This is a genomic window from Nitrospinaceae bacterium, assembly GCA_018669005.1.
Lineage (GTDB): Bacteria > UBA8248 > UBA8248 > UBA8248 > UBA8248 > UBA8248.
The window spans coordinates 1-54,539 of record JABJAL010000064.1 but is presented as its reverse complement, the minus strand read 5'-3'; the positions used below and the strand labels follow the sequence as shown (position 1 = coordinate 54,539).

The 54,539-nt window shown below is 54.2% G+C and carries 70 protein-coding genes (1 of these 70 running past the window's edge); 53 read left to right on the top strand and 17 right to left on the bottom strand.

Features of this window, described 5'->3' with window-relative positions; genetic code table 11:
* The 29 genes from rplB to ald form a co-directional block, all read left to right on the top strand.
* On the top strand, positions 1-459 hold the 3' portion of the coding sequence (rplB, locus tag HOJ95_08775; GenBank protein MBT6394786.1) for a 50S ribosomal protein L2. The gene continues 372 nt to the left of window position 1, outside the view; 459 of the gene's 831 nt are visible here — the last part of the coding sequence; the start codon falls outside the window, past its left edge; its stop codon occupies positions 457-459.
* A gap of 26 nt (positions 460-485) precedes the next feature.
* Entirely contained in the window at positions 486-770 is a 285-nt protein-coding gene (gene rpsS / locus HOJ95_08770; protein ID MBT6394785.1) for a 30S ribosomal protein S19, read from the top strand.
* Positions 771-793: 23 nt separating this feature from the next.
* Positions 794-1,129 carry a 50S ribosomal protein L22 gene (gene rplV, locus HOJ95_08765; GenBank protein MBT6394784.1) on the top strand — a complete coding sequence of 112 codons (336 nt, stop codon included), beginning with the start codon at positions 794-796 and terminating at the stop codon, positions 1,127-1,129.
* Between the two features lie 9 nt (positions 1,130-1,138).
* Positions 1,139-1,816, top strand: coding sequence for a 30S ribosomal protein S3 (gene rpsC / locus HOJ95_08760; GenBank protein MBT6394783.1), 678 nt, complete (start codon positions 1,139-1,141; stop codon positions 1,814-1,816).
* Positions 1,817-1,831: 15 nt separating this feature from the next.
* The gene (rplP, locus tag HOJ95_08755) at positions 1,832-2,254 is read left to right on the top strand and encodes a 50S ribosomal protein L16 (GenBank protein MBT6394782.1); all 423 of its coding nucleotides are present in this window, start codon (positions 1,832-1,834) and stop codon (positions 2,252-2,254) included.
* Positions 2,251-2,469, top strand: a complete 219-nt coding sequence (rpmC, locus tag HOJ95_08750) for a 50S ribosomal protein L29 (GenBank protein ID MBT6394781.1) — start codon at positions 2,251-2,253, stop codon at positions 2,467-2,469. Before rplP ends, rpmC begins: the two co-directional genes overlap by 4 nt.
* A 3-nt stretch (positions 2,470-2,472) precedes the next feature.
* Entirely contained in the window at positions 2,473-2,733 is a 261-nt protein-coding gene (gene rpsQ / locus HOJ95_08745) for a 30S ribosomal protein S17 (protein ID MBT6394780.1), read from the top strand.
* A gap of 24 nt (positions 2,734-2,757) precedes the next feature.
* Positions 2,758-3,126 carry a 50S ribosomal protein L14 gene (gene rplN, locus HOJ95_08740; GenBank protein MBT6394779.1) on the top strand — a complete coding sequence of 123 codons (369 nt, stop codon included), beginning with the start codon at positions 2,758-2,760 and terminating at the stop codon, positions 3,124-3,126.
* A 10-nt stretch (positions 3,127-3,136) separates the two neighbouring features.
* Positions 3,137-3,472 carry a 50S ribosomal protein L24 gene (gene rplX, locus HOJ95_08735; protein MBT6394778.1) on the top strand — a complete coding sequence of 112 codons (336 nt, stop codon included), beginning with the start codon at positions 3,137-3,139 and terminating at the stop codon, positions 3,470-3,472.
* A gap of 30 nt (positions 3,473-3,502) precedes the next feature.
* Positions 3,503-4,036: a 50S ribosomal protein L5 gene (gene rplE / locus HOJ95_08730; GenBank protein ID MBT6394777.1), complete on the top strand. Its 534-nt coding sequence runs from the start codon at positions 3,503-3,505 to the stop codon at positions 4,034-4,036.
* 11 nt (positions 4,037-4,047) lie between these two features.
* Complete coding sequence (locus tag HOJ95_08725) at positions 4,048-4,233, top strand: type Z 30S ribosomal protein S14 (protein MBT6394776.1); 186 nt, start codon at positions 4,048-4,050, stop codon at positions 4,231-4,233.
* A 16-nt stretch (positions 4,234-4,249) separates the two neighbouring features.
* Entirely contained in the window at positions 4,250-4,645 is a 396-nt protein-coding gene (gene rpsH / locus HOJ95_08720; GenBank protein ID MBT6394775.1) for a 30S ribosomal protein S8, read from the top strand.
* 8 nt (positions 4,646-4,653) lie between these two features.
* Entirely contained in the window at positions 4,654-5,199 is a 546-nt protein-coding gene (rplF, locus tag HOJ95_08715) for a 50S ribosomal protein L6 (protein MBT6394774.1), read from the top strand.
* 17 nt (positions 5,200-5,216) lie between these two features.
* Positions 5,217-5,588, top strand: coding sequence for a 50S ribosomal protein L18 (locus HOJ95_08710; protein ID MBT6394773.1), 372 nt, complete (start codon positions 5,217-5,219; stop codon positions 5,586-5,588).
* On the top strand, positions 5,588-6,160 hold the full coding sequence (gene rpsE / locus HOJ95_08705; GenBank protein ID MBT6394772.1) for a 30S ribosomal protein S5: 573 nt from the start codon (positions 5,588-5,590) through the stop codon (positions 6,158-6,160). The genes HOJ95_08710 and rpsE overlap by 1 nt, the downstream gene beginning before the upstream one ends.
* A 16-nt stretch (positions 6,161-6,176) precedes the next feature.
* On the top strand, positions 6,177-6,359 hold the full coding sequence (gene rpmD / locus HOJ95_08700) for a 50S ribosomal protein L30 (protein MBT6394771.1): 183 nt from the start codon (positions 6,177-6,179) through the stop codon (positions 6,357-6,359).
* A 74-nt stretch (positions 6,360-6,433) separates the two neighbouring features.
* Positions 6,434-6,895, top strand: a complete 462-nt coding sequence (gene rplO, locus HOJ95_08695; GenBank protein MBT6394770.1) for a 50S ribosomal protein L15 — start codon at positions 6,434-6,436, stop codon at positions 6,893-6,895.
* Entirely contained in the window at positions 6,892-8,214 is a 1,323-nt protein-coding gene (gene secY, locus HOJ95_08690) for a preprotein translocase subunit SecY (GenBank protein MBT6394769.1), read from the top strand. The genes rplO and secY overlap by 4 nt, the downstream gene beginning before the upstream one ends.
* 3 nt (positions 8,215-8,217) lie before the next feature.
* Positions 8,218-8,847: an adenylate kinase gene (locus tag HOJ95_08685; GenBank protein MBT6394768.1), complete on the top strand. Its 630-nt coding sequence runs from the start codon at positions 8,218-8,220 to the stop codon at positions 8,845-8,847.
* Positions 8,847-9,596 carry a type I methionyl aminopeptidase gene (gene map / locus HOJ95_08680; GenBank protein ID MBT6394767.1) on the top strand — a complete coding sequence of 250 codons (750 nt, stop codon included), beginning with the start codon at positions 8,847-8,849 and terminating at the stop codon, positions 9,594-9,596. The genes HOJ95_08685 and map overlap by 1 nt, the downstream gene beginning before the upstream one ends.
* Positions 9,593-9,883 (top strand): translation initiation factor IF-1, encoded by a 291-nt coding sequence (infA, locus tag HOJ95_08675; GenBank protein ID MBT6394766.1) that lies wholly within the window; start codon positions 9,593-9,595, stop codon positions 9,881-9,883. The genes map and infA overlap by 4 nt, the downstream gene beginning before the upstream one ends.
* A 19-nt stretch (positions 9,884-9,902) precedes the next feature.
* Positions 9,903-10,016 carry a 50S ribosomal protein L36 gene (gene rpmJ, locus HOJ95_08670; protein ID MBT6394765.1) on the top strand — a complete coding sequence of 38 codons (114 nt, stop codon included), beginning with the start codon at positions 9,903-9,905 and terminating at the stop codon, positions 10,014-10,016.
* Between the two features lie 31 nt (positions 10,017-10,047).
* Positions 10,048-10,419 (top strand): 30S ribosomal protein S13, encoded by a 372-nt coding sequence (gene rpsM, locus HOJ95_08665; protein ID MBT6394764.1) that lies wholly within the window; start codon positions 10,048-10,050, stop codon positions 10,417-10,419.
* A 32-nt stretch (positions 10,420-10,451) separates the two neighbouring features.
* Positions 10,452-10,853, top strand: coding sequence for a 30S ribosomal protein S11 (gene rpsK / locus HOJ95_08660; GenBank protein ID MBT6394763.1), 402 nt, complete (start codon positions 10,452-10,454; stop codon positions 10,851-10,853).
* Positions 10,854-10,883: 30 nt separating this feature from the next.
* Positions 10,884-11,516, top strand: a complete 633-nt coding sequence (rpsD, locus tag HOJ95_08655) for a 30S ribosomal protein S4 (protein ID MBT6394762.1) — start codon at positions 10,884-10,886, stop codon at positions 11,514-11,516.
* Between the two features lie 32 nt (positions 11,517-11,548).
* Positions 11,549-12,601 carry a DNA-directed RNA polymerase subunit alpha gene (locus HOJ95_08650; protein MBT6394761.1) on the top strand — a complete coding sequence of 351 codons (1,053 nt, stop codon included), beginning with the start codon at positions 11,549-11,551 and terminating at the stop codon, positions 12,599-12,601.
* 12 nt (positions 12,602-12,613) lie between these two features.
* A complete protein-coding gene (gene rplQ, locus HOJ95_08645; protein ID MBT6394760.1) occupies positions 12,614-13,036 on the top strand; it encodes a 50S ribosomal protein L17 in 423 nt (140 codons plus the stop codon).
* 136 nt (positions 13,037-13,172) lie between these two features.
* Positions 13,173-13,601: a PaaI family thioesterase gene (locus HOJ95_08640; GenBank protein ID MBT6394759.1), complete on the top strand. Its 429-nt coding sequence runs from the start codon at positions 13,173-13,175 to the stop codon at positions 13,599-13,601.
* Positions 13,598-14,710 carry an alanine dehydrogenase gene (gene ald, locus HOJ95_08635; GenBank protein ID MBT6394758.1) on the top strand — a complete coding sequence of 371 codons (1,113 nt, stop codon included), beginning with the start codon at positions 13,598-13,600 and terminating at the stop codon, positions 14,708-14,710. The genes HOJ95_08640 and ald overlap by 4 nt, the downstream gene beginning before the upstream one ends.
* A 46-nt stretch (positions 14,711-14,756) precedes the next feature.
* Here the strand turns inward: ald and HOJ95_08630 are convergent, their stop codons facing one another.
* The 6 genes from HOJ95_08630 to HOJ95_08605 are packed head-to-tail and all read right to left on the bottom strand — an operon-like array spanning position 14,757 to position 20,079.
* Complete coding sequence (locus HOJ95_08630) at positions 14,757-15,452, bottom strand: GntR family transcriptional regulator (GenBank protein MBT6394757.1); 696 nt, start codon at positions 15,450-15,452, stop codon at positions 14,757-14,759.
* 9 nt (positions 15,453-15,461) lie between these two features.
* Complete coding sequence (locus HOJ95_08625) at positions 15,462-16,652, bottom strand: CoA transferase (GenBank protein ID MBT6394756.1); 1,191 nt, start codon at positions 16,650-16,652, stop codon at positions 15,462-15,464.
* A gap of 15 nt (positions 16,653-16,667) precedes the next feature.
* On the bottom strand, positions 16,668-17,792 hold the full coding sequence (locus tag HOJ95_08620) for a sodium ion-translocating decarboxylase subunit beta (GenBank protein MBT6394755.1): 1,125 nt from the start codon (positions 17,790-17,792) through the stop codon (positions 16,668-16,670).
* A complete protein-coding gene (locus tag HOJ95_08615) occupies positions 17,789-18,202 on the bottom strand; it encodes a biotin attachment protein (protein ID MBT6394754.1) in 414 nt (137 codons plus the stop codon). The genes HOJ95_08620 and HOJ95_08615 overlap by 4 nt, the downstream gene beginning before the upstream one ends.
* Complete coding sequence (locus HOJ95_08610) at positions 18,199-18,516, bottom strand: OadG family protein (protein ID MBT6394753.1); 318 nt, start codon at positions 18,514-18,516, stop codon at positions 18,199-18,201. The genes HOJ95_08615 and HOJ95_08610 overlap by 4 nt, the downstream gene beginning before the upstream one ends.
* Before the next feature lie 18 nt (positions 18,517-18,534).
* Positions 18,535-20,079, bottom strand: a complete 1,545-nt coding sequence (locus HOJ95_08605) for a methylmalonyl-CoA carboxyltransferase (protein ID MBT6394752.1) — start codon at positions 20,077-20,079, stop codon at positions 18,535-18,537.
* Between the two features lie 794 nt (positions 20,080-20,873).
* Here HOJ95_08605 and HOJ95_08600 point away from each other — a divergent pair.
* Positions 20,874-21,104, top strand: coding sequence for a hypothetical protein (locus tag HOJ95_08600; protein ID MBT6394751.1), 231 nt, complete (start codon positions 20,874-20,876; stop codon positions 21,102-21,104).
* Between the two features lie 68 nt (positions 21,105-21,172).
* On the opposite strand, the gene HOJ95_08595 is transcribed toward HOJ95_08600, so the two are convergent.
* A complete protein-coding gene (locus HOJ95_08595) occupies positions 21,173-22,090 on the bottom strand; it encodes a hydroxymethylglutaryl-CoA lyase (GenBank protein ID MBT6394750.1) in 918 nt (305 codons plus the stop codon).
* 241 nt (positions 22,091-22,331) lie between these two features.
* Between HOJ95_08595 and HOJ95_08590 the strand changes: the two genes are divergently transcribed.
* Complete coding sequence (locus HOJ95_08590) at positions 22,332-22,682, top strand: PilZ domain-containing protein (protein MBT6394749.1); 351 nt, start codon at positions 22,332-22,334, stop codon at positions 22,680-22,682.
* A 147-nt stretch (positions 22,683-22,829) separates the two neighbouring features.
* On the opposite strand, the gene HOJ95_08585 is transcribed toward HOJ95_08590, so the two are convergent.
* The 6 genes from HOJ95_08585 to HOJ95_08560 all read right to left on the bottom strand — a co-directional run bounded on the left by HOJ95_08585 (position 22,830) and on the right by HOJ95_08560 (position 29,137).
* Entirely contained in the window at positions 22,830-24,182 is a 1,353-nt protein-coding gene (locus HOJ95_08585) for an NCS2 family permease (protein MBT6394748.1), read from the bottom strand.
* A gap of 42 nt (positions 24,183-24,224) precedes the next feature.
* Positions 24,225-24,743 (bottom strand): hypoxanthine phosphoribosyltransferase, encoded by a 519-nt coding sequence (gene hpt / locus HOJ95_08580; protein ID MBT6394747.1) that lies wholly within the window; start codon positions 24,741-24,743, stop codon positions 24,225-24,227.
* 56 nt (positions 24,744-24,799) lie between these two features.
* A complete protein-coding gene (locus tag HOJ95_08575) occupies positions 24,800-26,425 on the bottom strand; it encodes a HAMP domain-containing protein (GenBank protein ID MBT6394746.1) in 1,626 nt (541 codons plus the stop codon).
* 11 nt (positions 26,426-26,436) lie between these two features.
* Positions 26,437-27,609, bottom strand: coding sequence for an iron-containing alcohol dehydrogenase (locus HOJ95_08570; GenBank protein ID MBT6394745.1), 1,173 nt, complete (start codon positions 27,607-27,609; stop codon positions 26,437-26,439).
* 33 nt (positions 27,610-27,642) lie between these two features.
* Complete coding sequence (locus tag HOJ95_08565) at positions 27,643-28,281, bottom strand: nucleotidyltransferase family protein (protein ID MBT6394744.1); 639 nt, start codon at positions 28,279-28,281, stop codon at positions 27,643-27,645.
* 250 nt (positions 28,282-28,531) lie between these two features.
* Entirely contained in the window at positions 28,532-29,137 is a 606-nt protein-coding gene (locus tag HOJ95_08560; protein ID MBT6394743.1) for a hypothetical protein, read from the bottom strand.
* A gap of 398 nt (positions 29,138-29,535) precedes the next feature.
* Between HOJ95_08560 and HOJ95_08555 the strand changes: the two genes are divergently transcribed.
* Positions 29,536-30,147 carry a hypothetical protein gene (locus HOJ95_08555; GenBank protein MBT6394742.1) on the top strand — a complete coding sequence of 204 codons (612 nt, stop codon included), beginning with the start codon at positions 29,536-29,538 and terminating at the stop codon, positions 30,145-30,147.
* A gap of 151 nt (positions 30,148-30,298) precedes the next feature.
* On the top strand, positions 30,299-31,210 hold the full coding sequence (locus HOJ95_08550) for a pentapeptide repeat-containing protein (GenBank protein MBT6394741.1): 912 nt from the start codon (positions 30,299-30,301) through the stop codon (positions 31,208-31,210).
* A gap of 51 nt (positions 31,211-31,261) precedes the next feature.
* Here HOJ95_08550 and HOJ95_08545 read toward each other — a convergent pair whose 3' ends face one another.
* On the bottom strand, positions 31,262-31,813 hold the full coding sequence (locus tag HOJ95_08545; GenBank protein MBT6394740.1) for a hypothetical protein: 552 nt from the start codon (positions 31,811-31,813) through the stop codon (positions 31,262-31,264).
* Positions 31,814-32,072: 259 nt separating this feature from the next.
* Between HOJ95_08545 and HOJ95_08540 the strand changes: the two genes are divergently transcribed.
* The 4 genes from HOJ95_08540 to HOJ95_08525 all read left to right on the top strand — a co-directional run bounded on the left by HOJ95_08540 (position 32,073) and on the right by HOJ95_08525 (position 35,018).
* The gene (locus HOJ95_08540) at positions 32,073-32,810 is read left to right on the top strand and encodes an SDR family oxidoreductase (protein ID MBT6394739.1); all 738 of its coding nucleotides are present in this window, start codon (positions 32,073-32,075) and stop codon (positions 32,808-32,810) included.
* 18 nt (positions 32,811-32,828) lie between these two features.
* Positions 32,829-33,566 carry an SDR family oxidoreductase gene (locus tag HOJ95_08535; GenBank protein MBT6394738.1) on the top strand — a complete coding sequence of 246 codons (738 nt, stop codon included), beginning with the start codon at positions 32,829-32,831 and terminating at the stop codon, positions 33,564-33,566.
* 49 nt (positions 33,567-33,615) lie between these two features.
* On the top strand, positions 33,616-34,341 hold the full coding sequence (locus HOJ95_08530) for a cyclase family protein (protein MBT6394737.1): 726 nt from the start codon (positions 33,616-33,618) through the stop codon (positions 34,339-34,341).
* Between the two features lie 173 nt (positions 34,342-34,514).
* Positions 34,515-35,018, top strand: a complete 504-nt coding sequence (locus HOJ95_08525) for a flavin reductase (GenBank protein ID MBT6394736.1) — start codon at positions 34,515-34,517, stop codon at positions 35,016-35,018.
* A gap of 136 nt (positions 35,019-35,154) precedes the next feature.
* Here HOJ95_08525 and HOJ95_08520 read toward each other — a convergent pair whose 3' ends face one another.
* The gene (locus HOJ95_08520) at positions 35,155-35,811 is read right to left on the bottom strand and encodes a hemolysin III family protein (protein ID MBT6394735.1); all 657 of its coding nucleotides are present in this window, start codon (positions 35,809-35,811) and stop codon (positions 35,155-35,157) included.
* Between HOJ95_08520 and HOJ95_08515 the strand changes: the two genes are divergently transcribed.
* The 3 genes from HOJ95_08515 (at position 35,723) to HOJ95_08505 (ending at position 38,214) form a co-directional block, all read left to right on the top strand.
* Positions 35,723-35,908: a hypothetical protein gene (locus tag HOJ95_08515; GenBank protein MBT6394734.1), complete on the top strand. Its 186-nt coding sequence runs from the start codon at positions 35,723-35,725 to the stop codon at positions 35,906-35,908. The two genes, HOJ95_08520 and HOJ95_08515, sit on opposite strands and share 89 nt — an antisense overlap.
* 162 nt (positions 35,909-36,070) lie before the next feature.
* Positions 36,071-36,838: an HAD family hydrolase gene (locus HOJ95_08510; GenBank protein MBT6394733.1), complete on the top strand. Its 768-nt coding sequence runs from the start codon at positions 36,071-36,073 to the stop codon at positions 36,836-36,838.
* A 122-nt stretch (positions 36,839-36,960) separates the two neighbouring features.
* On the top strand, positions 36,961-38,214 hold the full coding sequence (locus HOJ95_08505) for a CinA family nicotinamide mononucleotide deamidase-related protein (protein MBT6394732.1): 1,254 nt from the start codon (positions 36,961-36,963) through the stop codon (positions 38,212-38,214).
* 161 nt (positions 38,215-38,375) lie between these two features.
* On the opposite strand, the gene HOJ95_08500 is transcribed toward HOJ95_08505, so the two are convergent.
* Positions 38,376-38,750, bottom strand: coding sequence for a group 1 truncated hemoglobin (locus HOJ95_08500; protein ID MBT6394731.1), 375 nt, complete (start codon positions 38,748-38,750; stop codon positions 38,376-38,378).
* 238 nt (positions 38,751-38,988) lie between these two features.
* Here HOJ95_08500 and HOJ95_08495 point away from each other — a divergent pair, with 238 nt between their 5' ends.
* The 13 genes from HOJ95_08495 (at position 38,989) to ftsY (ending at position 53,614) form a co-directional block, all read left to right on the top strand.
* The gene (locus HOJ95_08495) at positions 38,989-40,431 is read left to right on the top strand and encodes a peptidoglycan DD-metalloendopeptidase family protein (GenBank protein ID MBT6394730.1); all 1,443 of its coding nucleotides are present in this window, start codon (positions 38,989-38,991) and stop codon (positions 40,429-40,431) included.
* Between the two features lie 15 nt (positions 40,432-40,446).
* Positions 40,447-40,956: a gamma carbonic anhydrase family protein gene (locus tag HOJ95_08490; GenBank protein MBT6394729.1), complete on the top strand. Its 510-nt coding sequence runs from the start codon at positions 40,447-40,449 to the stop codon at positions 40,954-40,956.
* Between the two features lie 96 nt (positions 40,957-41,052).
* Entirely contained in the window at positions 41,053-42,030 is a 978-nt protein-coding gene (locus tag HOJ95_08485) for a hypothetical protein (protein ID MBT6394728.1), read from the top strand.
* Between the two features lie 162 nt (positions 42,031-42,192).
* Positions 42,193-42,738 carry a hypothetical protein gene (locus tag HOJ95_08480; GenBank protein ID MBT6394727.1) on the top strand — a complete coding sequence of 182 codons (546 nt, stop codon included), beginning with the start codon at positions 42,193-42,195 and terminating at the stop codon, positions 42,736-42,738.
* A gap of 67 nt (positions 42,739-42,805) precedes the next feature.
* Entirely contained in the window at positions 42,806-42,988 is a 183-nt protein-coding gene (gene rpmF / locus HOJ95_08475; GenBank protein ID MBT6394726.1) for a 50S ribosomal protein L32, read from the top strand.
* 23 nt (positions 42,989-43,011) lie between these two features.
* Positions 43,012-44,142: a phosphate acyltransferase PlsX gene (gene plsX, locus HOJ95_08470; protein ID MBT6394725.1), complete on the top strand. Its 1,131-nt coding sequence runs from the start codon at positions 43,012-43,014 to the stop codon at positions 44,140-44,142.
* A 30-nt stretch (positions 44,143-44,172) separates the two neighbouring features.
* Positions 44,173-45,159 carry a ketoacyl-ACP synthase III gene (locus HOJ95_08465; GenBank protein MBT6394724.1) on the top strand — a complete coding sequence of 329 codons (987 nt, stop codon included), beginning with the start codon at positions 44,173-44,175 and terminating at the stop codon, positions 45,157-45,159.
* 173 nt (positions 45,160-45,332) lie between these two features.
* Positions 45,333-46,217 carry an ACP S-malonyltransferase gene (fabD, locus tag HOJ95_08460; GenBank protein ID MBT6394723.1) on the top strand — a complete coding sequence of 295 codons (885 nt, stop codon included), beginning with the start codon at positions 45,333-45,335 and terminating at the stop codon, positions 46,215-46,217.
* A 142-nt stretch (positions 46,218-46,359) separates the two neighbouring features.
* Complete coding sequence (gene acpP / locus HOJ95_08455; GenBank protein MBT6394722.1) at positions 46,360-46,596, top strand: acyl carrier protein; 237 nt, start codon at positions 46,360-46,362, stop codon at positions 46,594-46,596.
* A gap of 91 nt (positions 46,597-46,687) precedes the next feature.
* Positions 46,688-47,914, top strand: a complete 1,227-nt coding sequence (gene fabF / locus HOJ95_08450) for a beta-ketoacyl-ACP synthase II (protein ID MBT6394721.1) — start codon at positions 46,688-46,690, stop codon at positions 47,912-47,914.
* Between the two features lie 37 nt (positions 47,915-47,951).
* On the top strand, positions 47,952-48,713 hold the full coding sequence (rnc, locus tag HOJ95_08445; protein ID MBT6394720.1) for a ribonuclease III: 762 nt from the start codon (positions 47,952-47,954) through the stop codon (positions 48,711-48,713).
* Between the two features lie 113 nt (positions 48,714-48,826).
* A complete protein-coding gene (smc, locus tag HOJ95_08440; protein ID MBT6394719.1) occupies positions 48,827-52,450 on the top strand; it encodes a chromosome segregation protein SMC in 3,624 nt (1,207 codons plus the stop codon).
* 183 nt (positions 52,451-52,633) lie between these two features.
* Positions 52,634-53,614, top strand: coding sequence for a signal recognition particle-docking protein FtsY (gene ftsY, locus HOJ95_08435; GenBank protein ID MBT6394718.1), 981 nt, complete (start codon positions 52,634-52,636; stop codon positions 53,612-53,614).
* Between the two features lie 623 nt (positions 53,615-54,237).
* On the opposite strand, the gene HOJ95_08430 is transcribed toward ftsY, so the two are convergent.
* Positions 54,238-54,539 (bottom strand): hypothetical protein (locus HOJ95_08430; protein MBT6394717.1); only part of this gene is annotated, 302 nt, incomplete at its 5' end.

Genomic DNA, 54,539 nt, shown 5'->3' with positions numbered 1-54,539 from the left:
AAGATGGGCAACGCCCTTCCGATCTCGAAGATTCCGGATGGTACTGTATGCCACAACATCGAGATGAAGCCTGGTAAAGGGGCACAAATTGCCCGAAGTGCTGGAGCTAGCGCACAACTCATGGCCAAGGAGGGTGAATATGCGACCTTCCGACTCTCCTCGGGTGAAATGAGACTAATCCTTGCCACCTGCTATGCCACCATCGGCGAGGTAGGCAACCAGGATCACTCTAACGTAAGCTTTGGTAAGGCGGGTCGTAGCCGATGGCTCGGTAGAAGGCCTCATGTAAGAGGTGTTGCAATGAATCCCGTTGATCATCCACTAGGAGGTGGTGAGGGAAAAAGCTCTGGTGGACGGCACCCTGCTACCCCTTGGGGAAAACCCACAAAGGGCTACAAAACACGTAAACGCAATAAGCCTTCGTCAAAGTTTATCGTCCGGCGAAGAGGCAAGAAATAATCGGCCACTAGGCCCGGAGGAAAGATATGGCTCGCTCTCTGCACAAAGGCCCATTTATCGATGACCACCTTCGAAAGAAGGTCGAGGCCCAGTCTGGCAGCAGCGATAAGCGGATGATTCGTACATGGTCCCGGCGCTCGACAATTGTTCCCGAGTTTGTGGGATATACGTTTGCTGTTCACAATGGGAAGAAATTCATCCCTGTTTATGTGTCGGAAAACATGGTTGGTTTTAAGTTGGGAGATTTTTCTCCGACTAGGACTTATAGAGGCCACACTGGTATTACCAAGCGTCAAGTTACGCTTAAATAGACCAGTTTATTCGAGGCAAGCAGATGTCTAAGGCAGTGCTTAAGTACTACAAGGCGAAACCAAGGAAAACGCGCCAATTGGCCGACATGGTTCGAGGCAGGCGAGTATCCGAGGCGTTGGTGCTTTTAAATCTCTCGGCGCGCGATGCTTCGAAGGATCTTGAAAAACTGATCAGATCGGCTCTTGCCAATGCGACTGACAGGGGCGAAAACGATGATCCTGATGCTTTGATAGTTCAGAATGTAACTGTTGACGAGGGGCCAACAATGAAGAGGTTCCGCCCCAGAGCGCGGGGCCGAACAGGAAGAATTTTGAAACGCACATGCCACGTACAAGTGGTCTTAGACGAACCGAAGTAGGAGAGGACCATGGGGCAAAAAGTTCATCCAGTAGGTTTTCGGGTTGGCATCACCAGAGGGTGGCAGTCCACTTGGTTCGCCAATAATCGTAATTTTGCGGATCTGCTCCACGACGATTTGAAGATTCGTAAGTTCGTGAAAGAGCGCCTAACGCATGCGGGAGTCAGCAACGTTGAAATAGAACGGGCGAGCAACCGTGCACGGATCAATATTTGGACGGCAAGGCCAGGAATCATCATCGGAAAGCGTGGCGCGGAAGTTGACAAGCTCAAGTCTGACTTACAGGAGCTTACCGGTAACCAAGTTTACATAAACATCAAGGAAGTTAGAAAAGCCGAGATGGATGCGCAACTGGTTTCTGAGAATATCACAATGCAGCTAGAGCGCCGTATTGCCTTTCGCCGGGCTATGAAGAAATCAGTAACCTCATCAATGCGATTTGGCGCCAAGGGAATAAAAATTCAGTGTTCGGGCAGGCTTGGTGGTGCCGAGATAGCCCGGACTGAGTGGTACAGAGAAGGACGAGTCCCGTTGGGTACACTTCGAGCGGATATCGATTATGGATTCTCCGAGGCGCGGACGACTTACGGGATGGTCGGCGTGAAAGTTTGGATATTCCGTGGGGAGATGATTCGCGCCGCAAGGAAGCGGCCCGGAAGTGAAGCCCCCTCGGGAATGGAATCGTAAGGAGCGGATGACGATATGCTGCAGCCCAAGCGGACAAAATTCAGAAAACAGATGAAGGGGCGCACCCGCGGAAAAGCGCGAGCTGGCAACACCCTTTCCTTCGGGAGCTTCGGTCTCCAAACGCTTGAAACTGTTCGGCTGACTGCCCGACAGATAGAGGCGGCGCGTATTGCGATGACACGCTATGTGAAGAGAGGCGGTCGGATTTGGATTCGCGTATTTCCAGACAAGCCAGTTTGCAAAAAACCGGCTGAGGTAAGAATGGGAAAAGGGAAGGGAACACCTGAATTTTGGGTAGCTCCTTGCCGCGCTGGACGAATTATTTATGAACTCGATGGTGTACCTCTTGACGTGGCCAAGGAAGCGCTTCGACTGGCTGGTCGTAAGCTCCCTTGTAAGACTCGATTTGTAACGGTATCGCAAGGAACTACAGCATGAAAATGTTAGAAGTCAGGGAGTTGGGCGCCACAGAGCTCGAAGAGAAGGAAAACGAGCTAAAAACGGAGCTGTTCAACCTTAAATTTCGGAAGGCATCGGGTCAGCTCGATAACACGGCGCGTATTCTCACCGTGCGACGGGACTTGGCGAGAGTCTCCCATTCGAAAACCGAGAGGCAGGCTCAGGAATCTGGGTCCGCTTCGGAGGAGAGCTAGAGAATGGCCGAAGAGCGCGGCCGCCGCAAAGTGCGGAATGGTGTTGTCGTAAGCAACAAAATGGACAAGACCGTGACTGTCGAAGTCGTCCGAACCTTTCAGCACACCACCTTCAAGCGGGTGGTGCGCCGAAGCAAGAAGTATGTGGTCCATGACGGAGAAAATACGCTGAAACAAGGCGATCAGGTTCGGATTATAGAAACGCGCCCCATGAGCAAGAGAAAACGGTGGCGTCTGCTTGAAGTGATTGAGCGCGCGGTTTAGAGCGCCGAGAAGAGGGTATTAGCCGTGATTCAGATGCAGACAAATTGCAGCGTGGCCGACAACTCGGGGGCCAAGCGAGCCCAGTGCATTAAAGTGCTTGGGGGCTCGCGCAAACGCTATGCCCGTGTCGGTGACATTATCGTCATTTCGGTGAAAGAGGCTGCTCCCAATAGCCAGGTGAAAAAAGGTGAAGTTCGCCGGGCTGTTGTTGTGCGGACGACAAAAGAAACAGGTCGTGAAGACGGAACATACATCCGCTTCGACGATAATGCTGTTGTGCTTATCAACGATGCACGTGAGCCGGTCGGTACTCGTATTTTTGGGCCCGTGGCCCGGGAGCTCAGGCGCAAACGCTTTATGCGTATCGTGTCTCTGGCTCCCGAAGTTCTTTGAGGTTGGTTTGATGGGAAAACACAGTAAGACCCATGTGAAAAAAGGTGACACTGTAGAGGTGATTTCCGGGCGCGAGAAGGGAAAGCGCGGCAAGGTGCTTCACGTTCTCAAAACCCAGAACCGCGTTATTGTGGAAAAAATCAATATGATTAAGCGCCACACGAAGCCGACCCAGGATAATCAGCAGGGTGGCATCATCGAGCGCGAGGGAAAGTTACATATTAGTAATGTGATGCCGGTTGATCCGAAATCTGGGAAGCCCACCAGGGTGTCCAGGAAGCGCCTTGAGGATGGTACTCGGGTTCGCGTAACACAGCGCAGCGGCGAGCTGCTCGATACGGTATAAGGACGACGAATGATGGCTTACGTACCAGAGATGCTTCAAAAATACCGAGAGCAGGTTATTCCCGAGCTCCAGAAGGAATTTGGCTATACAAACCAGATGCAGGTGCCTGGGCTCGTCAAGATTACCCTGAACATGGGGCTGGGCGAGGCAGTTCAGACCGCCGCCGCCCTTGAGAAGGGTGTCGAGCAGCTTACGATTATCGCGGCTCAAAAGCCCGTGGTTACAAAAGCGAAAAAGTCCATCGCCAACTTTAAGTTGCGCGAGGGAATGTCGATTGGCGCGATGGTTACGCTCCGCAATGCTCGGATGTGGGATTTTTATAGTCGTTTGGTGAACGTTGCGCTTCCCCGTGTTAGAGATTTTCGGGGGCTAAGCCCAAAGTCTTTCGACGGTCGTGGAAACTATAGTCTCGGTATACGGGATCAGGTGATTTTCCCTGAAATCGATGTAGATAATATTGATCACTCGCGGGGGTTGGGCGTAGTTATCAACACCTCGGCTAAATCGGATGAAGAGGGCAGGGCGCTGCTCCGCCTCTTGGGCGTTCCTTTTAGACAGTCTTAGTAGGAGAGAACGTGGCGAAGAAGTGTTTGGTTGCGAAACAGAAGAAAACACCGAAATTCGGAGTGCGGGGCTATAACCGGTGCATGCGTTGCGGACGCCCTCGGGGATTTTTACGCCGCTTTAAATTGTGCCGGATCTGCTTCCGCGAGCTTGCCCTAAAGGGTGAGATTCCCGGAGTAACGAAGTCGAGTTGGTAGACGGAGAAAAGAACAGATGAGTATGACCGATCCGATCGCCGATATGCTCACACGGATTCGAAATGGCCTTCAGGCAGGACATTTGAAGGTAGAGATTCCGGGGAGCAACATGAAAAAACAGATTGCCGGACTTCTCCGCTCACAGGGTTTTATAAAGGGCTATGAGATGGTTCCAGGCCATATGGGCCGCGATAATATCTCGGTTGAGTTTACTGAAAACGCTAAAGAGGTGTTGACTGGCCTCAAGCGTATCAGCAAACCGGGGCGCAGGGTTTATGTGGGAAAAGAAGAGGTGCCCCAGGTGCTTAGTGGTCTGGGGGTAGCCGTAATTTCGACTTCTAAGGGTTTGATGACCGACAACGAGGCTCGCGAGGCGGGCGTCGGCGGTGAATTCGTTTGCGAAATTTGGTGAGGTTTTAGATGTCTCGTATAGGAAGAATGCCGATTCCCATCCCGCAGGGGGTGGAGGTCAAGCTCGATGGTGTGAACATCACAGTGAAGGGCCCCAAGGGGATTCTCTTCCGCGAGTTGCATCCAAATCCAAAGGTTGAAATCGTTGACAGTGTGATTAATGTTACCCGGCCGAGCGAATCTAGGCAGGATAAATCCCTGCACGGGCTGACGAGGTCCCTGATTGCCAACATGGTCGAAGGGGTGACGAAAGGCTATGAGAAAGAACTAGAAATTATTGGATTGGGGTTCCGGGTCGAGGCTGACGGAAAGGGTTTGATTCTTAACGTAGGATATTCCCATCCTGTAAAGATTTCGGCTGTTGATGGGATTGATTTTGAGATCCAGAGCGACCGTCAGAGAAATGCCATCAAGGTTAAGGGAATCGATAAGGAAGTCGTTGGATTCGTTGCAGCGGAGATACGGCGCGTGAAGCCCCCCGAGCCCTACAAGGGAAAAGGTATCCGCTACTTAAACGAAGTCGTGCGGCGTAAGGTAGGCAAAGCAGGTGTTTAGCCCGAAAGGCGGTGAGTGTGCCTAAGAGAACCAAGAGAGAATCCTGGCTCGGTAGAAAGACAAGGGTTCGCAAGAAATTGAAAGGTGTTCAGGAGCGGCCTCGTTTGTCCGTATTCAGAAGCAGCAAGCATATTTATGCACAGATTATTAACGACATAGACGGGGCGACACTAGCGGCGGCTTCCTCGCAGGACAAGGAGTTCGCCACCTCATCGGATAAATCCAAAGGCGGCACCATGGATGGTGCTGTGATAGTTGGGAAATTACTCGGCGACCGGGCCAAGGCGAAGGGCGTCGAGCAGGTAGTTTTCGACCGAAACGGTTATCTCTATCACGGCCGCGTGAAAGCCCTGGCGGATGCGGTTCGCGAAACGGGAGTGAAGTTCTGATGGCTCAGGAACCCGAAAGAAGAGGCCGGAGAAATAGGAAAGATGATGGCTCCGGTGATGATCACGATATTGTAGATCGCGTAATTTATATAAACCGGGTAGCAAAAGTGGTCAAAGGCGGTAGGCGCTTTAGTTTCAGTGCGCTTATAGCTGTCGGTGATCGCAAAGGAAAAGTGGGCATCGGTATGGGTAAGGCGAACGAAGTGCCCGAGGCTATCCGCAAGGGCGTCGAGGCCGCACGCAGGGCGATGGTTCAAGTGTCGCTTGAGGGCGGCACAATACCGCATAAGGTTTTGGGTCGATTTGGCGCAGGCCGCGTGTTTATGAAACCAGCTTCCAAAGGAACTGGTGTCATTGCTGGTGGGCCTGTTCGCGCAGTTTTGGATATGGCCGGTGTGAGCGACATTCTTACAAAATGTATTGGGACGAGAAATCCACACAATGCGGCCAAGGCTACGCTTGAGGGTCTTAAGTCCCTCCGGACGTTGAAGCAAGTCATGGCGATTCGCGGATTGCCAGAGCCCGCTACCGAGCCAGAGCCCGTCGCCGAGCAGGCGACGGCCGAGGCGTAATGGGAGAAGTTGAATCGTGGCTGAACAGGTAAGAGTGACGCTCCGCAAGAGCCCGATCGGCTATAACAAGAAGATTCGCGAGGTGTTGCGTGGCCTCGGGCTTAGGAAAATGAACTCAACAACGGTACGAACGGATTGTCCCTCGATTCGGGGGATGATTTTCAAGGTAAAGCACCTCGTTGAGGTTGAGGAAGTTTAACCTCGTACGTGGTCGGCATTACCGGAGGATGGCAGCAATTGGCTCCTGATAACGATTATACAAAACTAGGTGATCTGAGGGCTACACCGGGTTCTGTGCGCTCGAGGACTCGTGTGGGCCGGGGTACAGGTTCCGGGCACGGTAAGACCTCACGCAGGGGCCAGAAGGGCCAGAAGTCTCGCTCAGGTTATAAGCGTAAGCCGGGTTTTGAGGGTGGACAGATGCCCCTCCAGCGGCGACTTCCGAAGCGTGGTTTCAATAATATCTTTAAGAAAGAATACTCGGAAGTGAACGTCGGCAAGCTTGAGCGTTTCGATGCCGAGGCTGTGGTAGACGCTTACGAGTTGGAGGCCGCGCGAATCGTCCGTAAACTGGCTAGCAGTGGGGTCAGGCTTCTTGGTTCGGGTGCGATCGACCGTGCCCTGACCATTAGGGTCCAGGGTTGCAGCGAGTCCGCCCGCCGAAAGGTCGAGGCAGCTGGCGGCAAGGTTGAGATTGTTCCCCTCAAGGGCGAGCAGAAGGGTACCGGCGAGTGAGAGAAGGCGGCGTCGGCAACATATTTCAGGTCCCCGAGTTGAAGAACAGAATACTGTTCACGCTCGCGTTGCTGGCTGTATACAGGATAGGTGTCCATGTGCCCACGCCGGGCATCGACACGGTGGCGTTAGCTGCATTTTTTGCTGAGCTTCGCGGCGGCGGTAGCACCATCATGCAGTTTTTTGATCTATTCACTGGCGGTGCACTCAGCCAGGTGACGATTTTTGCGCTGGGCATTATGCCCTACATTAGTTCGTCCATTATTCTTGAATTGCTGACGGTGGTAATTCCCCATCTTGAGCGACTCAAAAAAGAGGGCGAGGCGGGTCGCAAGAAAATAAATCAGTACACCCGCTACGGGACGGTGTTCCTCTCGACGATTCAGGGTTTTGGCATCGCCGCAGGAATCGAGCAGATGCAGGCGCCGACAGGCGCGCTTGTTGTGCCGGACCCCGGCTGGAGTTTTCGCTTAATGACGGTGCTCACGCTGGTGGCGGGCACTTCGTTCATCATGTGGCTCGGCGAGCAAATTACCGAGAGGGGAATTGGCAACGGCATCTCGTTGATCATCTTCGCTGGCATCGTGGCCGGCCTGCCCAGTGCGATTATCAACTCGTTTCGGTTGATGGGCACCGGCGAGATTTTGCCATTCGTCATGATTTTACTCGTCCTCGCCATGTTGGCGGTGGTGGCCTTGGTGGTTTGGTTTGAAACGAGTCAACGACGCATCAGGGTGCAATATGCTAAACGTATGGTTGGCCGAAAGATGGCGGGTGGCCAGGAGACACACCTTCCTTTAAAGGTGAATACCTCGGGGGTTATCCCGCCAATTTTTGCTAGCTCGCTGATTTTGTTTCCGGCAACGATCGCGCAGTTCTCGAACGTTCCGTGGATGAACCAGCTTAGCCAAATGTTGGCGCCGGGAAGCGCGCTTTACATAATTTTGACTGTTGCCTTGATATTTTTCTTTGCATATTTTTACACGTCGATTATTTTTAATCCCGTGGATGTGGCTGACAATTTGAGGAAATACGGTGGTTTTATTCCTGGGAGACGCCCTGGTAGGCCAACCGCAGATTTTATTGATCGCACTTTGACCCGTTTGACGTTCCTGGGCGCGATTTACCTGAGCTTGATTGTTATTCTGCCAACGTATTTGATTCAGTGGTTCAATGTTCCCTTCTTCTTCGGGGGAACGGCACTACTCATCGTCGTCGGTGTAGCCGTTGATACGCAGCGCCAGATAGAGAGCCATCTTGTGATGCGCAATTACGAGGGTTTCCTACGCAAGAGTAAGGCCCGGCGGAGGGCTGTGTAAGTAATGAAAATTGTACTGCTTGGCCCTCCGGGAGCGGGAAAAGGCACGCAAGGCGTTCGGTTGGGTAAAGCCCAAATGATTACACAGATTTCGACGGGCGACATGCTTCGAAAGGCGGTATCGGACGGAACGGCTCTGGGCAAAGAGGTTCAGTCGATAATACGGGATGGAAAACTTGTTCCCGATGAGTTGATTATCTCGATCATCGAGGAAAGAATCTCTCAGGCAGACTGCAAGGATGGATTTATCCTCGATGGATTTCCGAGGACGATTGAGCAGGCAAAGGCGCTGGAGATTGTGATGCCCGATAGTGTGGATGTCACGATATATCTCAATGTTCCGGTTGATGAGGTTATTGAGCGTCTTTCCGGTAGATTAACCTGCCGCGATTGCAGCGCAGTCTACCCCAAGCAGGATATTTCTGTTTGCCCGGCATGCTCGGGAGCGCTTTACCAGCGGGAGGATGACCAGAAAAGTACGATAGAGCACCGGATAAACGTTTACATGGAACATACGGCCCCGCTGGTTGAGTTCTATAGGGAGAAGGGTAAGCTCCTGGAAATCGACGGGACGGGCGAGCAAGATGAAGTTTTTGATCGAATAGATGCCGGGGTATCAGAGGTGATGTCCTAATGATCGTTCTTCGGGCTCCTGCGGAGATTGTAAAACTTCGTGCGAGCAATCGGATAGTGGCGATTATCATGGAGCGTCTAAAAGAGGCTATTCACCCTGGTACAACAACGCTTGCGCTCGATGAGATGGCAGAAAAGCTTGTGCTTGAAATGGGAGCGACGCCGGCATTCAAAGGCTATAAAGGTTTTAAACATACGCTGTGCACTTCGGTTAACGAGCAGGTTGTGCACGGCATCCCCAACAAGAAAAAGCTCAAAGATGGGGATATCATCAGCATCGACATCGGCGTTAAACTGGACGGCTATTATGGCGACCACGCCCTGACGATACCGGTGGGAAATGTGAGCGATGAGGCAAAACGCCTTCTGAAGTTTTGTGAAGAAGCACTAGGAAAAGGAATTGAAAAGGCAGTTGCTGGAAATCGCCTTTTCGATATTTCCAACGCGATTCAGGTTCATGCCGAATCTGCTGGATATTCGGTGGTTAGGGTTTATGTAGGGCATGGCGTTGGAACCAGCCTGCACGAGGAGCCTCAGGTTCCTAATTTCGGCGAGCCGGGCACTGGGCCCGAGCTTAAGCCTGGAATGGTGTTGGCAATTGAGCCGATGTTGAATGTCGGAGGGCCGGATGTGAAAGTTTTAGACGACGCATGGACCGTTGTAACGGCTGATGGGAATCTATCAGCACATTTCGAGCATTCCATGGCGGTATCCGAGGATGGCCCCATAATTCTGAGTGTAGCCGCATGAGGAGACCTCGACCAGGAGGCACCAGAAAAAGAAAGAAGCGAAAGCAGCAGGGCGAGCGCGAGGAGCGTCCGCCAAAGGAAGATTCGATTGAAGTTGACGGTGTGATCGGCGAGACGCTGCCAAACGCAATGTTCCGTGTGGACATCGAGGGCGGCCACAACGTTTTAGCGCATATTTCGGGCAGAATGCGAAAGCACTTTATTAGAATCTTGCCCGGTGACAGTGTGAAAGTGGAATTATCTCCGTACGACCTGACTCGTGGACGCATCACGAGCCGGTACAAATAGAGAAAGGTGGGCCATCTCCATGAAAGTCAGGAGCTCGGTCAAGCCGATGTGTGACAAATGTAAAGTGATCCGGCGCAAAGGGGTTGTGCGGGTCATTTGTACCAACCCCAAGCATAAGCAGCGACAGGGCTAGCGCCCGCAGGCCGCTTGGAGGAAGGGAGCTAATGGCACGTATTGCCGGGGTCGATATCCCCAATGAAAAGAATGTGGAAATTGCCCTAACCTATGTATTCGGAATTGGGCACTCGACGGCGAAGAAAATCACCGGCGAGGCGAAGATTGACGGTATGGTCAAGGTTAAGGATTTAACCGAGCAGGAGGTGCAATCCCTGCGCGAAATTATCGACAAATCCTATGCCGTTGAGGGTGATCTTAGAAGCAGTGTGACAATGAATATCAAACGCTTGATGGATATAGGCTCCTACCGGGGGCTTCGGCATCGCCGCGGGCTGCCTGTCCGCGGCCAGCGCACCCGCACCAACGCGCGCACGCGCAAAGGGCCGAAGCGTACGGTGGGCGGCAAGAAGAGTAAGTAAATTCTGGAATTGATGGGATAGGAGGATAAGTTTTGGCGCAAGACGGAAAACGGCGAACCGGCGGCAAACGCAAACGGGAGCGTAGGGCTATTGGTAAGGGCCAGGCTCACATTAAGGCGAGCTTTAACAACACGTTGATTTCGATTTCCGATGCTGCGGGGAATGTGGTCTGCTGGGCCTCCTCGGGTGGAGAAGGATTCAAGGGCTCCCGAAAGGGAACACCATTTGCGGCGCAGACAGCGGCAGCATCAGTCGTGAAAAAGGCATTAGATATGGGCGTAACGTCCGTTGATGTCTTTGTGACAGGCCCGGGCGGAGGCAGGGAAGCAGCAATTCGCTCGATGGCGGCAGCTGGTATGGAAATTTCGTTGATTCGAGACGTTACACCAATTCCGCACAATGGATGCCGTCCGCGCAAGCGGCGCCGGGTCTAATGTGCAATTTGAATAAGGGGGTAAGTAGGTTTGGCTCGATATAAAGATTCCGTATGCCGCCTCTGCCGCCGTGCTGGGATGAAGCTTTTCTTGAAGGGAGATCGTTGCGTCGGCGATAAATGCTCGTTCGACAAACGCAGTTTCCCGCCTGGTCAGCATGGCGCGTTGCGTATGCGGGGAAAAGTCAGCGAGTACGGAACCCAGCTTCGTGAGAAACAAAAGGCGCGTTGGGTTTACGGCATTCTCGAAAAACAATTCAGGATTTACTATGGCGAGGCGGCACGCAAGAAGGGTGTTAAAGGTGACAATCTTTTCCGCCTTTTGGAGCTTCGTTTGGACAATGTGGTTTTCAGGTCGAGTTTCGCCGACTCGCGGGCCCAGGCCCGGCAGATGGTTGTTCATAACCATGTGACGGTGAATGGCAAGAAGGTGAATAAGCCATCTTTCTCGGTACGCAAGGGCGATGTTGTTCAGATTAAAGAGAAAAGCAGGAAACGGGAAAATATTATTGAAAGCGCTGAAAAGGGAAAAGCTCGCGGAATACCGGAGTGGCTTGATGTGGAATTGGCGGAACTCTCGACGAGGATTGCCGAGGTGCCCACTGTGGCCGATATCCAGACTAATATTGATGCTCAACAGATAGTCGAGCTTTACTCCAAATAACTCGCGCAACAGGGTATGCGCCAGCGTATGCCTTGGTAGCGAAGTCGCCCAATGGAGGGGCAATTTCCATGTCTTTGTACGCGGAACTAGTAAAGCCTGCAGGTCTTGAATCTGAAAATGAAGGACAGACAGGGAATTTCGGTCGTTTTATCGCAGAGCCGCTAGAGCGTGGCTACGGAACCACGTTGGGAAACTCTCTTCGCCGCGTGGTCTTGTCCTCGTTAAAGGGCGCGGCATTTTGTGCGGTCCGGATTGAGGGTGTGTTCCACGAATTCTCCACCATCCCAGGCGTTCTTGAGGATGTGACGGATGTGATTCTGAACCTCAAAGAAGTAGTGATTCGAATGGACTCGGACGAGCCGATTCGTGTCACTTACCGGCACAGTGGGTCTGCAGGAGAGTTAAAAGCCGGTGATCTGGTATGTCCTAATGGTGTTGAGATTCTCAATCCAGATCTACACATCGGTACGATGAACGAAGATTCGGATGTTGATATTGAGCTAGTCGCCAGGATTGGTCGGGGATATGTTCCCGCCGAGCGTAACGCCGAGGACATGGACCTGGGCCCAATGTTCATTCCCATGGATTCGGTGTTCTCGCCTGTGAGGCGTTGTACGTTTCGGGTGGAGAAGACCCGTGTCGGCGACCTAACGGATTACGATAAGCTGATTTTTGAAGTCGAAACGAATGGCACGATTGCCCCGGTTGATGCGGTGGCGCATGCAGCGAAAATCTTGAATGATAATCTTCGGATTTTCATTAATTTCGAGGAAGAGGAAGTGTTGGCGCCTGCACCCGAGGTGGACGAGCGCCGCCAGAAGTTGATTGAAAATCTCAGCCGTAGTGTTGAGGAGCTTGAACTTTCGGTACGAAGCTATAACTGCTTGAAAAACGCTCGTATTCGCTCTCTGGCCGAGCTTGTCCAGAGGACCGAGGGCGAAATGCTCAAGACGCGAAATTTCGGCAGAAAGAGCCTCAACGAAATACGGGATATTCTGAACACAATGGGTCTTACCTTTGGGATGGATTTCTCCCAGCTCAAGGTGACGCCCGAGGAACTCGGTCTGACCGGGGACGAGAATTAGGGAGAAGGTCGGATGAGGCATCGTTGGACCGGTAGAAAACTGGGGCGACGCTCCAAACATCGCAAGGCTATGACCAGGAATCTCATCACTTCTGTACTTGATGAGGAGCGGGTGAAGACCACGTTGGCCAAGGCGAAAGAGGTGCGTCGTCATGTAGAGCGTGTTATTACGCTGGGGAAACGAGGCACCCTCCACGCCCGACGCCAGGCAGCGGCTATTGTTCGCACCCCCGCCATTGTCCAGAAACTGATGGATACGCTAGGTCCCCGCTATGCCGAGAGGCCGGGCGGATATACGCGAATCATTCAGATGCCCCCGCGAGTTGGGGATGCGGCTCCGATGGCTATTCTTGAACTCGTGGATCGGGATACGACCCGCGAAGAGGAGCGCCTGGAGAGGCGGCGCCTGAAGCAGGAGGCTGCAGGGGAATCCTAGACCTTCGCTACGCAAAACGTTACAAATACGGGAGGGCCGCTGGTTGCTGGTTCTCCCGTATTTTTTTTGCCCAGGGGTCTGAACTGAAAAAAACGCCACGGAAAAATCTTTGGCCCAACGATAAGCAGGAGAGACCATGACCCGAGAGCCAGGACGCCCGGATGCGAATGCATGTTTTGTATGTGGGCCGGATAACCCTGCGGGATTAAGAATATCGTTTCGCCTTGAGGACAATGTTTGCCGCGCCGAATTCACCCCTGAGGCTATCCATCAAGGCTACGACGGCGTTACCCATGGTGGGATCATTTACAGCCTTCTCGATGATGTGATGGCCAACTGTCTTTTTCTTAAGGGTATCCGGGCCTATACCGCTAAATGTGAAATTCGCTATCGCGATCCGGTGAAGGTGGGTGAACTGCTTCGGATGGAGGGACGTGAGGTGCGGAAAAAGGGTCGTTTCTCCATCCTGGAGGGAAAGGTCTTCCGCGCTAGAGACGGGGCCATTGTGGCGGAGGCCGAGAGTTCTTTTCTTCACGTAGAGGGTCATGAGGGAGGTGCAGCATGATAATTGGCGTTCCCAAAGAAATCAAAAAAGATGAGCACCGTGTCGCGCTTGCACCAGCCGCCGTTGAGGCGATAAGGGCTGCGGGCCACACAGTCTTGATACAAAAGGGCGCGGGCAAGGGAGCCGACATCGACGATAAGTCATTCGTCCGTGCTGGCGCCCAGATTGTTGCGGGGGCTGATGCTCTCTGGCGGCGTAGCGAAATGGTCGTCAAAGTCAAAGAGCCGCTTCGGCCCGAATTTAAACGGATGCGCAAGGGGCAGATTCTTTTTGCATTCCTCCATCTTGCTGCGGCAAGGCCCCTTGCGCGTGCTTTGATGCAGAAGGGTGTTAAGGCGGTGGCCTTTGAGACTGTTCGCACATCAGACGGCGCCTTGCCCTTGCTTCAGCCCATGAGTGAAATTGCGGGGCGCATGTCTGTTCAGGAGGGCGCTCGATTTCTCGAAAAAAGTATGGGGGGAAGAGGTGTTCTCCTGGCCGGGGCGCCCGGCGTTGCGCGCGGAAACGTGGTCATCCTCGGAGCCGGGGTGGTTGGTAAGAATGCTGCCCGGATTGCCGTCGGACTCGGCGCGGGCGTCACCGTCCTCGATATTAATCATCATCGCCTTCAGTATCTTGACGACATTTTTGGTGGACGGGTGAAGACTATCGCCTCGACACGATTCACCATTCGTGAGGCTGTCATAGGGGCCGATCTCGTTGTCGGCGCCGTCTTGATCCCGGGCGCTAAGTCGCCGAATCTGATTCCTCGGGGTCTTCTGAAGCGCATGCTCCCCGGATCGGTCATCGTGGACGTTGCTGTGGACCAGGGCGGCTGTGTCGAGACCATCAAGCCGACATACCACTCGAAGCCCACTTATGTGGTGGATGGCGTTATCCACTACGGGGTGGCAAACATGCCGGGCGGTGTGCCGAGGACGAGCACGTTCGCACTCTCAAGCGCAATCCTGCCTTATGTCATTGAATTGGCTGGCTCAAAGCTAAGCGATGCACTTGGCGAACATCCCGAGCTTGCTGCGGGGCTCAACGTGGCTGGCGGCCGGATCACACATTCGGCCGTTGCTGAGGCTCTTGGCGTTAAGTGCGCCACGCACGATGAAGTGCTCTAGAATTTATTCGTAATTCGAAAGAGTGTTTCCGGGTAAGGCCGCAAAATCAGGAATTCTCTTCCTGCTGCTCCTCGGTAGTTCTGATGACGCTTATGACGAACTGTCTTTGTTTTTCGAGGTGCGCGATGACAAGTGATTCTGCATCCCGCTCACGTCCCTCAAGGATAGCTTGGAGAATTTCGTCATGCTCATCCATCGAGCCTGCAAGACGGCCCGGAAAGCGGAGCGTAATTACCCGCGTTTTAAGAATCTGCCGCCGCAGGTTCTCAATAAGATCCACTAAACGCTCATTGCCCGAGGCCGAGGTGATGAATTGATGAAAACTCCTGTTAACGGCCCAATAAGAATCCACTTCACCCTGGTCGCTCTTTTTCTTGAGGTCTTCATAGTGAGCGAGAAGGCTCGCCCGGCCCTCGCCGCTTTTGAGGAGAGGAGTCGCCAGCCTCGTGGCAAGGCCTTCTAGGACACTCGTGATGGAGTAAAGGTCCAGTACTTCTCCCTCGCTAATTGTGCTGACGTAGGAGCCCTTATGGGGGATGACTGTGATGTAGCCCTCGACGGCCAGTTCGCGGAAGGCCTCCCGCAACGGAGTGCGGCTCACTCCGAGGGATTGTGTTAGCTCGGTTTCCACCAATTTGTCGCCCGGCTTGAGGACGCCGTTCAATATGGCAACCTTGATTTCCTCGGCAACCATACGACTGAGTGATTTAGGTCTTTCGATTTGTATATTTCGAATCGCCATGATGAATCCTTAAATTACCCCGTCATCCCGAAGGACCTGACACGCCGATGCATCAAGCCCGAAAAGAGATTCTAGAATTTCGTCGGTATGCTGGCCCAACGAGGGCGGCGGGGTTTCGATCGCCCCGGGAGAATTGGAAAGCTTGATGGGAATCCCCGTGAGTTTCGTGGGCCCGGCCTCGGGCACATCCATATCCACCACCATTTCTCGTGCAAGCACCTGAGGTTCCGAGAATACCTGGGCGATGTCGTTTATTGGTCCGCAGGGGATACCCGCTTTTTTCAATTGCTCAAGGGTTGTCGTGACCTCGCGGTCAGAGAAGAGTTTGTCGAGAATCTCCTGAAGCGCCTCACGGTTTTGGACCCGATCGGCGTTGATGGCGAATCGCGGATCTTCTTTGATGTCGCCCAAATCCATCGCATCGCAAAAACGTTTCCAGAGGCTATCGTTGCCCACCCCTAGATTTAGATAGCCATCCACGCACTGGTAGGTTTCGTAGGGCGTTATCGAGGGGTGTTTGTTGCCCCGGCGTGGCGGGATGTTCCCGGTCGCAAAAAACGAATTGGCATGATAGGCGAGTAGCGCGACCTGGCCGTCGAGCATGGAGATATCCACCTTCTGGCCTTTGCCTGTTTTTTCGCGGTCATAAAGGGCGAGGGTGGTTCCTTGTGCTGCCAGCATCCCTGCCACTATGTCGGCGACGGATGCGCCTACCTTGGTTGGCGGGCCCCCTGGCTCGCCCGTGATGCTCATGAGGCCGCCCTCGCCCTGGATGACGACGTCGAAGCCTGGCTCGCTGGCTCGCGGCCCGGTGTGTCCGAATCCCGATACCGAGGTGAGGATGGCGCGGGGGTTAATCTTGTGGATCTCCTCCCAGGGGAAGCCGAGCTTATCAAGCGTACCGGGCCGGAAATTCTCAACCACAACATCGCTCTGGCGTATCAAGGCAGCGAGGATTTCCTTGCCTTTTTGGGCTTTGAGGTTGAGGGTTAGACTTTTTTTGTTGCGGTTGACCGAAATGTAGTAGGTGCTCACTCCGTTAAGAAAAGGGGGCCCCCATCCACGGGTGTCGTCTCCGCCGTTGGGGTTTTCCACTTTAATGACGTCAGCGCCCATGTCGCCCAGCATCATGGTGCAGTAGGGCCCGGAGAGTATTCGCGTCAGATCCAGAACCTTGATTCCTTCAAGTGCGCCAGCCATCTGAAAAAACCTCCCCTACGGTGTTATTAATGATAACAGCACGCCTGCTGCAATTGCGGACCCGATAACGCCGGCCACATTGGGGCCCATTGCGTGCATGAGAAGAAAGTTTTGCGGATTTTCCTCGGCCCCTACCTTCTGGGCGACGCGTGCCGCCATCGGCACCGCGCTCACCCCCGCCGCGCCGATAAGCGGGTTGATCGGTGTCGAGCTAAATGCCGCCATCAGTTTACCGAACAAAATGCCGGTAGCCGTCCCGATGCTAAATGCGATGAGGCCTAGTACGAGGATTCCGATGGTCTCCCATTTGAGGAAAGTCTCGGCGTTCATCGAGGCGCCGACCGCGACACCAAGAAAAATTGTCACGATGTTGAGGAGCGCATTTTCCGAGGTGTCGAGCAGGCGGTCCACTACCCCGGATTCCCGAAACAGGTTGCCCAGCATCAGCATGCCGATGAGGGGAACCGCCGAGGGGAGAAGCAGCCCGCAGAGCAGGGTCGATACGATAGGAAACAAAATTCGAACGGGCTTGGAAATCTCTTTGAGCTGAACCATGACGCGCATGCGCTCTTCCTTGGTCGTAAGCGCTCGCATGATGGGGGGTTGGATAATGGGCACCAGGGCCATGTAGCTGTAGGCAGCAACGACGATGGGCCCGAGCAGTTCGGGAGCGAGTTTTGAGGCTGTGTAGATGGCCGTGGGGCCGTCCGCCCCACCGATAATCCCGATGGCCCCGGCCTGGGGTAAGTTAAATCCCAGGAAAATACTCCCGATAAGGGTGGCAAATATGCCGAACTGTGCGGCCGCCCCTAATAGAATGGTCTTGGGGTTTGCGAGGAGCGGGCCAAAGTCGGTGAGTGCGCCGACGCCCATGAATATCAGTGGCGGAAATACCCCTGCCTTGATGCCGAAGTAAAAGTAGCTGATCAGGCCGCCCTTATCGAAAATGCCTGTCGCCGGAAGATTCGAGAGAAGAAGGCCAAATCCGATGGGTAGCAGCAGCAGGGGCTCAAAGCCTTTTTGGATAGCCAGATAGAGGAGTACGCAGGCAATGGAGAGCATCAGGATGTCGCCGGGCGCAAGCTGGGCGAAACCCGTTGCCAGGATGAAGCGGTTTATGGAGTCTAGAAGTCCCGTCATGAAATCTCCATCATGAGCTGGCCCGCTACGACCTTATCGCCCTTGGCGATATTGACAGACTGTACAGTGCCGCTGCTCTCCGCTGTGATGACGTTCTCCATTTTCATGGCCTCAAGAACTATCAGTCTGTCACCCTCGTTGACCGAATCCCCCACAGATACCTCGACGTCGAGCACCGTGCCCGGAATCTGGGCAACGATGCTGCCCTCGCCGCCACCACCGCCGCTGGGTTTGGAGGGCGCAGCCGCTCGGCGAGGCCCGGGGGTGGATTTAGGCGCCTCCTCTTCTTCGATTTGAATGCTGTGGGCGTTACCGTCCACTGTGAGGTTGAGGAGAGAGGGGTTCGCCGAGTCCCGCTCAGCGGTGATTTCGTAGTTTTTGTCTCCGATGGTGATTTTAAATTTTTTCAACGCGGCCTCCTGGGAAATGCGCTCTCGGCGCGCGCACGGCGGGCCCAGGCGGAATCGCTACCTCGGCTCACCTCGGTTGTGAATACGTCGGCTCCTTGCGTTTCAAGAAAATATCCCGCAGCAGCGGCGAGAACGAGGGGAAGCTCTTCCGTATCCTGGTCAGCCCTGGGTGTATTGGCTGGCTTTTCCGCCTCGGGCGCATCAGAAAAAATACGGTCCAGTATTTTGATAACGTACATCAGCGTGAGGAGGGAGAGGAAAACCACCGACATGCCGATGATAGTGAGCCCTATTGCGCTGGAGAGATGAGTCAAGGCAATGTCCTCTTCCGTTTAGAGCGGGATGTTCCCGTGTTTTTTCTCAGGGCGCGATTCACGTTTTCTCGCCGTCATCTCAAGCGCCCGGATTAACTCGCGCCGGGTGTGGGCCGGCTCGATGACGGCATCGACAAGCCCCTGGCTGGCGGCGTTGTAGGGGTTGGCGAATTTTTCGCGGTACTCATCGATTTTTTCTTTCCGCAGGGCTTCGGGGTCCTCAGCCGCCTCGATATCGCGCCGGAAAATGATGTTTGCCGCACCCTCCGGGCCCATCACCGCGATTTCTGCCGTGGGGTAGGCGAGTACGCGATCATAGCCGAGCCCCAGGCCGCTCATCGCGATGTAGGCGCCTCCGTAGCTCTTGCGAATTATGAGGGCGATCTTGGGCACGGTGGCCTCGCTATAGGCAAACAACACCTTGGCGCCGTGGCGGATGACACCACCATATTCCTGCTGGGTGCCCGGTAGGTAGCCAGGCACATCGACGAAGTTGAAGATCGGCAAGTTGTAGGCATCGCAGAAGCGAACGAAACGCGCCAACTTGTCGGAGCTGTTGATGTCGAGAACGCCTGCGAGGTTGGCGGGCTGGTTCCCGACGACACCGACAGGCCGCCCGGCAAGGCGGGCAAAGCCTACGACGATGTTCGGGGCAAAGTCGGCGTGGACCTCGAGGAAATCCCCGTGATCAAAGACATTGCCGATGATGTCGCGGATGTCGTATGACTGCGTCGATTCGGCAGGAACAATATTGTTTAAATCGGGATTTTCGTCCGGGGGCCATTCACATGCGTCCGAAAGCGGTGGATCGTCGAGGTTGTTCGACGGCAGGAACGAGAGGAGCTTTCGCACCGTGGCGAAGCATTCGCGCTCATCGGCGGCAACGAAATGAGCGTTGCCGCTGGTGGCGCTGTGGACGGCGGCTCCGCCCAGTTCCTCGAACGTGACCTCTTCGCCTGTGACGGCCTTGATGACGTCGGGCCCGGTGATGAACATCTTGCTCAGCCCCTCGACCATGAAGATGAAGTCGGTGATAGCGGGCGAGTAAACGGCCCCGCCTGCGCAGGGGCCGAGGATGACCGAAATTTGGGGGATGACGCCCGAGGCGATGGTGTTTCGCTGGAAAATTTGGGCATAACCATGGAGGGAGAGGACGCCTTCTTGTATTCGGGCGCCGCCGGAGTCTAGGATTTGGACGATGGGGCATCCCGCTTTAAGAGCCAGTTCCTGGGCCTTGATGATTTTGGCGGCGTGCATTTCACCGAGCGAGCCCCCTAGGGTGCCGAAGTCCTGGGATACGGCAAAGATGAGCTGGCCGTTGACCGTGCCACTGCCGGTGACGACGCCATCGCCTGGGATGTGCCTATCGGCCATCCCGAAATCGGATGAGCGGGTTTCGACAAATCCCCCGATTTCGGAAAAAGAGCCCGGATCGAGGAGAAGGTCGAGCCTCTCGCGGGCCGTTAATTTCCCTTGTTTACGCTGGCGCTCCTTGGCAGCTTCTCCGCCCTGGGCCCTAGTCACCTCTAGGCGACCGCGCAAGTCTTCAATTGGATCTGGCATCACATCTCCTGGAATTGGTAAAAAATGGATGCTGAATTTTGTATACGTTGGACTGAGATGGGCAAGATGCCTCTGAAATTACCTATTGTCAAGGCATGGGGCGTTTTTCATGGGGGTACAGAAAAAAGCAAATGTGAAATTATAAATTATCGGCCACATTATGTGAAAGGTATGATTCAACGGTGGCGCTTTTATTTTGTGGCCAATCCGATTTGTATCTCAAAATAAAAAAAATTGATTTTGTAAGGAAATGGAGTCCCTGGCCCCTAAAATTCAGTGACATAATGTATTTGAGTAGTTGCGATTAATTATTTAATAAATAGAATTATGCGTAATAATAATTATATCTATTTTGTTGTGGTTTTTGTCCAGGGAAGAGAGAATACTTGGAGTCAGGTTTGCCAGATGATTTACCCGAAATATTGCCGACAAACATTTCAACAAAATGGAAGATGCACTAGACGATTTTAGTAGCCGAAAGCCTGGGATAATTAAAAAGGTATTGATGATTGTCACGTTTTCATTGTTGCTAGCGGCGATTATCGCACCTGGGAGATCCGTTGAATTGTTTAGTACTTATATAGCACCCTACCTTCCGTAAGGATGTTTTAAGGACTTTTTGATGCAGAATTTGTCAGGTGGTGATTTAAAAAAGATGTTGGTGAGATTCATGCGCTATTTAGACGAGACGGCCCAAGACTGATGGTGTAGAAGATTTATGAGATGTAAATCCGTCGGATTCTGGTATCCTGTCTTTCAGTTTTGTTTAAACGCTTGAGCGAGGTTTTGCGCATATGCCCCGACTTCCCCGGTTTTCGAATGCCGACCGATTTATCAGCCGCCGGGTGCCTGCTGCGCATTTCCACAAGCTCGATGGCGCGATAAATCACTATATGCGCCATGAATCGGGGTTGTGGAAAAAGGCGGCGTCCATCATCGGCGGAATTTTTTTGCTGGGTTTCGTCACCGCACCCACGAAAATGATTGGGCTGCTCCAGGCCTACCTTGGGCCGCTCTTTAAATAAAGATGCCGGATAGCAGGAGAGGGCATCTCCACCGCTTTGCTGTGGTCCTTTGTTTTCTCGGTAGGTTTTTAGGCCGCTGAAATGTCCCATTCAGGTGGGCCTGCATGGAGTAGCTGGCCGGGTAGCTGGCGGCCAAATATGGATTCCGCATAGGCGACCGCCTCAAGAAGCTTTGGGAGGTCGATTCCGGTTTCAACACCCATCTCGTGCAACATGTTGACGGTGTCCTCGGAGGAGATATTGCCCGTCGCCCTTGGGGCGAAGGGGCATCCGCCCAGCCCGCCGATGGAGGTGTCGAAGGTGTCCACCCCGGCCTCGAGCCCCGCGAGAAGGTTGGCCAGCCCCGCTCCGCGGGTGTTGTGCAAATGCAGTGTGAAATTTATAGCGGGGAATTTTTCGCGCATGCGCCCGACCAAAGCCCGTATCGAGATTGGATTCGACATGCCTACCGTATCGGCAAGAGCCACCTCATCGCAGCCCATGTCGGCGTAAGCACCCACAATCCACTCGACCGCCTCGGCGGGCACCTGGCCCTCATAAGGGCAGCCAAAGGCGGTGACGACCCCGCCCCTTACTTTTAGCCCCGCGCCAAGTGCTTCTTTGGCGGCCTCTCTGGCTGCGTCGAGCATTTTCTCGCGGCCCGCGCGCAGGTTCTTGAGGTTAAATCCCTCGCTCGCCGCGACGAAGAGCACAATGCGGTCAAGCCTGCAGGCGAGCGCACGCTCCATCCCCCTCATGTTAGGCACTAGCGCCTCGAACTCCACTCCCTCAGGACGCGGCATGGCCGCCAGCACTGCCTCGGCGTCCGCCAGTTGGGGCACATGTTTAGGGCTCACGAAGCTCGTGGCCTCGACCCGCCTCACCCCGGCCGCGAGGATGAGCTCAAGCATGTGTAGTTTCTGTTCGGTCTCGACGAACTGTTTTTCTGCCTGTATGCCGTCTCGCGTTCCTACTTCAATGATGTGGGCTTGCCTGGGTGTGGACATGAGGGGCCTCTGGGTTAATAGAAATTTTGCTAGCGCCGCCCATCATACTTCGGGCCCTTGTTGTGTGCCAGGATAAGGGCGAATGTCACGTTGAACGGGCTCCTCGGGTTGTGTGCGACCCCATCTCAGGGCGGATGCCCCAAAATGAACATACTAAGGTTTAACTAATTGATACCCTTTCTTCCTTTGTATATGCTTGGACGATAGAAGGCCAATTTGTTCACACGGAGGTGTAGGTTTCATGAGCAGCGGTGCGGAGCAGCGACAAAATGTCCGCTATAAATTGCCTGTTCTGATTGAGGCCCCGGAGTTGGCCAATGACTGGCTGCGTCCCGAGGACATCAGCCTCGGTGGATTCATGGTCCATCTCCAAAACGAGCCGACCGTGGGTATGGCGACCGAGGGTGCCATCCGAGTTGAGAAAGAAGTTTTCTCCGGCAGGATATCCGTTGCCTGGGTGAAAGAGGACCTATCGGAAGATGAGTCGGTCTGGAACGCTGGATTGCTGTTCCGGTTGCCGGATGAAGATCAAGAGGATGCCTTTGAGAAGGCCGTTGAAAAACTTAGAAAGAAAATGAGCAGACATAAATAACCATATTTGCCCCCCTAAAAAATTCTAATTTACAGTCTGAACTTATCCTGATTCCCTGTGTCTCGTTGCCCGAAAGTTTCGCCAGAGCGTGAAATCTCACGCCCGGCATGTCTCGCAGCCTCCTGGGGCGAGGCTCCGGCGAGAAGATCATGAGGCGAGAAACGCGTAGCGGAGAATGAAGAGCAGGGAAATACCATGGACGAGTTGATTGGGCTCGCTGCCCCGACCGGTGGCTATTTTTAGGAACGAGTAGAGAATGAATCCGAAGGCGATTCCCTCGGTAATCGAGAAGGTGAACGGCATGATAATGGCGCATAAGAAGGCCGGAAGATATTCAGTCGGATCGTCCCAGTCAATTTCCTTAAGGCCAGGGATCATAAACGCCCCCACGATGATGAGGGCAGGCGCGATAACCGGATAAAGTACCTTCTTGGCGTCCACTGCGCTGCCGCCTCCGATGGTCTCGATTAGCGGATTAAAGAACAGGGCTGCAATGAAGAACAGAGAAGTGAAAATATTGGCGAGTCCCGTTCTCGCCCCGGCAGAGACCCCGGCGGCGCTTTCGATATAGCTGGTGATGGTGGAGGTCCCCATCGTTGCCCCGCCGACAGTGGCCAGGGCGTCCGCCGTGAGTGCTTCTCTCGCCTTGGGTAGAATGCCGTTCTTGATAAGCCCCGCTCGCTCGCCCACTCCGCTCAACGTGCCCACCGAGTCGAACATATCGAGGAACAGGAAAATGAAAATCGCAGTCCAGAAACTGGACTTTAGCCAGTTGCCGGTAATGTCGAGTTGAAGCCACGTCGGAGCGAGCGAAGGCGGCATGCTGACAAGGCCCTTGAATTCGATGAGGCCTGTTCCGATACCCACCAGGGCCGAGGCGATCATGGCGATAAGGATAGCGGCGCGATATTTTAATGCGATTAAGGTGCCGGTCAGCACAAGCCCGAACAGGGTCAGAAGCACCGGCAGGGAGGTCAGAGCACCCATCCCGATGATGGTACCCGGCCTTCCGATTACGAGTCCGCCGTATTGCATGCCGACGAGGGCGATGAGTAGACCGATGCCGACTGCGATGGCGTGGCGGAGAGACTTGGGCACGCAATGAAGAACCTTCTCCCGGACACCGATGAGGCTGAGGAAGATGAAAAAGAGTCCGGCGGCGGCAGTAGCGCCCAATGCCTCTTGCCACTGATAGCCCATCCCGCCTGCTGCGGTGGCGCCGCAAACGGTGAAGGCGAAGAAAAAATTGTGACCCATGGCGGGAGCCATTGCGATGGGGTAGTTGGTCATGACGCCCATGAGGGCCGAGAAAATTGCACCGCCCAGGCAGGTGGCGGTCAGGACGGCTCCCGGGTCCATTCCGGCAGCCGAGAGAACCACGGGTTGCACAAATATAATGTAGGAAAGCGTCAGAAAGGTTGTGGTGCCGCCAAGGAATTCGGCGCCGATTGTGGTGTTGTTCTCCTTGAGGTCGAAGAATTTTTCAAGCCAAGCGGTCATGAAGGGTCTCCTCTATTCGTACACTCTCGGCGGAGTATCGGCTTATGGCTTAAAAGCGTGGATGTCTGGAAGTGAACGCCACCCCTCGGCATAGTCGAGGCCGTAGCCCACGATGAAAACATCTTCCACGGAAAATCCTGTGAAATCAGTCTCAAATTTCACTTCGCGGCGAGCGGGCTTGTCGATGAAAGCGACCGTATGGACCGAGGCCGGGTTCTGTACGCCCACGGCATTCACTATTGTTTCGAGTGTCCGCCCGGTGTCGATAATATCCTCGACGATTAGAATCTGTTGTCCGGTGATTTCTCCGGCATCCCTGATGCGGAGCTGGACCTGCCCCGAGCTTTCGGTTCCCCCACCGTAGCTTGATGCCGAGATGAAGCCGACGCTTAGCTCTCTGTTCATCGCACGGATGAGGTCAGTTCCAAAAAACAAGGCCCCTTTTAACGTGAGGATGACATGTAGATTCTCTGCACGGAGCTTGGCATTAATCTCCCCGGCAAGCGCCGCTACGCGTGCCTGAATTTGCTCATTGGAAAAGATGATTTCACCGAGTGGCATTGGAAAATCCTTTACTCAAGATGTCATGAGCACCATATTTCTTGAACGATCCTCTCTTATAACGCTTCCCAGGCCTCGACCGGCTCGGCAAGGTTCTTCAAGGACTGCTCGCCCATGCTTCGGAGATGGAATCTGCCCTCCACCCGTAGGGCGGTTTCGGGCGAGAGAAGAATCTGACCGCCGACGGCGCAATCTCCGAGGCGAGCGGCGAGATTCGTTACCGGGCCCGTTGCGGTGAATGTCCAGCGCTCTCCCGAGATTTCCCGCAGACGTGTCGAGCCTACCTCGCACTCGCCCGAGCTAATGCCGATGTTGACGGCGATGGGTGGAAAGCCTTCTGGGTTGCGGGCGTTCTCTGCGGTAGTTTTCTCTCGGATGGCCAAGGCTGCCCGTACGGCGGCTGAGGCGTGTGCTTTTGCCTCTCCTTCCTGAAACAGGATCATCAGTCCATCGCCTGCGGTTTCGTTGATGTCGCCTCCCTCTGCTCGAATATCCGAAAGATAGGAGGAGAAATATCGCTCAATGATTTCAGTGAGTTTCTCGCGCGGCAGGGTTTCGCTTAACCGCGAATACCCTTCGATGTCTAGGAAAAGGACGGTGACATCCCTGGCCTGCTTTTCAAGGGCGGGGGAGTTCGGATCCTCTTCGATTAGGCGGCGAACGGTGTCGGGAACGAACCGGTCGAGACCATATTTTACTTTCTCGAGGAAGGAGACACGATCCAGTGCCTCGCCGAGTTCTTGGTTGCGGGATTCGAGCGATTCATAGCTCTCGGCCAGCCGCGTGGTCATGAGGTTGAAGCCCTCCTCGAGAGCGCTGATTTCATCGGTGGAAGTTACGGGGACACGAACCTTGAAATCACCCCCTCTTAGCTTCGCCATCGCGCTCTCAAGGCGGCGCAGTGGGCGCCCGATGGAGCGCGAAACCAGCCATGCCAACCAGGCACCTCCGATGGCCGCCGAAACCGCGATCAGCATGATAGCCATGATGACGCGAAGGAGAAGCGGGTCGGATGCGGCGTTCAGCTTGTTCATGCGGATTGCGGCGGTGAAGGCCGCTGCGCTCAGGGGCAGGAAGCTGATGGCTAGCCATAGCAGAAAAAGGCGGTGTCCCACCTTGATCCGGTAGAGCCGGGCGTTTTCCTGCAATTGGGTTCCCACAAACAGAACGGGCCACAGGTGCGTCCGGCAGAGGTACTCCGATAGAAACGTCACGGCGGTCGAGGCGATCAGCCCGGCCAGCAGCGGACGGATGAAAAAATGAAGGACCATTCCGATCGTCGGATCGGAAAAAATCCAGATGATGCGGACGAGGACCATGATGTCGAGCAGCGCCCACGAACCGAGGCACAGAGCGCCCATCACGGCGGGGATATTGGCGGCCCGCTCCACCAGGGGCGGGGCTGTTTCCTTCTCGTCCGGGCGGGAGCGCTTTCGCCCGCGCACCCACCCGTATATTGGCCGGAGATACCAGGCGCTCAATGAGGTCGGCACGAAAAAGGTGATGAATAAAAACAGCCACAGCGGCTGGAGGGAGGTCGTTTCGTGGGCCGGGAGGAACGGCCTCAGGTTGAAGCGGCTGTAAGCGAGGACGAGGCCCATTCCCGCGATGTTGATGATGAAAATCATCGGGGGCAGCCAGAATATTCTCTCGGGTCTGGGCGCGGGCTCGTGGGTGTTCATGGTGACTTCCTTTATCCGTCGAGGGCGGCGCGTAGGAGCGCGAGCATGTCCGCCTCGCTGGCCGGGATCGGATTTGTGAGTACCTGAGGGCTCTCGGCCGCATCCTTCGCCATTATCTTGAAGTCCGTTTCATCCGCTACGCCGGCCTCCCGCAGTGTGGCGGGGATGCCGATGTCCTTAACGAGCGATTGAATGGCGTTGATCGCCGCCTGAGGGGCAGCCTCGCTTGAGGAGTCGATTTTCTCGTCATCGGGGTGTTGTAGAAGTGGGGCGATTTGGGCGTAGTCAGCTCGCACAGCCTGGAGGTTGAAGCGCATGACGGGCGGAAGGAATATGGCGTTCGAGGTGCCGTGATGTACGTGGTGATAGGAGCCGATGGGGTGCGAGAGCGAATGTACGATGCCAAGGCCGGTGTTGGTGAACGAGTGTCCTGCCCAGGTTGAGGCGATGGAAATTGCGCTAGCGGCCTCGGGCTCTGAGGGATCATTCACGAAACGGCGGGCGTGGGCGCCGATGTTTCCGATGGCCTCAAGGCATAGAGCACGGGTCCAGGGACCGGCCTTGGGCGAGCCCATTGATTCAATGGCGTGGGTGAGTGCGTCCATCATCGTGCCCGCTGCGACGGGACCCGGCATTTTGGCCAGAAGACCCGGATCCACCACGGCCACCTGTGCGAACATGAGTGGGCTCGCCATGACGGCTTTAATCTTTTTTCCGGTGTCGGTGACGATGGCGCTGCATGTCACCTCGCTGCCCGTGCCCGCCGTGGTGGGGACAGTGATAAGGGACGGCGGCGGGGAGGGGATGTTGCCAAAACCAAAGTAGTCGTGAATAGCGCCTCCGTTCGAAATTAATACTCCCGCCGCCTTGGCGGTGTCGATGGTGCTGCCGCCGCCCGCGGCGATAAGCCCGGTGCAATTATTCGACGCATAAGCCTCGCTCGCGCGGGCCATGCTCGTGTCCGAAGGATCTGCCTCGACTTCGGCGTAGAGGTGATGTTCCAACCCTGATTTCTTGAGGCCGTCCAGGAGCGGATCGAGCGCACCACTCGCCGCGACGCCGGGATCTGTCAACACCATGGGGCGGCTCATCCCGAGGGTTTTTGCCTCCTCGCCGACAAAAGCGGCCTCGCCTCGGCCAAAGCGTACGCGGGGGCCCTTGGCGATCTGAAACGGCGCTATCATTTTTTTCTCTCCTGTCTGAAAAGATTCGGTGAATTAAGCGTCTTCTAATTTTTTGCGGGTGTTTTCGATTCTCGCCCGAACGCGCTCGAAATCCTCTTCCGTGTCGATGTCCCAGAACATCTCCTCGGCCCCGCACACCACAGTCATGAAACGCGAGGGCGACTCATTCTCAATTGTCTTGATGATGCCGCGTGCGCCCTCGTCTCCGCGCAGCGCTTCAAGCTCAGCTTTCAGGCTTGCCGATATCAGTGCCGGGTTGCCGCGCCGGCCATTAATAACGGGGGCGGCGGCGAGCGTGGCATCTGATAGGGCGAATATCTCGATCAGCTCATCGATCAGGCCGGTGCCTATAAGTGGTTGATCTCCAAGGGCAAAGAGGTACCCATCGGCCTCAGGGGCCGCCGCTCTCACGCCCGCCACAAGCGAGGAGGCCTGCCCGCTCTCAAAATCGGGGTTATGCACCAACGTCACGCTCAATCCCGCCAGCGCCGCCTCGACCCCTTCGCGCTCATGGCCCGTGACCACCACCACCTCTGCCGCCTTAGAGGCTAGAGCCGCCTCGGCAACTCTACGCACCGCCGCCTTCCCGCCCAGCGAGGCGAGCAGCTTGTTGCGCCCAAGGCGACTCGATAGCCCGGCGGCAAGCAGTATGGCCGAAATTCTCGTTGTCATGGCGATATCCAGGCTCCGGGAGGGCGCTAAAGAGCTTCATTTTCACATCCACCGGCACTGCCTAATAAAAGCTGCGCCCTCATCGTAGGCAGTGGGCCCCGAGCCTGTCAATTTGGCGAAAATATGTGCGAGGCGAGATATCTGGTGAACATCAGCAAAGGGGCGATCAAATTTTCGAGATAGTCCCGCAAAAAAAAACCGCCCCCCGGTTTGAGCCGGGAGGCGGCTGGTTAACCTGAATATTTTACGCTTACTTCTTCACCTTCACAGCCACGCCGCTGCGGTTGCAGATGCGCCTGACGGTGCTGCCGCTGCCCGTCGTAATTGTCTCGACGTTGGAGTCGGTGTCAGAGATGATGAGCGTTTGACCGCCTCTGCCAATCTGTCCCTGGACCACAGTGCCACTCGAGGAGCTGCCGTTGGATGATGAGCAGCTAGAGATTACGACCTCAAAGCTATTGTCTGAATTCACCGTGTAGTTGAAATCACACGTTCCCGGGCCCGTGAAGTTGAAATGCGGGCCAGTGCCGCCCTGGCTGGGGCTCGTTATGTTACGGATCGACAAGCCATCAGATTCGAGCGTGCCGGTGCCGTCGCCGTTGAACGTCGCGTTGCCCGAGATAACATTCGTTCTCGTATGGCCGTAAGGGTTCTGGCCCGGATACGCAGGGGCGATTCTCCTGTTGGAATCAAAAACGCCGTTCGTGCGGATACACGTGCGGGTGCGGGTCCTGGCGTAGGTGCCCTTTAGCTTCGACTCGGGGCTCTTTTTGCCCTTGGCCTCGGCAGTATCCAACCCAACCGTAAACAGCATCGTGAAAACAGCCATAAACGCGAATCCCAATACTTTTTTCATTTGTTGTCCCCTCATACCTTTAGAACGTTAGTAGAAATAAAAAAAACTAAAACCCTTTAAACATCAACACATCCTGCATGTTTTGATACAAAGGCCCCCACCGGCAACACACCAATGAGGTACTTTAAAGGCAAAATCTCTGGGCGAAATTTCGAATCAACCTTTTGAATAGGTTGACTATATTGAACATTTCCGGGGATGTAAAGAAAATAAAATAGGACATATGTGTCTTATTTGTGGAAGCGAGAATCGGGCTGCGGCTGTGGAATTTCAACGAGGCGGGGCTGATTTGAATCGGGCGCCGGGTGAAAAATTCTTATTTTGGAGATGCCATTTTCGGCTAAAATGTCTCCGTGTAAAAAATTAAAAGGGAAACATGGGCTAAGGCGGGAGGCTTCATGACCAATACGTCAGGACAGGGCAAGGGGACGGCGGTCCCCGAGGAGATCAGGGGCTGGAACTGGGGCGCGTTTTTGCTCAACTGGATATGGGGCATCGGGAACAAAACCTATATCGCGCTTCTCATGTTTGTTCCCTTCGTGAATATGGCGATGCCCTTTGTGCTGGGCGCGAAGGGAAACGAGTGGGCCTGGCGCAACAACCATTGGGATAGCGTCGAGGCGTTCAAGCGCACCCAGCGCAAATGGGGTGTGTGGGGCGGCGTCGCCATTTTGGCGTTTTTGTTGCTCTTTGGCGGCATTTTCTCGGGCGTGATGTACATGATGAAACAATCGGGCGCCTACCAGCTTGCCTTGCGTAAAGTGACATCACACCCCGCGGCCAGCGAGATTCTCGGCTCGCCGGTCGAGACAGGCTGGTTTGTCTCGGGCAACACCAAGACCAGCGGCCCGAGCGGGGAGGCCAACATCTCGTTTACGGTGAGCGGCCCCCGGGGCAGCGGGACGGTCTATGCCTACGCGCTGAAACGCATGGGCGAGTGGCGCGCCAAGAATGTCGTTTTCCATAATGACGCCGACAACCGGCGTATCGTCATTGTCCGGAAAAGGTAGGCCGGGCCGAGTTTTTCGCTATAGATTCAATGAAAATGTTGTTTCCCGCCATACCCCTGTTTGTTGACAACCCTTAGCGCGACCCGCCGTTGAATCGCGGGAATTAATCCCGTAGATTGGTGAAATTCCATTTTTATATTGAGGCGGCGCGATGGACTCCCGGCTGAAAGACTATTTGAGTAACTTGAAGAATGACGAGAACAACGGCCTCGCTTTTTTTCTCATCATCGCTGTCGTAGTGGTGGCCATAGTCGGTTGGCTGTTGTACTTCATTCCGCAACTTCAAACTGCCAGCGTTACAACCGAAACGCTCAAACTTTCTTTCAATGCCGAAAACGAAGCCCGAAAGACCCTCGCGCAAATCTTCGGTGGCCTCGTGGCTCTCGTGCTTGTGTTTCTGGGTTGGCGGCGGGTGAAAGCCGCCGAGGAAAACGTCCGCGTCATGCAGGAGGGCCAGATCACCGAGCGGTTCACACGGGCGGTCGAGCAGTTGGGAGACGATAAGGTTCAGATTCGCCTCGGGGGCATCTACGCCCTTGAGCGCATCGCTCGGGACTCCCAAAAAGATCACTGGACGATAATGGAAGTCCTTACTGCCTTTGTCCGGGAGAGTGCGAAGTGGGATGAGATGACGGAGAGCCTTCCTGATCTAGAAGTTCCAAATTTGCCCATTGACATTCAGGCCGCGCTGACCGTCATCGGGAGGCGGGAGCTTGCCCATGAAGACGAAAATACGCCCCGCCTCGATATACATGGAACAGTTCTCTCCAAGGCTGAATTAGAGAAAGCGAACTTCAGCGGCGCGAACTTCAGGGTGGCAGGTTTGTTTAGAGCAAATTTCAGTAAGGCGAATCTTGGCGAGGCTGACTTAAGTCTTGCGGCCCTCAGTGAGGCGAAACTTATCGGGTCCAACCTCAGAGAGGCAAACCTCTTCAAGGCTAGGCTGATCAAGGCGGATTTTACCGAGGCGGATCTCAGCGAGGCGGACAATCTAACCAGAGAGCAAATCGATTCGGCGATCACCGATGAAGATACGAAGCTGCCCGATTATTTGAAGTTTTGATGGATTGAGGTCCGGCGAGGCGGGGCATTGAGTCGATTGAAAAGCTAGAGTTTAAGGTGCAGGAGTCGGGGGGAGGGCTAGAGTAGATTGGACAAGAAAAACAAAAGCGAGAAGCGCGAAAAGTGCTGGAACGATTACATCCAAAAACCACAACCTGATTCTCACAGACCGGTTAATGTTTGCTGAGTTGATAATCTGAAGAGCGCTTATCGCGGCTTCTGACCACCTATGTCTTTCTTCTTTTTCATTTGTTAATTCTGACGGTCTGGGGGGGGAGGTTATTTTCTCCGTGATAGCTTTGACATTTGCATCCGGAAAGTCACTCGCTATTTTTAGTCGAAGTGACTCCCATTCCATTTCTTTGATTTTTATCTCGTCGATTAAAATCCAAAAGTAAGATGTCGCTTGGTACAGGATGGCGATTGCCAGCAGAATGAATATCGTTTTTGGGGAGGCGGTGATTTCAATGCCATCGAATATCTTCACCAATTTTACATTCACACCCTTGGTGGTCAATAAAATCCCGACGACGGAGACCGACAATAAAAACCGCTTTGATTTTCTTGTTGCCTCAGTAAAATTGATGTTTCCTGCATCCTGCACGATCACATCTCCTTGCCCGGCTAGGTTTGTCTAAGCTTACAACAAACCTTCAAATACACCAAAAACAGCAAACAGTTTTAACCGTTCGGCACGTTTCCTGATTGCAAGAGGTGAGCTGCCTGTTCTCAGCCCGGCCAGCTTTCGAAATTGACCCTTTTGAGGCGGCCCCCCATTCGTTGACAACCCTTGGCACCCAAATCTACCATGCGGCATCTGAAAACCTTCTTTTCTCTCATCCTCGACCGGGTGCGGTGTGTAAATGGCGCAGGAATTTAGCGGGAAAGTGGTCGTTATCACCGGGGGGGCTGGCGACATTGGCCGGGTGGCGGCGGCGCGGTTTATTGAGGAGGGCGCGCGGGTCGTTTTGCTCGACTCTGATGAGGTGGGGCTGGAGCGGGTGGCGGGCGAGATTAAAGGCGCCAGCGCTAAGCGGATTGATGTGACGGATTTGGAAAACGTCGAGGCCGTTTTTAGCGCGGTTTTTGCCGAATATGATGGCATCGATGTTCTGGTGAATTGTGCGGGGATTTACCGGCACGCTGGGGTGCTGGAAATGAGTGCAAAAGAGTGGCACGAGACGCTGGACGTGAATTTAACGGGCGTTTTTGCGGCCTCTAAATCAGCAGGCGCGCTGATGATCAGGGAAGAAACCGGCGGCGTTATCGTGAACATGGCCTCCACCGCCGCAAAGAGGGGCAACCCGCAACATTCTCATTACTGCGCCTCAAAGGCGGGGATTGTCGGTTTCGGGCGGGCGCTGGCGATGGAGCTTGCGCCAAGGGTGCGCGTGAACGCGGTGGCGCCGGGCGTTATCGAATCGCGTATGAGCGCCGATATGCCAGGTGAGCGGCGGGTAAGCTGGATGGGCCAGGTTCCCCTTGGCCGATTCGGATTACCCACAGAAGTGGCCGAGGCAATTTTTTTTCTGGCGAGCGATAGGGCCTCCTACATCAACGGGGCCGTTTTGAATGTAAACGGCGGGATGTGGATGGATTGAGCTGGCGGCGGGGTGTAAATGGCACTGGAATTTAGTGAAAAAGTGGTCCTTATCACCGGCGGGGCAGGAGACATTGGCCGGGCGGCGGCGGCGCGCTTTGCCGAGGAGGGCGCGTGGGTCGTTTTGCTCGACACCGATGAGGTGGGGCTATCCCGCGCGGCGAGCGAGATTAAAGGCGCTAGCTACCGGCGGGTTGATGTGACGGATTTGGCGGATGTCGAGGCTGTATTTAGCGCGGTTTTTGCCGAGTTTGATCGCATTGATGTTCTGGTGAACGGGGCGGGGATTTACCGGCACAGTAAGGTGCTCGACATGAGCATGGATGAGTGGCGCGAGACGATGGACGTGAACCTTACGGGCGTTTTCGCGGCCTCGAAGGTGGCGGGCGCGTTGATGATGGCACAAGAGCCCGGCAGCGTGATTGTGAATCTGGCCTCGGTGGCCGCGAAAAGAGGGAGCCCCCTTCACGCCCATTATTGCGCGAGCAAGGCGGGCCTTGTAGGTTTCAGCCGGGCACTGGCGATGGAGCTTGCGCCACGGGTTCGGGTGAACTCGGTGGCGCCGGGCATAATTGAGGGCCGCATGATTGCCAGCATGATGGCCGAGCGGGGCGAAAGCTGGCGCGCACAGATTCCATTGGATAGATTTGGAACGCCTGCGGATGTGGCCAAGGCGATTTGTTTTTTGGCGAGCGATAGAGCGTCGTACATTAATGGCGCAGTGTTGAATGTAAACGGCGGGATGTTCATGGATTGAGTATCCCCCGTTATTGTGTGGCGTAAATTTTTTAAGAGAGGAAACGAATATGGCGCAGATGACGAACTATAAGAACCACGAGGTTGTGGACCTCACCCAGGAGATTTATCAGGGCCAGCCCGTTTTTGTCGGCCACCCCGACACCTGGCGCTGGACGAACATGACCCACGAGGAGAGCGCGGCGGGCGGGCGCTTTAAGAGCGAGATGAGCTACTACTGCGGTATTTTGCAGGTGTGCGAGCACGGGCCAACCCACGTGGACTCGATCAGCCATCTCGACCCCGCGCCCGACGCGATGAACATCGATCAGATGGGCATGGAGTTTTTCTACTCGCGCGGCCTCGCAATTGATTTTGAGAATGTTGAGGATAACGCCCTTATCACCGCAGATGACGTGAAGCGTCGCCTCGACCACTACAAGATGGAAATTAAGCCGGGCGATACGCTCTGCTACACCTACGGGCACTACAAGCGGCATTTCCCCAAGAAAACCTACACGAGCCACTACGCGGGATGGACGCGCGAGGCGGCCGAGTATGTCTACGGCGAGTGCGGGGCGATGAACGTTGCCACCGATGCGCCGAGCATGGATGAGGCCAACAGCCCCGAGTATCCGTGCCACCTTGTTTGCCGCGAGCTTGGCCGCACGAACACCGAGAATCTAAGGAACATTGAAGAGGTGGTGGGCAAGGAGTTTCTCTACATCGGCATGCCGCTCCTGATTCGTGGCGGCTCGGGCTCGCCCTGCCGCGTGGTGGCTGTTCTGAACGCATAGGACACACAGTGCCCTCTGGGCGGGCGTTGGTTTTTTGTGCACCGCGCCTCCGGGCGGCATAAGGCGGAATTTTTTCAAGATTTTTCTAGGGAAGAGAACCACGCCGGGGGTAGGTTCCCATCGGGGGACCTCCCGCCCGGGGCTTTCCCATCCTTCACATTGAGGAAGATTCGATGAGCATTGATCCAAAGGAGCTCCGCAACACGATGGGCAAGTTTGCCACCGGGGTGACGGTTGTTACTGCCGATAACGCCGGGGCGCGGCGGGGGATGACGGCAAACGCGTTTTCATCGCTCTCGCTCGACCCGCCGATGGCGCTGGTGTGTGTCGATAACAAGGCGAGTTTTCTGGGCATCATCCAGGGCGCAAAAAAATTCGCCATCAACTTTTTAGCCGAGGACCAAAAATCAACCTCGGACTGGTTCGCCGGAAAAGGCCGCGACGCCGAGGATCAGTTTGCCGACATCGCAAATGAGGCGGGGGAGAACGGGGCGCCGATTATTTCGGGGGCGCTGGCTACCTTAGAGTGTGAAACCCACGAGGAGCTTTCGGGCGGGGACCACGTTATTGTCGTGGGGCGCGTCACGCGCATCATATCGAGCGAGGCGCTTCGCGCGCCGCTTCTTTTCTATGCGGGCGCCTACCGGAAGATGGACATGGACGGGACGTACGAGTAGGGCGAAGTTAATTTTCAAAAAGGTATTATTCAGAAGGTATTAAAGGGCGCCCCTTCGGGGGTGCCTTTTTTTTTGAGCGGCCTGTAGTTGTTGCTGCTGGCGGCTGGCGTTGTCTGCCGCTATCGCCGTCTCGGGCTCAAGCGGCGTACCACATGATGGCGATGTAGTGGCAGGTGGTGCCTGCGATGACGAGCAGGTGCCAGATGAGGTGGTTGTAGGGAATCCGTCTGGCGGCAAAAAAACCGACGCCCACCGTGTAGGCGATGCCGCCTGCAAATATCCAGAACAGCCCCCAGGGGGGAAAGTTCTGCCAGATGGGCTTGATGGCGATGACGGCGAGCCAGCCCATCGCGAGATAGAGGCACACCTTGTAGATGATGGAGCGCAGGCGGCCTGTCCAAAGCAGCGTGATGCCAGCGGCGGCAAGGGCCCAGACGGCGGTGAGGAGTGTCCACCCCCAGACGCCGCGCATTGCGCCGAGCATGAACGGGGTGTAGGAGCCTGCGATCATGAGAAAGATGGCCGTGTGGTCGAGGTTATCGAAGAGGCGTTTTCCCCAGCGCCGGGGCAGGGCGTGCGAGAGGGTCGAGGCGAGGTAGAGCAGAATCATCACGGTGGCGAACACTGTCGCGCCGAGCGTGTGCGTCTCGTTGCCACTCTCGATGGCCGAGTAGACGAGCACCGGGCCGGCGGCCAGGGCGGCAATGAACGCGGCGCCGTGGCTTACGCTGTTGGCAAACTCCTCGCGGGTGGTTGGCTCATGCTCGTCCCAGTTGATGGCGCTCTCGCGCATGCGCGTTTTCCTTTGGTGGAGCCAGGGAGGCTCGTTTCAGTTGCCAGCGGCGGCTATTCTAGATCATATTCATCTAGGATTAAAGAGTATGAAATAAATTTCCCCAGCCGTGTATTCTCCTCGCGCTACTTTCTAGTGTCGTTTTTTTCTCCCCTGTGTGAGGCAGCCCGAGAGGGGGAGCCAGCGCGTTTTTCTTGTGATATGAAAGATGGGCCTGTGATGGATAGCGGGCGCTTTTTTTGTTGCCGGGAGGGTGTCTGTGCCGAATTTTCGCGCGGTGGTTTTCGATCTTTTTGACACGCTGGTGGATTTCAACCCCGAGCTGATCCCCGTGGTTGAGATTAATGGGAAATCAGAGCGCACCACTTCGATCAACGCCTACGAGGCGCTGGTGGAAAATGACTACCCCGTCCCCTCGTACGAGGAATTTCATCGCCACTGGATCGAAACCTCCAAAGAAGTGTGGGGCGAGCGCGACCGCGACCCTGATCACCGTGAGGTGACATCGCGGGCGCGGTTCATGAAATTCACCGAGCGGCTGGACTCGCTGCCCTCCGAGCAGCGCGAGGCGGCCGCCGTGGTCGCGATGGAAACCCATATGGAGCGGTTGATCAGTTCAACCGATTTCGATGAGGCGCGGCTCGCCATGCTCGGGCAGATTCGAGAGGCCAGCCTTCGCGTCGGGTTGATAAGCAATTTCGACAACACCGAGGCGGCGCATAGGCTTTTAGGTCGCACCGGGATAGATGCTTATCTGGAAGCCACGCTCGTCTCGGGCGAGGTGGGCTATCGCAAGCCCGCGAGCCGGCTTTATCTCCAGGTTGCAGATGTGCTCGGAGTGGCGCCGGGCGAAGTGCTTTTCGTGGGGGATAATTTCGAGTGCGATGTGCTTGGCCCCCGGAGCGTCGGGATGCCCTCGGCGTGGCTAAATCCCAATGGCGGCCCTCCCCCGGACGGGGCGGCGCCTCCTGATTATGAGATAAAAAATTTACTGGATGTTCTTAAGATTTTGAATCTGGACGCGTAAAAAGACCAAGGAAAAGGGGCGCGCAGAATCGGCTCTCGCGCCTTGTGCCCGCATCGCCTCTTCCATAAGATGCGGTTTCCTTAATTCGTTAAATGACCTCCCACCCATGGAAGGATTTTGAAATGTCAGAGCCAGTACGCGCAGAAATCGTCGCCATCGGCACCGAAATGCTGCTGGGCGATCTTATCGATACGAACAGCGCTTTTATCGCCCAGCAGTTAAAGGCGGTTGGTGTGAACATGTATTTCAAGACGATTGTGGGAGACAACCTGGACCGCATTTCGTTTGCCATTGGCCAGTCCCACGATAGGAGCCAGGTGGTCATCACCTCGGGCGGGCTCGGACCCACGGTGGACGACCTGACCCGCGAGTGTGTGGCGCGCGTGATGGGCGTGGAGCTGGAGTTTCGCCAGGAGCTTTATGACTACATCGAAAAATATTTCGTGCGCCGCGGCTTTAAGATGACGGAGAACAACCGCAAGCAGGCTTTCGTTCCCCAGGGCGCCACGGTTATTGAAAACCCGCGCGGGACGGCGCCTTGTTTTTATTGTGAGGATGAAAAAGGGCTTATCATCGTCGCCCCGGGCGTGCCCGTAGAGATGCGCTACATCATCGGGGAGCGGGCGATTCCGATCATCCAGGAGAAATTCGATCTTGGCGAGGTAATCAGAACACGCGTGCTCAAGACCTGCGGGCTGGGCGAGAGCCGGGTGGATCTGATGATAGGCGATCTGTTCCGCGAGTCGAGGAACCCGAGCATTGGGGTGCTGGCGCATCCCGGGCAGGTGGACGTTCGCATCACGGCCCGCGCCGAGAACATCGAGAAGGCCGAGGAGATGATTGACGTTCTCGACGTGAAGGTGCGCGAGATTCTGGGCTCGGCAATCTATGCCGTTGGTGAGGTTACGCTCGACCAGGTGGTCGCCGAACTTTTGGGCGAGCAGAAAAAAACGATTGTGGTGGTCGAAACAAACACAGGGGGCGCTGTTTTGCAGCGTCTTGCGGCCTGGCCCGAGCGGGTGGATTTCCTCCGGCGCGGTGTCGTGGCGATGGACCCAGCCGAGCTGGCGCGAATGTACGATCTGCCCTTGGGCAGTGAGCCTGGCGGCGAGGATTTTGCCGAGGCGCTGGCAATTAAGGCCGCCGAGGAGGCGGGTGCGGACATCGGGCTGGTGGTGATGGGCCCCAACCCCCCGCCGAACATCGAGCCCGAGCATAGCCGCACCGCACCGGCGCAAGGGACGACCCACTTTGCGCTGTCGGTGGGCGGCAAAATCAAGAAACACGATGGGATTTTCGGCGGCAACGAGCGATTTATTCAATCGCGGGTGCCCATGTTTGCCCTCGATCTGGTCCGGCAGGCGCTGGTGGAGTAAAGCGCGGGCTGGATAGAGTTGGAATCTGAGTTCTTTTTACGATTCAGATCCAGAGGGCGAATAGGTGTAATTCGACTGGTCGCAGAATGATAAAAAAATACCCCCCTCCAGCATGGAGAGGGGTATTTTTTTCAAAGGGAATGAATGTTTTAGGTATTTATCTAGGCCTCGACGATATCGTCTTTCAGGCTCAAGACAAATGCGACGACATCGTCACATTCTTGCTGGGGAACCTGTAGGGCTTTCATCGTTTCGCCCGCATGTCCAAGGAATACGTTCCAATCACTTTCACTGATTCCCATGCCGACATGTGTAATCTTCATATCCCGGCCAGTGTAGTGAAGCGGCCCGCCGGCACATGAGCACAAAAAATCAATCAAAAGTTGTTTTTCTCTCGCAATGCCGTCGTCTCCGCGGTTTTGCCAGAAACGGGCTAATTGAGGGTCTCCCTGGAGGCGCGGGAGCAAATCACTGCAAAATCCTGTGATGCCATCATAGCCACCAAGGCGAGCGTAGAGCGATGATTCTTGATTCATTGAATTTCTCCTGGTTGTTCTTGTAACGCAGGTTTCTTTAGAAACGGTGCAATGAAGGAATGGCCACCGGCGGGATTGTGTAGCACTACTATTCATTTATCAAACGCCGAGTTCTTTTTCCTTGCTTGATCCCGTAACTCCTGATAGTGTAATGGTTTAGTCGGTAAATGCTCAAGTAGGTTATTGGTATTTGCCGGATTCACCTGTGCTCCGCCCGGGCATAAGGTAATAAATATCAATGGTTTATAGATTGGGCGACCGCCCACCAGCAGATAGTTCGAATCCTGTCGTGAAAGATTCCGAGCAGATAAAATCCGGAAAGGTAGGATCCGGGCGCTATGGCTGGCTCCTTGCCGTGCTTTTTGCGCTTCCGGTAGTTCTTGCGGGCTGTCAGTACCTGCAGGAGAGCTGGGAGGCGATGAGAAGCCCTGAAACCTGGCAATCGAGCCAGGGCGATAAGGGGCGCATTCAGGGGGGAAGCGCGCTCAAACCACCCGTCAAGCTCCCCAGAGGGGTGGGATTGCCAGCGGATGCCCTTCCCGATGGCCCTACGTTGGCTACCCAGCGGGACCGCTTCAGGCCCAACGATTCTGTTTTTGCCGTTCTTGCCGCCAATGGGCTTGAGCGAGATGAAATTTTTAGGGTTCTTCGCGCAAGCAGGTCCGTTTATTCGCTCTCCCGCATTGGGGTGGGAAATCGCTACGAGTTGGCGGCAGTCGGAAAAAAGGTGCATCGGTTCCTGGTTCAGGTGGATAGTGAGCGCCGCCTCCGCGTGTATCGAACCAAGAGAGGCCCCCTTCGGGCGCGGCTTGAACTGATTCCCTACGATGTTGAAAACGTTCGCGTGAAGATGAAGCTTCAGGATTCTCTTTTCGGGACAATTAACCAGGCGGGCATTCCTCTTGCCTATGCGGTGAAGCTGAACGAAATATTCGAGTGGGTGGTCGATTTCCACAAGGGAATGAAGGGCGGCGAATCCATCGAGCTATTAATTGAAAAGCGATCGCTGGATGGCTACCCGGCGGGGCTGGGACGGATACTGGCTGCCCGGATCGAAGGCGGGGGCAAGAAACACGCCGCGGTTTTGTTCGACAGCGGCTATGCGACCTACTACACGCCGGAGGGGGAGACCCTTAAGCGGGCGTTCCTCAAGTCGCCTCTCAAGTACACCCGAATTAGCTCTCGTTTCACAAGAAAGCGATTTCATCCGATTCTCAAGCGCTACCGGCCCCATCTAGGGGTGGACTATGCGGCGCCAAAGGGGACGCCGGTTCGCTCGGTTGCGGACGGGGTGGTTGCCTCGGCGGGTTGGAAGGGGGCGGCCGGCAAGATGGTCAAGGTGCGCCACAGCCGTGGTTATGTTACTTCATACCTGCATTTGTCGAGGATTGGCCGCGGGGTCAGAAGCCGGGCGCGGGTCAGGCAGGGTCAGATTATCGGTTTTGTGGGCTCGACAGGATTATCGACGGGGCCGCATCTCGATTTTCGCATCAAGCGTAACGGGGCTGCGCTGAATCCGCTTTCGGCAAAACTGCCTGCGGGCGAGCCGGTGCCGAAAAAATATATAGCGGCGTTTCGGCGGGTGGCGCGGGAGCGCATCATAGAGATAGAGACGGCGCAGTTTTTTGGGGCGAAGCCGGAGCTGGCCTCGGCAGGTGTGGCAGCCCAGCCTTTAAACTAGAGGATATTTCGAAGGATGTATTTACCCTACGAGGGGAAGCTCCCCAAGGTGCACGAGAAGGCATGGATCGCCGAGACGGCGGTGATTATCGGTGATGTGGAGATTGGCGAGGACAGCAGCGTTTGGTATGGGTGCGTTCTTCGCGGCGATGAGATGCACATCCGGGTGGGTAAGCGAACCAATATTCAGGATTTATCTCTTCTTCATATCGAGGGGGGAAAATCCCCCTGTATTCTCGGGGACGATGTTTCTATCGGGCACTCGGCGATTGTCCATGGTTGCGAAATTAAAGACGGTGCGCTTATCGCCATGGGCGCAATTATCTTGAACAATGTGGTGGTTGGAGAGGGGGCGGTCGTTGGCGCGGGGGCGCTGGTGCCCGAGGGCAAGGAGATTCCCCCGAACACGCTTTGGATGGGCACGCCAGCGAAATTTGTGCGCGAGTTGAGGGACGATGAGCGGGAGCGTTTTAAGCGAACGCCCCAAGTGTACGCCAGCCTCAAAGAGCGTTATCGAAACGGGTAGGTCTTTTTTGTAGATTCTTGATGTTAAAACTTCGTTTGTCCAAATTCGATTTATCCAAGTCTGATTTGTCCAAATTTCATTATGGGTATGACTGTGATGGATAGCGGTAAGGGTGCGCCCCGCCTGGCGGCGGTGGTCGATTTGGGAACGAATGCGGCCCGCCTGGCAGTGGCAGAGCTGGATAGCTCGGGTGCGCTGGTCTCTCGCGGAAGGTGGCGCGAGCTGATTCGCCTGGGCGAGGGGGTGGCCTCAAGCGGGGCGCTCTCGGAGGCGGCCATGGCCCGGGGCATAGAGACGCTTGAGCGATTTAGGAACATTGCCGAGGAGATGGGGGTGGATATCATCGAGGCGGTGGCGACGAGCGTTTTGCGGGAGGCATCGAATGGCGAGGCATTTGCCCGTGAGGTGAGGAAGTTGGGCGTGCCCCTTCGGGTGATTTCGGGCGAGGAGGAGGCCAGGTTGTCGCTGGCGGGTGTGATAAGTACCCGGGCCCAATGGCCCGCCGGGCGCTCTGGTGAGCGGCCCGATAGGAAACCTGACGAGAGGGCAAATGAGTCCCTGGTCTTTGACATTGGCGGCGGGAGCCTTGAGCTGACACACGAAAAAGAAGGTAAGATGTTGAAAACGTGCAGCTTAAATGCTGGTGTGGTCTATCTCACCGAGGGCCACCTTAGGGATATCCCCACCCCAAAGGCCCAGGTCGAGGCCTGCGCGAGAGATATGAGCGACATGTTGCACTCAATGCCGCTCGCTCCTCCCGACGTCCCGCTCATTGGCTGCGGCGGAACTGTCGCCCTGGCGGGGTTCGTGAGGGAGGAAAAAGACCGTAATCAGGGCATAAACGGCGTTTTTATCGAGCGCGGCGAAATTGGGTCGTGGGTGGATAGATTCGCCGCCCTCGACATGACAGGGCGAAATTTGTTGCCCGGCTTCGAGCCTGGGCGCGAGGATATCGCTCTTGCGGGCCTGATCGTTGTCAGGGAAATACTCAGGTGGGGAGGCTACGAAACCCTACGCGTGTCCACCGGAGGGGTACGGGAGGGTTTGTTAAAGAGGCTTCTTTTGAGAGAATAATGTAATTACAATAATATCAGCTATCTATATGCTTTTTTAGAGATTTTTTTCCGAAATTATTGATTGACACATGCCTAGATTGATCCCTATAGTCTCATGGCTTGCCGCCCTCAGGAGTTTTCTCTCTGAGCTTGACTCCCACGTTGTTTCCGGGAGGTTAAAATGTTAAATGACCTGAGATATAAGCTCGATCAGATTCCCAAGACGGGGATGAAAATTGATCTTGTGGTTGCTGTAGAGCGTTTAAATCTTGAAGATGAGAGTTGGCCCCCTCTTTCGGATGTGAAAATAGAGGGTATGCTGGAGCGAACTGGCGAGAAAGAAGCCGTTTTTGAAGGTCGCGTATCTGGTTCTTTTTTGGTGGAGTGCTCGCTAGGTCTTGCTCAAGTAAAGATTCCTGTTGAAGATGAGCTTACTGTTTATTTTCAGCCGCTGGCGCCATATGAAATTGATTCGGGCGATGGTGTTGAATTAGGAGAAAGAGATTTAGAGGTTTATTACATCGAAAATGATGAGGTGGATCTTTCAAGTCCGCTTCGGGATCAGCTTGGCCTGGCAATACCGATTCAACCCAAGTGTCCGGATAAATGTATGGGAGATGAGCCTGAGTTGTGCCAACGGCTTGAGGAAGGTAACGGAGTTGGCACGGATTCAGAAATTGACCCAAGGCTGGCCGCTTTAAAGGAATGGGGAAAAGTCGAAAGCTGATAAGTTGAGCAGTCGTTTTTAAAACGATTGCCTTTTTTAGATTCATTTTAATAGGAGGCGTTCCATCATGGCTCTGCCCAAAACTCGTCATTCTCAGACAAGAGGGCGCAAGCGTAGGACACACTGGAAGGTGGCCAAGCCTGCCGTGGCAGTGTGTTCGAACTGTGAAGCACCTGTGTTGCCGCATCGTTTATGCACTACTTGTGGCTTCTACAAGGGGCAAAAGGTTTTGGCTGTCCAAGAAGCCTGAGATAGTAGCTCAGGGGTGCTTTCATGAAGATTGCTGTTGATGCAATGGGCGGGGATCACGCACCTTCGTTAATTATAGAGGGCGCGGTACTCGCATACAAAGAGTTGGGCATAGAATCAATTCTTGTCGGAATACCCGAGAGTATTGATTCTGAACTCTCCCGCTTGGGTGCGCGTGGTTTGCCGTTTGAAATTCGCGAAGCCACCCAAGTGATTGAGATGGGTGAGGTCCCCTCGAAAGCTTTGAAATCAAAACCAAACTCTTCGATGCGTGTTGCTGCCGAATTAGTAAAAAAAAGTGAGGCGAGCGCCGTATTTAGCGCGGGAGATACGGGAGGCGCATTTGCCGTCTCTTTGCATGTGCTTCAAAGAATGAAGGGTGTTTTGAGGCCTGCCATTGCAGCACTCATTCCCACCCTCAAGGGGTTTAGTATCATGCTCGATGTCGGAGCAAACTTACTTCCCAAGGCGCAGCACCTGTTCCAGTTTGGGGTGATGGGTCAAATATACTCCGAGCTTGCCCTGGATACGCCCTCGCCCTCTGTCGGACTTCTTAACGTTGGAGGAGAGGTTTCAAAAGGTACTGATGCCCTCAGGACAGCTCATGGTCTGTTTGCAAAAAGTGATTTGAATTTCATGGGAAATGTTGAGGGAAGCATTATTTTTCAGGGCAATGTGGATGTTATTGTCTGCGATGGCTTTTCGGGGAATGTGGCGCTCAAGGTTAGTGAAAGTCTAAGTGAGATGCTTACCACCCTTCTCCGGGAGGAGGTTACACACTCGGTTCGAAGTAAAATTGGGTATATGTTCCTCCAAAACGGCTTGAAATCCATGAAGAAGAGGACGGATTATTCTGAATATGGTGCGGCGCCGCTGCTAGGGCTAAACGGTCTGTGCATGATTGGGCACGGACGAAGTACGGCGAAAGCGGTTAAAAATGCTTTGAGGGCTACGGACCAATTGGTGAAAAAGCAATTAAACGGTAAGATACAAAGCGAAATAGACAGGCAGTTGTCATTACAAAGAAGCTCTGAGCCCGGTTGGCGCCTTTGGGATCAAATCCGTGAGGGTATTTTTCATCCAGGTGAATCGAGTGAATCATCGGAAGAAGGGCAATCTTCCGATGATAGCGAAACGAATCTGACACAAAAGTAAAAGCATTCCCGCCCAATTCAGGTGTAAAATATGACTCATTCGGTCATTCTTGGGACCGGCTCCTACGTTCCAGATGAAGTTCTTGCAAATTCTGACCTCGAAAAAATCGTTGACACAACGGATCAATGGATTTTTGATCGTACCGGGATCCGTGAGCGCAGGGTTGCGCAGCCCGAGGCCGCAGCGTCTGACCTCTCCCTCCCGGCTAGCCAGCGTGCTCTCGAGGCGGCCGGTATGGATCCAAAAGAAATTGACCTTATAATTGTGACAACGCTGACGCCGGATTCCTTGTGTCCTTCTACGGCTTGTTGGCTCCAGGCGGAAATTGGTGCAGAACGTGCGGCGGCTTTTGATATGAACGCGGCATGCTCGGGGTTTGTATACGGTGTTCAGGTAGCCGATGCGTATATTCGCTCAGGCCTCAAGAAAAATGTTTTAGTGGCCTCTGTGGACCTTATGACGCGCACTGTTAATTGGAAGGACCGTGGAACTTGTGTCCTATGGGGAGACGGTGCCGGGGCGGTAATCATGGGCCCGGCGGAAAATGGCCAAAAGGGAATTATCGATACATACACTTACAGTGATGGTAAGGATGCGGATAAAATTCTCATCATAGGAGGAGGCACAAAACTTCCTCCCATGCGCACGGAAGATATCGAGTCGGATGCCCATACGATAAAGATGAAGGGTCAAGAAACATTCAAAACTGCGGTACGTCATTTTAGCAATGTATGCGCTGAGGCACTTGAGAAAAATAATATGACCGTGGATGATATAGATGTTTTTATTCCGCATCAGGCCAATATAAGGATTATTGAGGCGGTAGCTAAGCGTCTGAAGTTGTCGATGGATAAGGTCGTAGTTACGATAGATAAATATGGTAATATGTCCTCTGCCACGATTCCGGTAGCTTTGGATGAGTGGGTAAGGGAGGGGAAAATCCAGCGTGGTGATAATGTCCTAATGGCTGCCTTTGGTGGGGGGTTCACTTGGGGCGCCGCTCTGGTTGAATGGTAGTCCTATCAGAAAAAAAACTCATAAACAGTCTTCCGCCCGAAATGCCGCTTTTTCATTTATATATTTCTCAGCTTGGTTTTTTTGCCAGGTAATTTGAGAGATTTGGAGAGATCGTCTTGAGTTCCAGCAGAGTAGCTTTCCTGTTTCCAGGCCAAGGCTCACAGCATGTGGGGATGGGAAAGGATTTCTATGATCGTTTCTCATTCGCCAGGGAAACCTATGAGATGGCAAATGATATCTTGGGATGGGATATCGCCAAACTCAGCTTTGAAGGCCCCAAGGATGAGTTGACCCTGACTTCGAATACCCAGCCCGCTATCATGATCCATAGCTACATTGCTCATACTTTGTTAACCGAAAATGGGGTGAGCCCGGTATTGGCGATGGGCCATAGTCTAGGGGAGTATTCTGCGTTACTTGCGGCGGGGGGGCTCGATTTTTCGACTGCGCTATATTTGGTAAAAGAGCGGGGTGAATTTATGCATAAAGCGGTCCCTCAAGGTGGTGGCGCCATGGCTGCGTTGTTAGGCTTGGACCGGGAGGTTGTGGAATTAGTCTGCATGGAGACAGATGGTGTTGTCGAGATTGCAAACTATAATGCCCCTGGACAAATTGTTATTTCGGGAGAGCGCACGGCGGTAGAAGAGGCGGTTGCGCTAGCCAAGGACAAGGGAGTTCGTAAGGCTGTGATGCTTCCCGTCGGTGCGCCATTTCATAGCTCGCTACTTCAGGAGGCGGCCGAGCGGATGAGTGAGGTGCTCGACTCCGTGGAATTCTCTGATCTGTCGATTCCTATTTACTCGAACGTGACGAGCCAGCCGGTCCATGATTCTAATGAGGCCCGTGAACTTCTCAAAAAACAGGTTCGCGCTGCTGTTCGCTGGGAGGACTCAGTTCGTTTGGCGAGTCAGGAAAATGTCAGTGCCTATATCGAGGTAGGACCTGGAAAGGTTCTTTCGGGGCTGAACAAGAGAATCGCCAGGGATATTCCTGTTTTTAATGTCGAGGACGAGGAAAGTTTGAAAAATACTCTGACGAAGATAGCGGAACTTAATTAGTCAGATTTGTATAGGGGAATGCTTGTTGAGATTTGATTGCATTTTATGTAAGGATTCCACGGGTTATGGGTCTTTAGGGAGTTAACTCTGTATATCCCTCGGGAAGATTGTCGGGGGAATATCGCGACAGGGAGGATGTTCTGTGGCGGATAATGTCGAAGAAAGAGTAAAAGAAATAATTGTGGAGCAGTTGAGTGTTGAGGCAGACAAGGTGGTTCCTGAAGCATCTTTTATCAATGATTTGGGTGCGGATTCTTTGGATACCGTCGAACTTGTAATGGCTTTTGAAGAAAAGTTCGGTCTTGAAATTCCAGATGAGGATGCAGAAAAGATCACTACGGTTCAGCATGCTGTCAGTTACATAGAGGAACATAGTTGATCTAGATTTATGTATTCCGCTCGAACGTTAACGGGAAAAATGTTGGAGAATATTGAAGGTGCCTAGCGATATTCGTGTTGTCATCACCGGCATGGGTTTGGTAACCCCTCTTGGTATTGGTATCCAGGAAAATTGGGACGCCCTGGTGGGGGGAAAGTCAGGTGTAGGCCCCGTAACGGGGTTTAATGCCGAGCGGTTGCCTGCGCAAATATGCGGTGAGGTGAAGGATTTTAATCCTGAAGACTACATCGAGCGAAAAGAAATCAAGAAAATGGATAGGTTCATCCAGTTCGTTATGGCGTCCACTAAAATGGCTTTTGATGATGCTGGACTGGAAAAGCCAGATGATGAGGTCGCTCACCGCTATGGCGCGGTAATCGGTGTCGGGCTAGGCGGATTGCCGGCGATTGAAAAGCATAAGAAAATTCTTGAGGAGCAAGGGCCGAAACGGTTGAGCCCGTTTTTTATCCCAATGTTGCTGGCGAATCTGGCCCCCGGCCAGGTTTCGATGCATTGGGGGCTGAAGGGTCCGAACACCTGTACCGTTACAGCATGCGCATCTAGTAATCATGCCATAGGCGATGCAATGAAATTCATTCAAAGAGGAATTGCCGACGTCATGGTGTCGGGAGGCAGTGAATCGTGCATCACGGAATTGGCTATGGGTGGTTTCTGTGCGATGAAAGCGCTCAGTACGCGTAATGAGGAGCCGGAGCGTGCCAGCAGGCCATTTGATGCAGAACGAAATGGTTTCGTTATGGGCGAGGGCTCTGGTGTACTAATCCTTGAGAGCTACGAGCACGCTGTTAAGCGTGGTGCGAGGATTTATGCCGAAGTGTCGGGTTATGGTCTTAGCGCCGACGCTTACCATATCACCTCACCCTCTCCCGACGGGGAAGGGGCTGCCCGCTCCATGGAAATGGCCATTCAGGATGCCGGGCTCACCCCAACGGATGTCGATTATATCAATGCCCATGGAACCTCGACGCCGGGCGGTGATAAAATTGAAACGGTGGCGATAAAACGCGCCTTTGGTGAGCATGCCAACAAAATTGCTATTAGTTCGACTAAGTCGATGACCGGCCACCTTCTCGGTGCGGCTGGCGGCATTGAGTCAATATTCACGGTGCTGGCCATACAAAACGGGCTAGTGCCGCCGACCATCAATTACGAAAATCCTGATCCAGATTGCGATCTGGATTGTGTTCCAAACACCCCCCGTAAGGCGGAAATCCGCTGTGCCCTCACGAACTCCTTCGGATTTGGCGGGACGAACGCAACGATCCTCTTCCGAAAACCCGAAACGGAAGCCGCGTAAAGACCCGAAGCCTAAAGCCGCCGGGCGCCCCAAAAAAGTGGCGTCTAAAAAGCGTGGTGTGCCAAATACCCCCCAAGGGCCCCCTGTTCCTCCGTTGGAAGAATTGGAGCAAAAAATCGGCTATGGCTTTTCCGATAGCCAGATATTCCTCCAGGCGCTAACCCATCGATCTTACTCTCAAGAAGTGATCCCGCCGGAGGAGGATAATGAGAGGCTTGAGTTCCTGGGTGACGCTGTTCTTCAGTTGATCGTTACAAAACGATTGTGGATCGAATTGGTTAAGGAGGATGAAGGCATTTTGACGCGTCGCCGCTCTGAGAAAGTTAGCGGCCGTGCCCTGGCTAAGGTCGCTCGTGCGATGGGTTTAGCCGATTTTCTCCGGTTGGGAAAAGGGGAGTTGAAAACCGGGGGACGCCAAAAACCTTCTATTTTGGCGGATTCCCTTGAGGCCATCGTGGGCGCGATTTATCTGGATGCCGGATATGAAAGGTGTGCCGAGGTGGTGGAATCGTGGCTATGGCGAGCACCGGAGGATGGTGAGGACGATATTCTGGCGAATGATTACAAGAGCAATCTTCAACAAGAACTACAGCAAAAAAGTAAGCGCCTGCCCGTTTATCATGTGTTGAGCGAATCTGGCCCTGAGCATAATAAAATTTTCAGGGTTGAGGTCCGCCATGGGGGGCGGGTATTGGGGACGGGGCAAGGCAGAAACAAAAAAGAGGCCGAACAGGCCGCTGCCCGGCAATCAATTTTAGCCAAAAGTGAAACAAAAGGTCGCCCGAAATCAACCAAATGATATGTTTTTATGGGCTGGCTCCCTTTGCGCAGTCTACTAGATTCTGCTAGCTTAAATACTCCTTCCGCCCTGATTTTTCAGATATAGCTCTGTCGCCTACTGAGGAATCTGACTTGAAATTCAAGCGCATTGAAATGTTGGGATTCAAGTCCTTTGTGGACAAAACCGTCATCGAATTCGGTGGAGATTTAACAGCGATAGTTGGGCCTAATGGTTGCGGGAAAAGTAACGTTAGCGATGCCATTCGTTGGGTTTTGGGGGAGCATCGCCCAAAAAATCTTCGTGCGAAAAAGATGGAAGATGTCATTTTTAATGGTAGCGCCGATAGAAAGCCTTTAGGGATGGCTGAAGTGTCGCTGACTATTTCCGAACTCAAGGGAATTGTCACACATCCTCAGTTCAAGGATTTTGACGAGCTTGTTGTCACGCGTCGTCTCTATCGCTCGGGTGAGAGCGAATATCTCATAAACAAAAACTTGTGCCGACTTAAGGATATTGTCGATATATTCCTTGATACGGGGGTTTCTCTCGATACATTCTCGATTGTAGAGCAAGGAAGAATAGAAGGTCTCGTCAACGCCAAGCCGATGGATCGTAGATTGATCATCGAAGAGGCGGCCGGAATTATGAAATACAAAAGCCGGCGCAATGAGGCAATGAGAAAATTGGATCTTGCTCAGGCAAACTTTTTGCGGGTTGTCGATATTCTGAATGAAAAAGAGGCTAGGCTTAAAACTCTCCGCCGTCAGGCCAGAAAAGCCACATTCCATAAGGAATATCAAAAAGAGATCGTTGAGTTGGATATTCGTGTCTCGGCTATGAATTTGCTTCGACTGGATACGGAACTAGAACCGACGGAGAGTGAATTTTCTAAATGTGATGAATTGAGCAAAGGCCATTCGGCGGCTTTTTCGGCCAGGGAAGCTGATCGCGAAAAATGTCGTATAGAGGTTGCCGAGCGCTCTGAGAATCTTGCCGAAACCCGGCGGCGGGCAGTGGAAGTAGAAGGGTATCTTCAGCGCTTGGAAAATCGCCTTGAAATGCTATCCAGTCGGCTTACCGAACTCGACGAGGAGGACGAACGCCGCCGCGATGAAATAGAGTCCCTCTTCGATGAATCAACGAAACTCAAAGAAGAGCATGAGCAGCTGACAACTCGGGAAGTGTCTTTGTCTCGGGAGTTAGAAGAGGCTAGGGGAGCATATGAAGCCAGCGCAAAAAAGATAAATGATCAGCGGACCGAGTTAGCTTCCAAGGAGGTCGAAGAGGGCGAATCCAGGAAATTGATTGCTCGAGAGACGGATGCTCTTAGTGGTGCACGCCAGAGAATTGCATCGGGTGATTCCCGCCGAGGAGCAATTTCAGAGTCAATCGAGCGCCTTGAGGTTGAACTAGCAGAGGCGGTTCGGCTCGGTGATGAATTGAAAGTAGAGGAAGAGTCCCTTGCTGGTCGTCTCCAGGTAGCTACCTCCAAAGTGGAATCCTTGAAAGAGAGGATGCTTGTTGTTTCCGGTGAGAAATCCCGTATCGAGGCATTGTTGCGTGAATGCGAGGTCGATTCGGTTGCCACGAAAGAGGCGCTTGTTGAATTTCGGTCGTCTCTTCAGGTGCTAAATAGTCTAGAAAGTAATGATTCAGACAAGTTTGCTGGCGAGAAGGCGTTTCGTGAGCTTGGAGTGGAAGTTCGTGGTGTATTGTCCGACATTCTTAAAGTTGAGCAACGCTACGAAAAAGCGATTGAAGCGGCGCTTGGTGCCAATCTCAAGGGCGTGGTGGTATCGGGTCATGATAGCGCAGTCTCTGCAATCAAGCGCTTGGTCTCCTCTGGCCAATCAGCCAGAGGGTTGGCTCTCCCCGCTGTTCCTCGAAGAGTTTCTTCCCCGGTAATTCCTAAACTTTCCGGAGTTGAGGGGGGCGCTATCGATGTGGTGAGTTTTCCGGACGATTATCGCTCTCTTATGGAATCGCTGCTTGCCGGAGTAGGCATCTCGCAAAATTTGGATTTGGCTCTTGAGGCATGGCGTTCTGGGCCCGATGGAATCACCTGGGTCACTTTATCGGGAGAAGTTGTGCATCCCTCGGGTGCCCTTGAGGGGGGTAGCGCCTCGGACGCCCTATCGGGGCCACTGGAATGGAAACGCCAGCGAGAGGAGCTTCAACTATCTACATCTGATCATGAAGTTAAGTTGCAGGTTTCCTCGGACAAAGAGCGCCGCTACCGCGAAGAATTAGGACAGGCAGAAGAGGAAGTAGAAAGAGTAACTCGAAATGTACGTCAGGCAGAGTTGGCTCTTGTCGAACTGCAAGGGACGCATCGTGCATCTGGCGATAAAAATGCCGATTCGAGAACGCGTTGCGGAACGATTAGGGAACAGGGTGCTCAGATGCGAGAAGAGTTGGTTCATATCGAGAATGATCATCGCGAGGCGCAAGCTGAGGCGTCAAGAGCGTCGGTGTCACTTGATAGTGCGGCTATTCGTGGTGCTGAGATCGAGAATGAACTTGCGCGTGTCGGCGAGCTTATAGCCCGATTGGAGGAAGAGGTATCAGATCGCCGCGTGGATTTAACAGAGGCGCAAGGTAGGGCGGCTAGTGTCAAAAATGAAATCCAACGGATTGGTGATGGGATAGAGCAGAACGTTGTTCGGTTGGCTCGGAGGAAAGAGGAGGAAGAGGATTCTTCCCAAAAGCGCGAGAGTCTGAATTTGAATCTCACACAGAGCCGTGATGAAATTGAGCGGCTCAAGGAAGAAAAAACAGAAGTTGAGGCAGAGCAAGGGGCTCGCTCTCGCCTTGTTGAGGAAGCGCGAGCCCGAGACGAGGAACTGGCCGAAATATTGAGAGAAATGCGCGATGAGGCTGTTCGGATTCAAGGAAATCTCTCCGATGTGGCAGAACGTCGCACAACCCTCCGCGTTCAGCGCGAAACTTTGATTGAATCGGCTCGAAATGAATTTGACCTCGACCTGGTCGTATCGGCACAAGAGAACAAGGAATATCTTGCCGACTACCAGGAGCATGTCAACAGACTTGAAATGCTTCAACAGCGGCTTTCTCGAATGGGTGAGGTGAATCCTCTTGCCGCGCAGGAATTTGATGAGATCAATCAAGAGTATACTTTCCTCAAAGAGCAACAAGAAGATCTTGACGCATCCATCCAGGATCTACATACAATAATCGACAAATTGAACCAAACGACGAAAAAACGATTTGTCGAGGCATTTGAGCAGGTGAGTGCCCATTTCGCCGATATCTTCAGCCGGCTGTTTCTTGGGGGAGAGGCGCGCATGTATCTTCTCGACCCCAACGATCCGTTAGAAACAGGTGTAGATATCGAGGTGCGACCACCGGGCAAACGCCCGGGCAATATCATGTTGCTCTCGGCAGGGGAAAAAGCATTAACCGCGCTAGCTCTCCTCTTCTCGGTTTTTTCGGTTAGGCCTAGTCCTCTCTGTCTACTCGATGAGGTGGATGCCACTCTCGATGATGCGAACGTGGGCCGTTTCCGCGATGTGATTGGGGAGCTTGAGGATAAGAGCCAGTTCATTCTTATCACCCATAACAAGCGGACAATGTCGTATGCTACACAGTTGTATGGTGTTACTCAGCGGGAAAAAGGAGTATCCATCATTGTATCGGTGAAGATGAAAAAGCAGTCTGAAGACGAGGAGGTCTCTGATAAGGAAGGCTCTGAGGGCGAGGCAGTAGGCGCGGCAATGGAGGCCGAGGAAGCCTAACCCATTGGTGCGCAAACTAAAAAAATACGGTATTACGGAACCCCCGCAGAGTAGCCATATGGCTTTTAGGCGGGGGTTCTTTGTTGATGAGGAATTGTCCGGAGGTGATGTCTGGTGGTTTTTGGATTTAGAAGAAAAAAATCGGATGATAGTCCGTCTCAAGTAGATAATTTCAAGGGTGTCCTGCCCGAGGTCCAATCGAAGACGACTGCGAGCAGGAAAAAAGCGAGGGTTAGCAGCGGCTGGCTCGGGCAGCTGAGAAAAGGCCTTACGAAAACGAGGGACTCTCTTGCCAGCAGGCTGGGAGCCGTTCTAGCGGGAAAATCCCGCCTCGATCCGGAAACCATAGAGGAGCTTGAAGAAATCCTCTACATGGCCGACATCGGACCAGTTACGGTTGAGTCTACTCTCGAAAAGCTTCGCCGCGGAGAAGGAGGGGGCGAGAGTGCAGCCGAGCGTGTTCAGGATATTCTTTGCTCTCTACTTGAAAACCCCTCTAAACCGCCGCCGCCTGAGCCCGAGGCACCTACCGAGGGCGAGCCCCGTGTCGTTCTCCTGGTTGGCGTTAACGGAGCGGGAAAGACCACTACTGCTGGAAAACTAGCTGCCCGCCTCTCCTCGGAGGGGCAAAAAGTAATGTTTGCCGCTGCCGACACTTTCCGTGCGGCAGCCGGCGAGCAGGTCGAGGTTTGGGCAGAGCGAACGGGCTGCCACTTTGTCCGCCATTCGGAAGGCGCCGATCCCGGTGCCGTTGTCTACGATGCTATCGCCTCGGCCCGGGCTCGAGGGGTGGACACCCTTCTCGTTGACACTGCAGGTCGCCTCCACACTCGGAAAAACCTCATGGATGAGCTCGTCAAGATTCGCCGTGTCACCGAAGGCCAGCTCCCAGGGGCACCCCACGAAATCCTCCTCGTCATCGACGCCACCTCTGGCCAGAACGCCCTTGCCCAGGTTCGCGAATTTGGCGCAACCATGGGCGTCACAGGTCTCGTCGTCACCAAGCTCGATGGTTCGTCCAAGGGAGGTGTCCTCATCGGCGCGGTGCATGAAAGCGGAATTCCCGTCCGCTGGATAGGTGTGGGCGAGGGCACAGAGGACCTGCTGCCCTTTGACGCCAAGGCCTTTGCCGAGGCCCTCTTCGGGACGGAGGAGCCAGAGTAGAGCTGCCCCACGTCTGAGGCGTCCGCCTGAGCCCACCTGCCTGCCCCCCCGTTTGACTGCAACATGCCGCACATAAGATATAACTAATATAAAAACAATTACTTGAACTCGAACATCGGCCCACTGTTCACCGCCCCGCAACTTGAACTCGCACATGAGTCCGGTTTTTTTCCGCCGATCATTGAATCGAATTAACCGCGTACCTCCCTGCACTTTGGCGGCATTTGCTGTGGTCGGCGCCCCTCCCGCGCCCACCTCATGGCCACCCACGCCTCGCTCATAGTACAAAGGCCGCTTCACTTCTCACTCAGCGTCACCTCGCTTCTCACTCGGCGTCACCTGTTGCTCACTTGGAGCCACTCATTCCTCGCTCAAAGTTTCCCTGCCAATCATTTCATAATATTAGGTATTATTATAATTTAGATAGATAATGTAAGTAGATTGGCTATTTTATCTTTATTATTTTGTGTGCTCAGGTTATATTCTCCCCGTCCAATAAGACCCGCCCAAATGCTATTCCTCGATATCCTGGATCAGGCGCAATTGCGGGGACATAACCGCGCCCAGATTATCTTTGAATTCGCTCAAAAGTAAGAAGTCAAAGTGTTCGAATCTAAATTTTTTTAACGAAGCAGCATCAACCAACCGGAGGTAGTTGTTTTGAAGAAACGAATCTTATCCATCGCCGCCGCGGTTTTTGTCGCCGCGGCCCTGCTCGTACCGGCATCGGCCCAGGCCGCGCCGTCATCGAGCGGTGCGTCGAACGGCCTTGCCCCGCGTCTCGCGGCCCTAGAGGAGTTTGTCTCTTCGCAGGCCTCGCTCATCGCGCAGCTACAGAGCGCCCTGTCGGCTGAAATCGCAAGGGCCCAGGCCGCCGAAGGAGCGAACGCCACGGCAATTGCCACTGAAGCGTCCGCCCGCGCAG

Coding starts and splice junctions, on each gene's coding strand:
- plsX (MBT6394725.1), top strand. CDS start 43,012: ATGAAGATTGCTGTTGATGCAATGGGCGGGGATCACGCACCTTCGTTA.
- HOJ95_08520 (MBT6394735.1), bottom strand. CDS start 35,811: ATGCGCGAGAGCGCCATCAACTGGGACGAGCATGAGCCAACCACCCGC.
- rplV (MBT6394784.1), top strand. CDS start 794: ATGTCTAAGGCAGTGCTTAAGTACTACAAGGCGAAACCAAGGAAAACG.
- HOJ95_08560 (MBT6394743.1), bottom strand. CDS start 29,137: ATGAAAAAAGTATTGGGATTCGCGTTTATGGCTGTTTTCACGATGCTG.
- rplQ (MBT6394760.1), top strand. CDS start 12,614: ATGAGGCATCGTTGGACCGGTAGAAAACTGGGGCGACGCTCCAAACAT.
- HOJ95_08685 (MBT6394768.1), top strand. CDS start 8,218: ATGAAAATTGTACTGCTTGGCCCTCCGGGAGCGGGAAAAGGCACGCAA.
- HOJ95_08540 (MBT6394739.1), top strand. CDS start 32,073: ATGGCGCAGGAATTTAGCGGGAAAGTGGTCGTTATCACCGGGGGGGCT.
- HOJ95_08495 (MBT6394730.1), top strand. CDS start 38,989: ATGGTTTATAGATTGGGCGACCGCCCACCAGCAGATAGTTCGAATCCT.
- rpsQ (MBT6394780.1), top strand. CDS start 2,473: ATGGCCGAAGAGCGCGGCCGCCGCAAAGTGCGGAATGGTGTTGTCGTA.
- rplX (MBT6394778.1), top strand. CDS start 3,137: ATGGGAAAACACAGTAAGACCCATGTGAAAAAAGGTGACACTGTAGAG.
- HOJ95_08575 (MBT6394746.1), bottom strand. CDS start 26,425: ATGAACACCCACGAGCCCGCGCCCAGACCCGAGAGAATATTCTGGCTG.
- HOJ95_08640 (MBT6394759.1), top strand. CDS start 13,173: ATGACCCGAGAGCCAGGACGCCCGGATGCGAATGCATGTTTTGTATGT.
- rpsM (MBT6394764.1), top strand. CDS start 10,048: ATGGCACGTATTGCCGGGGTCGATATCCCCAATGAAAAGAATGTGGAA.
- HOJ95_08590 (MBT6394749.1), top strand. CDS start 22,332: ATGAGCAGCGGTGCGGAGCAGCGACAAAATGTCCGCTATAAATTGCCT.
- HOJ95_08490 (MBT6394729.1), top strand. CDS start 40,447: ATGTATTTACCCTACGAGGGGAAGCTCCCCAAGGTGCACGAGAAGGCA.
- HOJ95_08485 (MBT6394728.1), top strand. CDS start 41,053: ATGGATAGCGGTAAGGGTGCGCCCCGCCTGGCGGCGGTGGTCGATTTG.
- HOJ95_08555 (MBT6394742.1), top strand. CDS start 29,536: ATGACCAATACGTCAGGACAGGGCAAGGGGACGGCGGTCCCCGAGGAG.
- HOJ95_08515 (MBT6394734.1), top strand. CDS start 35,723: ATGAACGCGGCGCCGTGGCTTACGCTGTTGGCAAACTCCTCGCGGGTG.
- HOJ95_08605 (MBT6394752.1), bottom strand. CDS start 20,079: ATGCCAGATCCAATTGAAGACTTGCGCGGTCGCCTAGAGGTGACTAGG.
- rpmF (MBT6394726.1), top strand. CDS start 42,806: ATGGCTCTGCCCAAAACTCGTCATTCTCAGACAAGAGGGCGCAAGCGT.
- HOJ95_08570 (MBT6394745.1), bottom strand. CDS start 27,609: ATGATAGCGCCGTTTCAGATCGCCAAGGGCCCCCGCGTACGCTTTGGC.
- HOJ95_08630 (MBT6394757.1), bottom strand. CDS start 15,452: ATGGCGATTCGAAATATACAAATCGAAAGACCTAAATCACTCAGTCGT.
- rpmJ (MBT6394765.1), top strand. CDS start 9,903: ATGAAAGTCAGGAGCTCGGTCAAGCCGATGTGTGACAAATGTAAAGTG.
- HOJ95_08535 (MBT6394738.1), top strand. CDS start 32,829: ATGGCACTGGAATTTAGTGAAAAAGTGGTCCTTATCACCGGCGGGGCA.
- HOJ95_08530 (MBT6394737.1), top strand. CDS start 33,616: ATGGCGCAGATGACGAACTATAAGAACCACGAGGTTGTGGACCTCACC.
- rplE (MBT6394777.1), top strand. CDS start 3,503: ATGCTTCAAAAATACCGAGAGCAGGTTATTCCCGAGCTCCAGAAGGAA.
- rpsH (MBT6394775.1), top strand. CDS start 4,250: ATGAGTATGACCGATCCGATCGCCGATATGCTCACACGGATTCGAAAT.
- rpmC (MBT6394781.1), top strand. CDS start 2,251: ATGAAAATGTTAGAAGTCAGGGAGTTGGGCGCCACAGAGCTCGAAGAG.
- map (MBT6394767.1), top strand. CDS start 8,847: ATGATCGTTCTTCGGGCTCCTGCGGAGATTGTAAAACTTCGTGCGAGC.
- HOJ95_08550 (MBT6394741.1), top strand. CDS start 30,299: ATGGACTCCCGGCTGAAAGACTATTTGAGTAACTTGAAGAATGACGAG.
- rpsE (MBT6394772.1), top strand. CDS start 5,588: ATGGCTCAGGAACCCGAAAGAAGAGGCCGGAGAAATAGGAAAGATGAT.
- HOJ95_08600 (MBT6394751.1), top strand. CDS start 20,874: ATGCCCCGACTTCCCCGGTTTTCGAATGCCGACCGATTTATCAGCCGC.
- infA (MBT6394766.1), top strand. CDS start 9,593: ATGAGGAGACCTCGACCAGGAGGCACCAGAAAAAGAAAGAAGCGAAAG.
- HOJ95_08480 (MBT6394727.1), top strand. CDS start 42,193: ATGTTAAATGACCTGAGATATAAGCTCGATCAGATTCCCAAGACGGGG.
- HOJ95_08565 (MBT6394744.1), bottom strand. CDS start 28,281: ATGACAACGAGAATTTCGGCCATACTGCTTGCCGCCGGGCTATCGAGT.
- HOJ95_08505 (MBT6394732.1), top strand. CDS start 36,961: ATGTCAGAGCCAGTACGCGCAGAAATCGTCGCCATCGGCACCGAAATG.
- rpsS (MBT6394785.1), top strand. CDS start 486: ATGGCTCGCTCTCTGCACAAAGGCCCATTTATCGATGACCACCTTCGA.
- HOJ95_08465 (MBT6394724.1), top strand. CDS start 44,173: ATGACTCATTCGGTCATTCTTGGGACCGGCTCCTACGTTCCAGATGAA.
- HOJ95_08620 (MBT6394755.1), bottom strand. CDS start 17,792: ATGACGGGACTTCTAGACTCCATAAACCGCTTCATCCTGGCAACGGGT.
- rplP (MBT6394782.1), top strand. CDS start 1,832: ATGCTGCAGCCCAAGCGGACAAAATTCAGAAAACAGATGAAGGGGCGC.
- HOJ95_08625 (MBT6394756.1), bottom strand. CDS start 16,652: ATGGCTGGCGCACTTGAAGGAATCAAGGTTCTGGATCTGACGCGAATA.
- HOJ95_08500 (MBT6394731.1), bottom strand. CDS start 38,750: ATGAATCAAGAATCATCGCTCTACGCTCGCCTTGGTGGCTATGATGGC.
- hpt (MBT6394747.1), bottom strand. CDS start 24,743: ATGCCACTCGGTGAAATCATCTTTTCCAATGAGCAAATTCAGGCACGC.
- fabD (MBT6394723.1), top strand. CDS start 45,333: ATGGGAAAGGATTTCTATGATCGTTTCTCATTCGCCAGGGAAACCTAT.
- fabF (MBT6394721.1), top strand. CDS start 46,688: ATGGGTTTGGTAACCCCTCTTGGTATTGGTATCCAGGAAAATTGGGAC.
- rplF (MBT6394774.1), top strand. CDS start 4,654: ATGTCTCGTATAGGAAGAATGCCGATTCCCATCCCGCAGGGGGTGGAG.
- HOJ95_08525 (MBT6394736.1), top strand. CDS start 34,515: ATGAGCATTGATCCAAAGGAGCTCCGCAACACGATGGGCAAGTTTGCC.
- HOJ95_08585 (MBT6394748.1), bottom strand. CDS start 24,182: ATGACCGCTTGGCTTGAAAAATTCTTCGACCTCAAGGAGAACAACACC.
- HOJ95_08595 (MBT6394750.1), bottom strand. CDS start 22,090: ATGTCCACACCCAGGCAAGCCCACATCATTGAAGTAGGAACGCGAGAC.
- ald (MBT6394758.1), top strand. CDS start 13,598: ATGATAATTGGCGTTCCCAAAGAAATCAAAAAAGATGAGCACCGTGTC.
- rpsC (MBT6394783.1), top strand. CDS start 1,139: ATGGGGCAAAAAGTTCATCCAGTAGGTTTTCGGGTTGGCATCACCAGA.